At 59.8% G+C, this 56,891-nt stretch carries 53 protein-coding genes and 1 tRNA gene (2 of these 54 cut by a window edge); 26 read left to right on the top strand and 28 right to left on the bottom strand.

Going from position 1 to position 56,891, the window contains the following annotated elements:
- From QSV77_RS22790 to QSV77_RS22765, 6 genes are all read left to right on the top strand, one after another.
- On the top strand, positions 1 to 295 hold the 3' portion of the coding sequence (locus QSV77_RS22790; RefSeq protein WP_302735149.1) for a VOC family protein. 638 nt of this gene lie to the left of the window's left edge; the window shows 295 of its 933 coding nt (coding positions 639-933); its start codon lies beyond the left edge, outside the window; its stop codon occupies positions 293 to 295.
- Between the two features lie 143 nt (positions 296 to 438).
- Positions 439 to 1,131, top strand: a complete 693-nt coding sequence (locus QSV77_RS22785; RefSeq protein ID WP_142842553.1) for a hydrolase — start codon at positions 439 to 441, stop codon at positions 1,129 to 1,131.
- A gap of 66 nt (positions 1,132 to 1,197) precedes the next feature.
- The gene (locus tag QSV77_RS22780) at positions 1,198 to 1,488 is read left to right on the top strand and encodes a XapX domain-containing protein (protein WP_142842552.1); all 291 of its coding nucleotides are present in this window, start codon (positions 1,198 to 1,200) and stop codon (positions 1,486 to 1,488) included.
- Positions 1,488 to 3,470 (top strand): amidohydrolase, encoded by a 1,983-nt coding sequence (locus QSV77_RS22775; RefSeq protein WP_302735148.1) that lies wholly within the window; start codon positions 1,488 to 1,490, stop codon positions 3,468 to 3,470. Before QSV77_RS22780 ends, QSV77_RS22775 begins: the two co-directional genes overlap by 1 nt.
- A 220-nt stretch (positions 3,471 to 3,690) precedes the next feature.
- Positions 3,691 to 4,131, top strand: coding sequence for a DoxX family protein (locus QSV77_RS22770; RefSeq protein ID WP_302735147.1), 441 nt, complete (start codon positions 3,691 to 3,693; stop codon positions 4,129 to 4,131).
- Positions 4,128 to 5,726: an MFS transporter gene (locus QSV77_RS22765; RefSeq protein WP_302735146.1), complete on the top strand. Its 1,599-nt coding sequence runs from the start codon at positions 4,128 to 4,130 to the stop codon at positions 5,724 to 5,726. The genes QSV77_RS22770 and QSV77_RS22765 overlap by 4 nt, the downstream gene beginning before the upstream one ends.
- 59 nt (positions 5,727 to 5,785) lie before the next feature.
- Here the strand turns inward: QSV77_RS22765 and QSV77_RS22760 are convergent, their stop codons facing one another.
- Positions 5,786 to 6,568: a pyrroline-5-carboxylate reductase gene (locus tag QSV77_RS22760; protein WP_302735145.1), complete on the bottom strand. Its 783-nt coding sequence runs from the start codon at positions 6,566 to 6,568 to the stop codon at positions 5,786 to 5,788.
- 369 nt (positions 6,569 to 6,937) lie between these two features.
- Between QSV77_RS22760 and QSV77_RS22755 the strand changes: the two genes are divergently transcribed.
- The 9 genes from QSV77_RS22755 to acnA all read left to right on the top strand — a co-directional run bounded on the left by QSV77_RS22755 (position 6,938) and on the right by acnA (position 20,035).
- Positions 6,938 to 8,092, top strand: coding sequence for an efflux RND transporter periplasmic adaptor subunit (locus QSV77_RS22755; RefSeq protein WP_302735144.1), 1,155 nt, complete (start codon positions 6,938 to 6,940; stop codon positions 8,090 to 8,092).
- A gap of 3 nt (positions 8,093 to 8,095) precedes the next feature.
- Positions 8,096 to 11,236: an efflux RND transporter permease subunit gene (locus QSV77_RS22750; RefSeq protein WP_302735143.1), complete on the top strand. Its 3,141-nt coding sequence runs from the start codon at positions 8,096 to 8,098 to the stop codon at positions 11,234 to 11,236.
- 114 nt (positions 11,237 to 11,350) lie between these two features.
- Positions 11,351 to 11,974, top strand: coding sequence for a TetR/AcrR family transcriptional regulator (locus QSV77_RS22745; protein WP_162701243.1), 624 nt, complete (start codon positions 11,351 to 11,353; stop codon positions 11,972 to 11,974).
- A gap of 196 nt (positions 11,975 to 12,170) precedes the next feature.
- Positions 12,171 to 12,974 (top strand): hypothetical protein, encoded by an 804-nt coding sequence (locus QSV77_RS22740; RefSeq protein ID WP_302735142.1) that lies wholly within the window; start codon positions 12,171 to 12,173, stop codon positions 12,972 to 12,974.
- A gap of 284 nt (positions 12,975 to 13,258) precedes the next feature.
- Entirely contained in the window at positions 13,259 to 14,224 is a 966-nt protein-coding gene (locus QSV77_RS22735; RefSeq protein ID WP_302735141.1) for a tripartite tricarboxylate transporter substrate binding protein, read from the top strand.
- 51 nt (positions 14,225 to 14,275) lie between these two features.
- A complete protein-coding gene (locus QSV77_RS22730; protein WP_302735140.1) occupies positions 14,276 to 14,749 on the top strand; it encodes a tripartite tricarboxylate transporter TctB family protein in 474 nt (157 codons plus the stop codon).
- Between the two features lie 7 nt (positions 14,750 to 14,756).
- A complete protein-coding gene (locus QSV77_RS22725) occupies positions 14,757 to 16,256 on the top strand; it encodes a tripartite tricarboxylate transporter permease (protein ID WP_302735139.1) in 1,500 nt (499 codons plus the stop codon).
- A 90-nt stretch (positions 16,257 to 16,346) separates the two neighbouring features.
- Entirely contained in the window at positions 16,347 to 17,231 is an 885-nt protein-coding gene (locus QSV77_RS22720) for a GntR family transcriptional regulator (protein WP_302735138.1), read from the top strand.
- 188 nt (positions 17,232 to 17,419) lie between these two features.
- On the top strand, positions 17,420 to 20,035 hold the full coding sequence (gene acnA, locus QSV77_RS22715; RefSeq protein ID WP_302735295.1) for an aconitate hydratase AcnA: 2,616 nt from the start codon (positions 17,420 to 17,422) through the stop codon (positions 20,033 to 20,035).
- A 55-nt stretch (positions 20,036 to 20,090) separates the two neighbouring features.
- Here the strand turns inward: acnA and QSV77_RS22710 are convergent, their stop codons facing one another.
- The 3 genes from QSV77_RS22710 to QSV77_RS22700 form a co-directional block, all read right to left on the bottom strand.
- Entirely contained in the window at positions 20,091 to 20,837 is a 747-nt protein-coding gene (locus QSV77_RS22710; RefSeq protein ID WP_302735137.1) for a F0F1 ATP synthase subunit A, read from the bottom strand.
- 98 nt (positions 20,838 to 20,935) lie between these two features.
- Entirely contained in the window at positions 20,936 to 21,259 is a 324-nt protein-coding gene (locus QSV77_RS22705) for a hypothetical protein (protein WP_142842541.1), read from the bottom strand.
- Positions 21,260 to 21,315: 56 nt separating this feature from the next.
- A complete protein-coding gene (locus tag QSV77_RS22700; protein WP_271362715.1) occupies positions 21,316 to 22,467 on the bottom strand; it encodes a calcium:proton antiporter in 1,152 nt (383 codons plus the stop codon).
- Between the two features lie 314 nt (positions 22,468 to 22,781).
- Here QSV77_RS22700 and QSV77_RS22695 point away from each other — a divergent pair, with 314 nt between their 5' ends.
- Positions 22,782 to 23,069, top strand: a complete 288-nt coding sequence (locus QSV77_RS22695) for a K+/H+ antiporter subunit F (RefSeq protein WP_302735136.1) — start codon at positions 22,782 to 22,784, stop codon at positions 23,067 to 23,069.
- A gap of 135 nt (positions 23,070 to 23,204) precedes the next feature.
- Here the strand turns inward: QSV77_RS22695 and QSV77_RS22690 are convergent, their stop codons facing one another.
- The 5 genes from QSV77_RS22690 to QSV77_RS22670 all read right to left on the bottom strand — a co-directional run bounded on the left by QSV77_RS22690 (position 23,205) and on the right by QSV77_RS22670 (position 30,383).
- Positions 23,205 to 24,896 carry a flotillin family protein gene (locus QSV77_RS22690; protein WP_142842539.1) on the bottom strand — a complete coding sequence of 564 codons (1,692 nt, stop codon included), beginning with the start codon at positions 24,894 to 24,896 and terminating at the stop codon, positions 23,205 to 23,207.
- Between the two features lie 28 nt (positions 24,897 to 24,924).
- Positions 24,925 to 25,563, bottom strand: coding sequence for an OB-fold-containig protein (locus tag QSV77_RS22685; RefSeq protein WP_302735135.1), 639 nt, complete (start codon positions 25,561 to 25,563; stop codon positions 24,925 to 24,927).
- Complete coding sequence (locus QSV77_RS22680; RefSeq protein WP_302735134.1) at positions 25,563 to 26,675, bottom strand: PspA/IM30 family protein; 1,113 nt, start codon at positions 26,673 to 26,675, stop codon at positions 25,563 to 25,565. The genes QSV77_RS22685 and QSV77_RS22680 overlap by 1 nt, the downstream gene beginning before the upstream one ends.
- Before the next feature lie 92 nt (positions 26,676 to 26,767).
- Positions 26,768 to 28,306 carry an FAD-dependent monooxygenase gene (locus tag QSV77_RS22675; RefSeq protein ID WP_302735133.1) on the bottom strand — a complete coding sequence of 513 codons (1,539 nt, stop codon included), beginning with the start codon at positions 28,304 to 28,306 and terminating at the stop codon, positions 26,768 to 26,770.
- Positions 28,307 to 28,565: 259 nt separating this feature from the next.
- The gene (locus QSV77_RS22670; RefSeq protein ID WP_302735132.1) at positions 28,566 to 30,383 is read right to left on the bottom strand and encodes a chloride channel protein; all 1,818 of its coding nucleotides are present in this window, start codon (positions 30,381 to 30,383) and stop codon (positions 28,566 to 28,568) included.
- Positions 30,384 to 30,595: 212 nt separating this feature from the next.
- On the opposite strand from QSV77_RS22670, the gene QSV77_RS22665 reads away from it, so the two are divergent.
- The gene (locus tag QSV77_RS22665; RefSeq protein ID WP_302735131.1) at positions 30,596 to 31,027 is read left to right on the top strand and encodes a MarR family winged helix-turn-helix transcriptional regulator; all 432 of its coding nucleotides are present in this window, start codon (positions 30,596 to 30,598) and stop codon (positions 31,025 to 31,027) included.
- A gap of 33 nt (positions 31,028 to 31,060) precedes the next feature.
- On the opposite strand, the gene QSV77_RS22660 is transcribed toward QSV77_RS22665, so the two are convergent.
- Positions 31,061 to 31,909 (bottom strand): LysR family transcriptional regulator, encoded by an 849-nt coding sequence (locus QSV77_RS22660; RefSeq protein ID WP_302735130.1) that lies wholly within the window; start codon positions 31,907 to 31,909, stop codon positions 31,061 to 31,063.
- 133 nt (positions 31,910 to 32,042) lie between these two features.
- Between QSV77_RS22660 and QSV77_RS22655 the strand changes: the two genes are divergently transcribed.
- Complete coding sequence (locus tag QSV77_RS22655; RefSeq protein WP_302735129.1) at positions 32,043 to 33,563, top strand: MFS transporter; 1,521 nt, start codon at positions 32,043 to 32,045, stop codon at positions 33,561 to 33,563.
- Between the two features lie 80 nt (positions 33,564 to 33,643).
- On the opposite strand, the gene QSV77_RS22650 is transcribed toward QSV77_RS22655, so the two are convergent.
- The 10 genes from QSV77_RS22650 to QSV77_RS22605 form a co-directional block, all read right to left on the bottom strand.
- Positions 33,644 to 33,928: a copper-binding protein gene (locus tag QSV77_RS22650; RefSeq protein WP_065116661.1), complete on the bottom strand. Its 285-nt coding sequence runs from the start codon at positions 33,926 to 33,928 to the stop codon at positions 33,644 to 33,646.
- Positions 33,929 to 33,948: 20 nt separating this feature from the next.
- Positions 33,949 to 34,428, bottom strand: a complete 480-nt coding sequence (locus QSV77_RS22645; protein ID WP_142842531.1) for a plastocyanin/azurin family copper-binding protein — start codon at positions 34,426 to 34,428, stop codon at positions 33,949 to 33,951.
- Positions 34,429 to 34,462: 34 nt separating this feature from the next.
- The gene (locus QSV77_RS22640; protein WP_302735128.1) at positions 34,463 to 35,821 is read right to left on the bottom strand and encodes a multicopper oxidase family protein; all 1,359 of its coding nucleotides are present in this window, start codon (positions 35,819 to 35,821) and stop codon (positions 34,463 to 34,465) included.
- A 14-nt stretch (positions 35,822 to 35,835) separates the two neighbouring features.
- Positions 35,836 to 37,296, bottom strand: coding sequence for a TolC family protein (locus QSV77_RS22635; RefSeq protein WP_302735127.1), 1,461 nt, complete (start codon positions 37,294 to 37,296; stop codon positions 35,836 to 35,838).
- On the bottom strand, positions 37,296 to 37,520 hold the full coding sequence (locus tag QSV77_RS22630) for a hypothetical protein (RefSeq protein WP_302735126.1): 225 nt from the start codon (positions 37,518 to 37,520) through the stop codon (positions 37,296 to 37,298). Before QSV77_RS22630 ends, QSV77_RS22635 begins: the two co-directional genes overlap by 1 nt.
- Before the next feature lie 86 nt (positions 37,521 to 37,606).
- Entirely contained in the window at positions 37,607 to 37,969 is a 363-nt protein-coding gene (locus QSV77_RS22625) for a hypothetical protein (protein ID WP_237681434.1), read from the bottom strand.
- A 104-nt stretch (positions 37,970 to 38,073) separates the two neighbouring features.
- Positions 38,074 to 38,391: a DUF535 family protein gene (locus QSV77_RS22620; RefSeq protein WP_302735125.1), complete on the bottom strand. Its 318-nt coding sequence runs from the start codon at positions 38,389 to 38,391 to the stop codon at positions 38,074 to 38,076.
- A gap of 57 nt (positions 38,392 to 38,448) precedes the next feature.
- A complete protein-coding gene (locus QSV77_RS22615) occupies positions 38,449 to 39,381 on the bottom strand; it encodes a hypothetical protein (protein WP_302735124.1) in 933 nt (310 codons plus the stop codon).
- A 120-nt stretch (positions 39,382 to 39,501) separates the two neighbouring features.
- Entirely contained in the window at positions 39,502 to 40,401 is a 900-nt protein-coding gene (locus QSV77_RS22610; protein WP_302735123.1) for a helix-turn-helix transcriptional regulator, read from the bottom strand.
- Between the two features lie 99 nt (positions 40,402 to 40,500).
- A complete protein-coding gene (locus tag QSV77_RS22605) occupies positions 40,501 to 40,947 on the bottom strand; it encodes an acetyltransferase (protein ID WP_271362727.1) in 447 nt (148 codons plus the stop codon).
- 234 nt (positions 40,948 to 41,181) lie between these two features.
- Here QSV77_RS22605 and bioB point away from each other — a divergent pair, with 234 nt between their 5' ends.
- The 5 genes from bioB to QSV77_RS22580 are packed head-to-tail and all read left to right on the top strand — an operon-like array spanning position 41,182 to position 46,269.
- Complete coding sequence (gene bioB, locus QSV77_RS22600) at positions 41,182 to 42,201, top strand: biotin synthase BioB (RefSeq protein WP_302735122.1); 1,020 nt, start codon at positions 41,182 to 41,184, stop codon at positions 42,199 to 42,201.
- Positions 42,198 to 43,343: an 8-amino-7-oxononanoate synthase gene (locus QSV77_RS22595; RefSeq protein ID WP_302735121.1), complete on the top strand. Its 1,146-nt coding sequence runs from the start codon at positions 42,198 to 42,200 to the stop codon at positions 43,341 to 43,343. Before bioB ends, QSV77_RS22595 begins: the two co-directional genes overlap by 4 nt.
- Positions 43,340 to 43,978 (top strand): dethiobiotin synthase, encoded by a 639-nt coding sequence (bioD, locus tag QSV77_RS22590; RefSeq protein WP_302735120.1) that lies wholly within the window; start codon positions 43,340 to 43,342, stop codon positions 43,976 to 43,978. Before QSV77_RS22595 ends, bioD begins: the two co-directional genes overlap by 4 nt.
- Positions 43,975 to 45,237, top strand: coding sequence for an adenosylmethionine--8-amino-7-oxononanoate transaminase (locus tag QSV77_RS22585; protein WP_302735119.1), 1,263 nt, complete (start codon positions 43,975 to 43,977; stop codon positions 45,235 to 45,237). Before bioD ends, QSV77_RS22585 begins: the two co-directional genes overlap by 4 nt.
- A gap of 45 nt (positions 45,238 to 45,282) precedes the next feature.
- A complete protein-coding gene (locus QSV77_RS22580) occupies positions 45,283 to 46,269 on the top strand; it encodes a beta-ketoacyl-ACP synthase III (protein WP_302735118.1) in 987 nt (328 codons plus the stop codon).
- 71 nt (positions 46,270 to 46,340) lie between these two features.
- On the opposite strand, the gene QSV77_RS22575 is transcribed toward QSV77_RS22580, so the two are convergent.
- Positions 46,341 to 46,414: transfer RNA gene (locus QSV77_RS22575), tRNA-Gln, on the bottom strand.
- Positions 46,415 to 46,536: 122 nt separating this feature from the next.
- Complete coding sequence (locus tag QSV77_RS22570; RefSeq protein ID WP_065116260.1) at positions 46,537 to 46,974, bottom strand: Lrp/AsnC family transcriptional regulator; 438 nt, start codon at positions 46,972 to 46,974, stop codon at positions 46,537 to 46,539.
- A 130-nt stretch (positions 46,975 to 47,104) separates the two neighbouring features.
- On the opposite strand from QSV77_RS22570, the gene rocF reads away from it, so the two are divergent.
- Together rocF and QSV77_RS22560 are read left to right on the top strand one after the other, a co-directional pair.
- The gene (gene rocF, locus QSV77_RS22565) at positions 47,105 to 48,025 is read left to right on the top strand and encodes an arginase (RefSeq protein WP_269701531.1); all 921 of its coding nucleotides are present in this window, start codon (positions 47,105 to 47,107) and stop codon (positions 48,023 to 48,025) included.
- A 13-nt stretch (positions 48,026 to 48,038) separates the two neighbouring features.
- The gene (locus QSV77_RS22560) at positions 48,039 to 49,094 is read left to right on the top strand and encodes an ornithine cyclodeaminase (protein WP_302735117.1); all 1,056 of its coding nucleotides are present in this window, start codon (positions 48,039 to 48,041) and stop codon (positions 49,092 to 49,094) included.
- Positions 49,095 to 49,122: 28 nt separating this feature from the next.
- Here the strand turns inward: QSV77_RS22560 and QSV77_RS22555 are convergent, their stop codons facing one another.
- The 5 genes from QSV77_RS22555 to QSV77_RS22535 all read right to left on the bottom strand — a co-directional run bounded on the left by QSV77_RS22555 (position 49,123) and on the right by QSV77_RS22535 (position 54,547).
- Positions 49,123 to 50,007, bottom strand: a complete 885-nt coding sequence (locus tag QSV77_RS22555) for a DMT family transporter (protein WP_302735294.1) — start codon at positions 50,005 to 50,007, stop codon at positions 49,123 to 49,125.
- A gap of 248 nt (positions 50,008 to 50,255) precedes the next feature.
- The gene (iolG, locus tag QSV77_RS22550; RefSeq protein ID WP_142842518.1) at positions 50,256 to 51,248 is read right to left on the bottom strand and encodes an inositol 2-dehydrogenase; all 993 of its coding nucleotides are present in this window, start codon (positions 51,246 to 51,248) and stop codon (positions 50,256 to 50,258) included.
- 211 nt (positions 51,249 to 51,459) lie between these two features.
- On the bottom strand, positions 51,460 to 52,710 hold the full coding sequence (locus QSV77_RS22545; RefSeq protein ID WP_302735116.1) for an adenylate/guanylate cyclase domain-containing protein: 1,251 nt from the start codon (positions 52,708 to 52,710) through the stop codon (positions 51,460 to 51,462).
- A gap of 232 nt (positions 52,711 to 52,942) precedes the next feature.
- Positions 52,943 to 53,173, bottom strand: coding sequence for a helix-turn-helix domain-containing protein (locus QSV77_RS22540; protein ID WP_302735115.1), 231 nt, complete (start codon positions 53,171 to 53,173; stop codon positions 52,943 to 52,945).
- A 258-nt stretch (positions 53,174 to 53,431) separates the two neighbouring features.
- Positions 53,432 to 54,547 (bottom strand): RHE_PE00001 family protein, encoded by a 1,116-nt coding sequence (locus tag QSV77_RS22535; RefSeq protein WP_302735114.1) that lies wholly within the window; start codon positions 54,545 to 54,547, stop codon positions 53,432 to 53,434.
- Between the two features lie 293 nt (positions 54,548 to 54,840).
- On the opposite strand from QSV77_RS22535, the gene QSV77_RS22530 reads away from it, so the two are divergent.
- Complete coding sequence (locus tag QSV77_RS22530) at positions 54,841 to 56,145, top strand: MFS transporter (RefSeq protein ID WP_302735293.1); 1,305 nt, start codon at positions 54,841 to 54,843, stop codon at positions 56,143 to 56,145.
- 60 nt (positions 56,146 to 56,205) lie between these two features.
- On the opposite strand, the gene QSV77_RS22525 is transcribed toward QSV77_RS22530, so the two are convergent.
- A protein-coding gene (locus QSV77_RS22525; RefSeq protein ID WP_302735113.1) for a HAMP domain-containing sensor histidine kinase crosses the window boundary here: on the bottom strand, positions 56,206 to 56,891 show its 3' portion. 652 nt of this gene lie beyond the right edge of the window; 686 of the gene's 1,338 nt are visible here — the last part of the coding sequence; its start codon lies off the right edge, out of view; it ends in the stop codon at positions 56,206 to 56,208.

Genomic DNA, 56,891 nt, shown 5'->3' with positions numbered 1-56,891 from the left:
AGCCGGTTCGGTGCACCACATCGCTTTTGCGGTCGAGAACCGCGAAAAGCAGCTCGAAGTGCGTAAGGCGCTGATGGATACCGGTTATCAGGTAAGCCCGGTCATCGACCGCGATTACTTCTGGGCGATCTATTTCCGCACCCCGGGCGGTATCCTGTTCGAGATCGCCACCAATGAACCGGGTTTCGACCGGGACGAGGATACCGCGCATCTTGGCGAAGCACTCAAGCTGCCGAACCGGTATGAGCCGTTCCGCAACAAGATCGAGGCGAGCCTGGTTCCGCTTGCCGCCTGAGACGGATCGCTGATCCGCACCGACTGACCGATACACATTCACGCCTTTTAAAGATGGCTGCCCGCGCCGGGCAGTCCACTGGCGAAGCCTTGTCAATTTCCACCGCCGCAGATCGGCAATCACCACCTGAACGGAGAACGAAAATGTCCAAGCTCGAAGTCCTGACCCCCGCCAACAGCCAGTTGATCTTCATCGACCAGCAGCCGCAGATGGCTTTCGGTGTGCAATCGATCGATCGTCAGACCCTGAAGAACAATGTCGTCGGCCTCGCCAAGGCCGCCCGGATATTCAACATCCCGACGACCATCACGACGGTCGAAACGGAAAGCTTCTCCGGCAACACCTTCCCGGAATTGCTCGCGGTTTTCCCGGAGAATGATATCCTCGAGCGCACCTCGATGAATTCCTGGGATGACCAGAATGTCCGCGACGCCCTGGCGAAGAACGCTGCCGGTGGCCGCAGGAAGATCGTCGTTTCCGGCCTCTGGACGGAAGTCTGCAACACCACCTTCGCGCTCTCGGCGCTCCACGATGTCGCGGATTACGAGATCTACATGGTGGCGGATGCTTCCGGTGGCACCTCTGTCGACGCACACAAATATGCGATGGACCGCATGGTGCAGGCCGGCATCATCCCGGTCACCTGGCAGCAGGTGCTGCTTGAATGGCAGCGCGACTGGGCACGCAAGGAAACCTATGACGCCGTCACCTCGCTGGTGAAGGAACATTCCGGCGCCTATGGCATGGGCATCGACTATGCCGTCACCCACGTCCATGGCGGTGAAGAACGCGTCAAACACGGCAAGCGCATCGGCCCCAACCCAGCCCAAAAATAAGCTTTCGCCGCACCGGAAGGATCGATGTCCCCTCCGGTGCGGCTTTCATCCATCTAGGAGGTTCCCATGAAAGTCTATCTTCTATCGCTTGGCGCCGGCCTGCTGGTCGGCATTGTTTACAGCCTGCTCAATGTGCGTTCACCTGCGCCGCCCATCATCGCTCTTGTCGGCCTGCTTGGCATATTGCTTGGGGAACAGGTCATTCCTTTTGCAAGGTCGATCATCGGCAAGGAACCGGCCGCCGTTTCGTGGATCAACCAGATCAAGCCGCATATGTTCGGCCATATGCCGAAGGGGAGCGGAGAGACCGTGGATCTCGCCAGAGCGAAACAGCCTGTGGATGGGGAGAGAAGCTGATGCCGACGCGACGCACCTTTCTTGGCGCGGCATCGAGCCTTGCCTTTCCGCATCTCTTTTCACCGGCCAAGGCCGCTGATCCCATTCAGACCGGAGCTTATTCCATGTATCCTGACACCATTCTTCACAACGGCCGCCTGACGACGCTTGACCGCGGCAATCCGAATGCAACGGCAGTTGCCATCAAGGATGGTCTGTTCGTTGAGGTGGGAACCGATGCCGATGTCATGGCGCTCGCCGGGCCGGAGACGAAAGTCATCGATCTGAAGGGCAAACGTGTGCTGCCCGGCCTGATCGACAATCACACCCACGTCGTTCGCGGCGGCTTGAACTTCAACATGGAACTGCGTTGGGATGGCGTGCGCTCGCTGGCGGACGCCATGGACATGCTGAAACGTCAGGTGGCGATCACGCCCGCCCCGCAATGGGTGCGCGTCGTTGGCGGCTTCACCGAGCATCAATTTGTCGAAAAACGCCTGCCGACCATTGAGGAAATCAATGCGGTGGCTCCCGATACGCCGGTCTTCCTGCTGCATCTCTATGATCGGGCGCTGCTGAATGGCGCTGCGTTGCGCGCCGTTGGCTATACGCGGGATACGCCGAACCCGCCCGGTGGCGAGATCACTCGTGATGCGAACGGCAATCCCACGGGCATGCTGCTCGCCAAGCCGAATGCCGGCATCCTCTATTCGACGCTCGCAAAGGGACCGAAGCTGCCGCTCGATTATCAGGTCAACTCCACCCGTCATTTCATGCGTGAACTGAACCGGCTGGGTGTGACCGGCGTGATCGATGCCGGTGGCGGTTTCCAGAATTATCCCGATGACTATGAGGTCATCCAGAAGCTTTCTGATGACGGCCAGATGACCGTGCGTCTTGCCTACAACCTCTTCACGCAGAAACCCAAGCAGGAAAAGGAGGATTTCCTCAACTGGACCTCTTCGGTCAAATACAAGCAGGGCAATGACTATTTCCGGCACAATGGTGCAGGTGAGATGTTGGTCTTTTCCGCTGCCGATTTCGAGGATTTCCGCCAGCCACGACCGGACATGCCGCCGGAAATGGAAGGCGAACTGGAAGACGTCGTCCGAATTCTTGTGGAGAACCGCTGGCCCTGGCGTCTGCACGCCACCTATGACGAGACGATCTCGCGGGCTCTGGATGTCTTCGAAAAGGTCAACCGGGACATTCCGCTTGAGGGCCTGAACTGGTTCTTCGACCATGCCGAAACCATCTCGGACCGCTCCATCGATCGCATCGCAGCGCTTGGTGGTGGCATCGCCACCCAGCACCGCATGGCGTATCAGGGCGAATATTTCGTCGAACGGTATGGACAGGGAGTTGCCGAGGCGACGCCACCGATCCGGAAAATGCTCGACAAGGGCGTCAATGTCTCTGCCGGTACCGATGCCACCCGTGTCGCCTCCTACAATCCGTGGGTTTCCCTTTCGTGGATGGTAACCGGCAAGACCGTCGGCGGCATGCAGCTCTATCCACGCGCCAATTGCCTCGATCGTGAAACGGCACTGCGCATGTGGACCGAAAAAGTCACCTGGTTCTCGAACGAGGAGGGCAAAAAGGGCCGCATCGAAAAAGGCCAGTTCGCCGATCTGGTGGTGCCGGACAAGGATTATTTCGCCTGTGCCGAGGATGAAATTTCCTTCCTCACCTCCGAGCTGACCATGGTTGGCGGCAAGATCGTCTATGGTGCCGGTGATTTCAGGGCACTCGATGAGAACGACGTGCCTCCCGCCATGCCGGACTGGTCGCCCGTTCGCGCCTTCGGCGGTTATGCCGCCTGGGGTGAGCCGCAAGGGGCTGGAAAGAACTCGTTGCGACGGGCGGCAATCACGTCCTGCGGCTGCGCCAGTGATTGCGGTGTGCATGGCCACGACCATGCCGGAGCGTGGACATCGAAGCTGCCCATCGCCGATCTGAAGGGGTTTTTCGGAGCGCTTGGCTGCTCGTGCTGGGCGGTTTAAGCCCGACCCGCTGAATGCCAGATCGACCATGCGGGCAGCGGATTGTCGCTGCCCGCATCCGACGCGAAGGAAGCCCCCTAAGACGGGCCAATATTGCGAAATATGCAATTATATCGAAACTATTGATGCAATTGTTGGCGATAATTGTTTCAGCCAATATCGCTCCATCAGATGAACGCAGTGCCGGTCGAACCAACGGCCAAGATCGCAGGAGCAGACAATGACCGAACCATCTTCAACACTTCGCCCTCACGGGCTTCTTACGGGCGTTGTTGCCTCGCCTGTCACACGAACCCTCGCGCTTCTGGCGCTCTGCTCGGCCTATATTCAGGGGCCGCTGACCAAGATCTTCGATTTTCCCGGTGCGATTGCCGAGATGAACCATTTTGGGCTTCATCCCGCTGCGGTCTTTGCCGTTGTCGTCATTGTGTTCGAGCTTGCCGCCTCGGCCATGGTGGTTTCCGGCTTTCTGCGCTGGGCGGGCGCTTTGGCGCTTGCGGGCTTCACGCTTCTGGCCACCTTCATTGCTCTTCGGTTCTGGGAAATGGCACCCGGCATGGACCGCATGATGACAACCAACGCCTTCTTCGAACATCTGGGTCTGGCTGGCGCCTTTGTTGTCGTCGCCGCAATCGATCTCACGAAAGGAACAGGCAAATGAATGCCGCAAAATCCTCAACGAGCAGCTTTGCTCCGCTTGCGCAGCCGGTTTTTGCCGTCCTCTGGGCCGCAACCGTGCTCGGCAATACCGGCAGTTTCATGCGCGATGTCGCCAGTTCGTGGCTTATGACCGATCTTTCGGCCTCGCCGGCGGCAGTCGCCATGGTCCAGGCGGCGGGAACCCTGCCGATCTTTCTGCTGGCGATCCCGGCCGGCGTGCTGACGGATATTCTCGACCGTCGCAAATTTTTGATTGCGGTCCAGCTGCTCCTGGCCTCTGTCAGCCTCACCCTCATGGTTCTCGCCCATACCGGATTGTTGTCCGTCAGTGCCCTGATCGGCCTTACCTTCCTTGGCGGCATCGGTGCGGCGCTGATGGGACCGACCTGGCAGGCCATTGTGCCGGAACTGGTGAAACGCGAGGATATCAAAAGCGCTGTCGCGCTCAATTCGCTGGGCATCAATATTGCCCGTTCCATCGGTCCTGCGGTCGGCGGCATATTGCTTGCTGCCTTCGGTGCGGCCGTTACTTACGGTGCAGATGTCGCCAGCTACTTTGTCGTCATCGCGGCGCTTCTGTGGTGGCCACGGGCGAAGAACGCCAATGATGTGCTGGCGGAAGGTTTCTTCGGTGCATTCCGGGCCGGCCTTCGTTACACACGCGCCAGCCGGCCGCTGCATGTCGTCCTGCTGCGGGCTGCAATCTTCTTTGCATTCGCCAGTGCCGTCTGGGCGCTTCTGCCACTGGTCGCACGGCAATTGCTCGGCGGAGATGCCAGCTTTTATGGCATTCTGCTCGGCGCGGTCGGTGCCGGCGCTATCGGCGGCGCGCTGATCATGCCGAAACTGCGCGCCCGCTTTGATGCCGACGCCCTGCTTCTGGGGGCGGCCGTCATTACCGCTCTTGTCATGGCTGGTCTGTCGTTTGCTCCGCCCAAGTGGCTGGCCATCATCATCCTGCTCTTTCTCGGTGGTGCATGGATCACGGCGCTGACGACGTTGAATGGCGCGGCCCAGGCCATTCTGCCGAACTGGGTGCGTGGCCGTGGGCTGGCGGTCTATCTTACCGTCTTCAACGGCGCGATGACGGCGGGCAGCATCGGCTGGGGTGCGGTTGGCGAAGCGGCAGGCGTGCCCGGAACGTTGCTGATCGGCTCTGCCGGTCTGTTTGCCGCCGGTCTTGTCATGCATCGCCTGAAATTGCCTGCCGGCGACGCCGATATGGTACCGTCCAATCATTGGCCGGAACCGCTGGTTGCCGAGCCGGTGGCCCATGACCGCGGCCCGGTGCTGATTCTGATCGAATACAACGTCGAAAAGCATCATCGCAGCGCGTTCCTGCATGCGCTTGACGAGCTTTCCCAGGAACGCCGGCGTGATGGTGCCTATGGCTGGGGTGTCACCGAGGACTCCGCCAATCCGCAGAAGATCGTTGAATGGTTCATGGTGGAATCCTGGGCGGAACATCTGCGCCAGCACAAACGGGTCTCCAACGCCGACGCGGATCTACAGGGCAAGGTGCTTGCCTATCACTCGGGGCTGGAAAGACCAGTCGTGCGGCACTTCCTGACGATCAATCGTCCGGGAAGAGCATGAAGCAAGGAAAAGGGGCCAATTGGCCCCTTTTTATTGCTGAGTAAAGACAATCCGCCCGGTTATTTGGTGATCCGCTCCAGCACACGGCTCAATGCCTCCTTCAATGCGCGCGAACCGCCATTGCCGTCAAAATCCAGCAATACCTGTTCGTTGAGGCCGCCCTTGGTGGCGAATTCGCGGCTGATATCAGTGAAATCAGTATCCTTGCCGGCCAGCACCGCGACCTCGGAAAGGCCGGCGAAGAGGGGAGCAAGATAGGCGCGGCCCTTTTCTTCCGGCAGACCGTTTTGCGCCAGCCATTCCGTCGTATGTTGAAGGATACCGAAATAGGTGGCCATCAGGGCGCTTGCGGCGGCCAGCAGGTCGTATTCCGCCTTGGTCTCGCATTCAACCGCATTGCCGAGCACGTTGAAAATCGCTGCCGTATCCGTATCGGCAGGATAAACGGCGGTGACACCCTTGCGCCGCGCCACGAAGGGCAGGGGGATCGCCTGGGTGAGCCGCACATCCGCACCGATCCAGTCGAGAAGGGCTTGCCGGCTGGTGGCGGCAACCACGCTGATGACCTTCTGCCCCTCCCGGAACTGCAGGGGTCTGGTGACTTCTTCGGCGATCTGCGGGCGGATCGCCAGCACGACGGTATCGCAGCCGTCAACGATTGCCTGATTATCGCCGGCAACAATCACCTGCGGGAAATCGGCGGCGAGCTTTGCGGAAATATCCGCGCTTCGCTGCGACACCATGACATGCGGCACGGCGACGGGCTTGCCAAGCAGGCCCCGCACCATTGCGTCGGTGATCGCTCCGGTTCCGATGAAACCGATTTTCTGGGGAAGGGACATGATGACTCCGCGGCTGAAAGGGGCCGGATCGGCCGTGTTTTACGCAGGACGGTAACGCGTGTCCTGAACTGAAGATGAGACATTGGGCCAGAAAACCGGTCTGTCGGCAATGTTAATTTTTCTTCCGGATCCGCCGGCCGGAAGCAAATGTGCTCCGCATGGGAATCTCGTCAGCAATCTGATTTTCCTTTTATTTTAGCATCTTATCGCGATCGATTTTGCGCTTTGAAGCAGGACCGACATGAAGAGCCGGTGCCGGCCGGCCAAAATATTTCACTTGATATTTACATTCGGAATGTATGTATATGGCACCGAAAGATCGGATGCTGGTGATGCGTCCGGCAGCTCGTTTGCATCAAAAGGTGAAAAATGGTCGAGAAAAGTCAGTGGCGGCGCGGGCAAACGGTGGCCCTTGCGTTGATCCTATCCTGCGTCCTCTATCCCGGAAGAGTGCTCGCGCAGCAACAACCCACCCCGTCAGTCACGGTTGAAACCGCCAAGGCGGCGGATTTCACGCTGACTGCGCGTTTGCCCGGACGTATCAAACCATCGACGATTTCAGAGGTACGGCCGCAGGTCTCCGGCATCATCCGGGAACGACTGTTTGAAGAAGGCGCCCGTGTCGAGGCCGGTCAGGTTCTCTACAAGATCGAGGATGAAACCTATGTTGCGGCGGTGGAGTCGGCCAAAGCCAACGTCGCCCAGGCGCAGGCCAGCTACGATTTCGCCCTCGTCGATGCGCGCCGTGCTGAGGAGACATTTGCCAATAATGTCAGCTCGGCGTCGAACCGCGATAACAAGATTGCGGAGAGAAACAAGACGCAGGCCGCACTTCAGGTGGCGCGGGCACAGCTGACGACAGCGGAGATCGACCTCGAGAGAACGACGATCCGCGCGCCGATCTCCGGCATCATCGGGTTTTCGGAAACGACGGCCGGTGCGCTTGTGGCTGCGCAGCAGACGACGGCTTTGACCACGATCCGCGCGCTCGACACGATCTATGTCGACGTAACCCAGTCCGTAAACGATCTTTTGCGGTGGAATGCCGACAAAAGGGTGGGGGGCAGCCAGTCCCAGTCCGTTGCAACGATGATCCTTCCGAACGGCCAGACTTACCCGGTAAAGGGTGATCTGAAGGCGGCCGAACCGAGGGTCGAACCGACAACGGGCATGGTCACGCTTCGAATCTCGTTCTCCAACCCGGATAACAGGCTTTTGCCGGGCCTCTATGTCGAGGTTGAACTACCGCAGGCCGTTACCAAGGACGCGATCCTCGTTCCGCAAAGCGCCGTGATGCGCAATGCCAAAGGCGAGGCCTCCGTCTGGATCGTGGAGGACGGCAAGATTGTTCCCCGTCCGGTAACCATCGTCACTGGTGCCGGCAATCGCTGGGTCACCAGCAGCGGCCTGAAACCGGGGGACCAGATCGTCATGTCCGGTTTCCAGAAGGTGGCACCCGGTGCTTCGGTGGAAATAGAGCAACAGCCGGCGGCCCAGCAGGCTGCCCGGGTCGGGAGTAACTGATCCATGGCGCGGTTTTTCATAGACAGGCCCATTTTCGCCTGGGTCATCGCGATCATCATCATGGGCCTCGGCGTCCTGTCGATCATGAGATTGCCGATCTCGCAATATCCCTCGATCGCCGGTCCATCCGTGGTCATCGGAGCGACCTATCCCGGCGCATCCGCCGAAACGGTCGCGGATACGGTGGTGCAGATCATCGAGAAGGAAATGACGGGCCTTGACGGGCTGCGTTACATCGACTCGTCGACGACCTCTACCGGTCGCGCCACCGTGACACTCACATTCAATCTCGGCACGGATCCCGACATCGCCCAGGTTCAGGTCCAGAACAAGCTGAGCCAGGCCGAAGCGAGCCTGCCTTCTGAAGTGACGCGTCAGGGTGTAACGGTTGAGAAATCGACAACCGGCTTTCTGATGGTGATCGCGCTGATCTCGGACGACGGAGCCCGAAGCGCCATCGATCTCGCAGATTATCTGAACTCCTACATGGTCGAACCGGTGTCGAGACTGAAGGGTGTCGGCAAGGTTGAAGTGTTCGGGTCGGAATATGCGATGCGGATCTGGCTCGATCCGCAGAAGCTGAAATATTACGGCCTCTCTCCCACCACCGTCATTAATGCGATCAGCGCCCAGAATGCGCAGATATCGGCCGGTTCCTTCGGCGCCATGCCGGCACCGGAAGGTCAGCAGCTCAATGCCACCGTCACCGCCCAGTCGCTCCTGAAGACGCCGCAGGATTTCGAGCGCATCGTGCTGCGTGCCGATACCGATGGCGGGCTGGTGTTGCTGCGTGACGTGGCGCGGGCGGAACTCGGAACTGAAAACTACGAAATTTCCAGTTTCTACAACGGCAAGCCGTCGTCAGGCATGGCGATCCAGCTGGCATCCGGCGCCAATGCGCTTGAAACGGCGGAGCTGGTGAAGGCCAAGATGGCCGATCTCGGTGCATTCCTTCCCGTCGGCGTGAGCTATGTCATTCCCTATGATACGACGCCGTTTGTCTCGCTTTCCATCGAGGCGGTCATTCACACGCTCATCGAAGCGATCGTGCTGGTCGTGTTCGTGATGCTGATCTTCCTGCATAATTTCCGCGCGACGCTGATCCCGACGCTGGCCGTGCCGGTGGTTCTGCTTGGAACCTTCGGCATCATGGCGGCGCTCGGATTTTCGATCAACACGCTCACCATGCTGGCCATGGTTCTGGCGATCGGCCTGCTTGTCGATGATGCCATCGTGGTGGTGGAAAACGTCGAGCGCATCATGCGCGACGAGCATCTCGATCCCGTCGCGGCTACGAAAAAATCGATGGGAGAAATCCAGGGGGCGCTCGTGGGCATCGCCATGGTGGTTTCCGCCGTCTTCGTGCCCATGGCGTTTTTTGGCGGCGCAACAGGGGAAATGTACAAGCAGTTCTCGGTGACCATCGTTGCGGCCATGGCGCTCTCGGTGCTGGTCGCCCTCATCTTCACACCGGCGCTCTGCGCGACGATGCTGAAGGCCCATGATCACAATGCAAAGCCGGGTCTTGCCAGCCGTTTCAGCAACTGGTTCGAGCGCAATTTCTCATGGCTGACGACACGATACGGCAATATCGTCAGGGCTTCGGCGAAAAGGCCGGTCAGGATGTTCCTTGTCTATCTGCTTCTGGTGGGCGCCATGGTCTTCCTTTACCAGAAGACGCCAACCTCGTTCCTTCCCGATGAAGATCAGGGAACCCTGCTCACCATCATCCAGACACCGCCCGGTTCTACCGCGCAAAATACCGAGGAGGTTCTGGGCAAGGTGGAGAAATACTACATGAATGCCGAAGCCAAGAACGTCGAGTCGGTCTTCTCGGTTCGTGGTTTTTCCTTCGCCGGTCAGGGGCAGAACATGGGCATGATGTTCGTCAAACTGAAGGACTGGGAAGAGCGCAAGGGTAAGGACAACTCCGCCCAGGCCATCGCCGCGCGCGCTTTCGGGCCTTTGATGGGCGGCATCAAGGAAGCGATCGTCGTTCCGCTGGTGCCGCCGGCGGTCACGGAACTCGGCAATTCCAACGGCTTTACCGCCTTCCTTCAGGCGCGTTCCGGCCAGAGCCATGAGCAGCTTCTGGAAGCGCGCAACATGCTGCTGGGTCTTGCGGCCCAAAGCCCGAAACTCATGGCCGTCCGGCCGAACGGCGTCGAGGATGCTTCACAATTCGAACTCAATATCGACTGGGGCAAGGCCGGCGCCGTTGGCCTCAGCGCTGCGGATGTCGGGTCGTTCCTGACCACCGTCTGGTCGAGTTCCTATGTGAACGACTTCCTTTACGAGGGACGCATGAAGCGCGTTTACGTGCAGGGCGAGCCTTTGGCACGCACCGGGCCGGAGGATCTTGCTCTCTGGCGGGTGCCGAATGCGAATGGTGATTTCGTCGATCTTTCGACCATCGCCAGCCAGAACTGGGTCTTCGGGCCTCAGCAGGTCAGCCGTTATGACGCCCTGCCCGCGATGTCGATCGAAGGGTCGGCGGCTCCGGGCTTCTCCTCCGGTGAGGCGCTGGCTGAAATGGAGGCGCTTGCCGCGAAACTGCCGCCGGGCTTCAGCCTGCAATGGACGGGAATGTCGCTCGAGGAAAAGGATGCCGGCGCCGGTGCCTTGCCTCTCTACGGGCTGGCATTGGCAACCATGTTCCTTTGCCTTGCAGCGCTCTATGAAAGCTGGACCATTCCCGTGGCGGTTCTGCTCGCCATGCCGGTCGGTATTCTCGGTGCGCTTCTGGGCGCATGGATCGGCGGGCAGTCGAATGGCGTCTATTTCCAGGTGGGTCTTCTGACCGTGGTCGGCCTGACGGGCAAGAATGGCATCATGATCGTCGAATTTGCGCGAGAGCGAATGGCGCAGCTGGGCGAAAGCGCATTCGAGGCGGTTTGCGAGGCGGCGAAACTTCGCTTCCGGCCGATCCTGATGACCTCGCTTGCCTTTGGCCTCGGTGTCATTCCGCTGGTCATATCGACGGGTGCCGGCGCCGGCGCGCGCCAGGCTATCGGCTTTGCCACCTTCTTTGGAACGGTGACGGGGACTTTGCTGGCGATTGTTTTCGTGCCGGTCTTCTTCGTGCTGATATCGGGGATATTTAGCCGCAGAAGCGTAAAGGTGGCGGAGCCGAAACCCGCCTGAGGTCGATGCATTGCCGTCCCGCCGTGATGAGTTGCGGCGGGACGGCGGTTTGCTTTTGCCGGGCTGGTCCATGTAGAAAGCAACGGCGAAATTCAGTCATGGGAGTTTAGAGACGTGAGGAGAACCAAGGAGCAGGCGGCGGAAACCGGTCGCCAGATATTGCAGGCGGCGGAGACCCTGTTTCTGGACAAGGGCTATGACAATGTCAGCCTGGAGGAAATCGCTGCTCTTTCCGGTGTGACCCGGGGTGCAATCCACTGGCATTTCAAGAACAAGCACGGGCTTCTGCTCGCTCTCCGAAACGAGGCGCAGGAACCGTTTCGGCGATTTGCCGACGAACTTTCCGAAGGCCGCAGCTCCGCTTCCATAGAAAAACTCGGTGACATCATAGCCGACACCTTCAGGCTACTGGAGCAGGATCCGCGTCAACGCGGTCTGCTGCGGGTGATGATGCGGCTCGATATCGTTATGGCGGAAAAGGATGAGGCCGCACAAAACACGTTTCCTGAGGAAATGCATGAATTATTCGTTCGCATATTCAGGGCAGTCGAGCGAAACCCCGGAATGGTGAAACCGTGGACGCCGGAAAAGGCTGCCTCCATGCTTTATGCGGCCATGGGCGGTCTCATTACGGAATGGGCGCTAAGCAAGAGCGTCTTTACGCTCTCCGAAGACGGGAGCCTTCTGGTCGCGACTTTGCTCGCCGGAGTTCAGCAAAAACACCAAGGCCTCAACTGAACCAATCCTGACAAAATTACCCCAGGCAAACCACGCCTGACATGCGCTGGTGACGGAAGATGACTAGGTTCGAATTTACAAACGTGTTGTATGTATATATAAAGACATGGCTACTGTTGCCCCGGCAAGCAGGGCTGGTTGACCGGTATGATCCCGAAAGCGAACCGGTTGCCCAACGGAGGAGACGGTTCCGAAAATGATGAAGGATCGGGAAAATATTTCGCGCCAGTCTCTTGCCCTTCGCGGCAATCTGGCCGTCTCCACGGGTTACGGAGGTTCCGTGCCTGCTCCGTCTTCGACAAACATGGCCCTGACGTATCGTCCCCTGCCGTCAGGGCCAATGATGTCCGCAACGCTCATTGCCGGACATCGGACGGGGCACGTTTTCCCCCACCAGCGTGCCCCGTCATTTCTCCCGCGGCTTCGCCGCCTCATCCGCAGTGGCCGGGAGGTCGGCCAAAACCGCTTCAGAAAACCGTCCGATTGGCTGAGAGTCGTCGCGCTTGGCGTCATTCTGGTCGATTTTGCCGTGTTGTCCCTCGCCAACAGGTTTCTCGACCGGAACTTTGAAGGTTATCTGCCGGGCCTCGGGCCAATGCTGGGCGGATTGCTGTTTGCAATCATCATCATGCGGCTTGCGCGCCCCGCATTTTATCCGGACTGGATTGCCATCGGCGCCCTTCAGGCAGCGATGGGATGTATCGTCTGTGTTGATGAGAGCCTTCGGTCGTCTGCAGCCTTTCTGCTTTTCTGCTGTCTGTTTCTTGGTCTTTCGTTATTGCGGCTCTGGGTTGGAGAAACGATCCGTCCCCACCGGGGGGCTCCATCCCTGCTCGCAGGTGGCTTGACCACCCTCTTCTTTGTCGCATGGCTGGTCGCGGATCGCTCCTTTGGACTTGGAGGGGGCCCGGACATCATTCTGGCGGCAGATCTTCTGGTGGCGGGTTTCACGATGGTGTCGTTCGGGCTTTCGCTGCGATCTGGCAAGGGCCAGCATTAAGGCAATGAGAGCTTGATGCGTGGATGCGCAGGCGAACCCCGTCGATCCGATTAGGATCCATTCCCTGCGGTGTTCATGCCGAGGCTGAGTTGATTTTCGGCCCGCACGCGGCTGCCAGCCACTGTGTTTAACCAATATCCTAGCACCGGGTCAGCGCGGCATTGCGATCAGGCACAGGCTGCGCGCATTCAAAATCTTCTCCAGCAACATATTTACTTTTATAACTATATAATGCAGATTTACCTCATTGCTCGGAGGGAGCACGAAGTCTGTTGGAGGAACACATGCAAAAAATTATCGGATTTGGCTTTGCCGCCGCGCTGGCGGCTGTCAGCTTCGCCGTGACGCCCGTGAAGGCGCAGCAGCTGGAATTGACGATCACCGCGCCGGCAGGGGCAGGTGGGGGCTGGGATGCAGCATCCCGTTCACTTCAGGAGGTCATGATGGCTACCGGCGCGGCCAAGAGCGTGCAGGTTGTCAACGTGCCTGGTGCCGGCGGCACGGTTGGGCTGGCGCAATTTGTCGGGCAGGCCAAGGGCAGCTCCAACCAGCTGCTCGTTGCCGGCATCACGCTGGTCGGCGCTAGCATTTCCAACAACTCACCTGTCGATCTCACGCAGGTCACACCCCTTGCCCGCCTCACCGGCGATCCGCTTGTGATCGTCGTGCCGAAGGATTCGCCAATCAAGACCATGGCCGACCTGCGGGCAACCATTGAGAAGGATGTGGCGAAGACCATCTGGGTCGGAGGCTCGGCCGGCGGTGCGGATCATATTCTGGCGGCTCTGGTGACCAAGGCATCCGGGCAGGACCCGGCCAAGATCAATTACGTCGCCTATTCCGGAGGTGGTGAGTCGCTTGCAGCCATGCTTGGCGGGCAGGCAACGGCAGGTGTCTCGGGCTATGGCGAATGGGAAGGACAGATCAAGTCCGGCGATCTGCGGGCGCTTGCAATATCCTATCCCGAGCCTATCCCGGGCATCGAGGCACAACCCCTGAAGGCCCAGGGGTTCGATATCGAACTGGTGAACTGGCGTGGCGTCTTCGCGGGTCAGGGTGTCGAGGACAAAGAGCTTGAGGCACTGCAGGCGGCCATTGAAAAGACCATCAAATCGAACGAGTGGCAAGCCGTTTTGAAAGCGCGTGGTTGGACCGACTATTACGCGACCTCTGCTGAATTCAAAACCTTCATCGGCTCTGAAACCGAACGGGTCCGCACCATCCTGACGTCCATCGGCCTTGCCAACTGATCTGGCCAGCGCGGGAGGCGGAGAGATCGCTTCCCGCTCGCGAGGAATATCATGACACTCAAAACATCTTCGCTGCGCAATCCGCCCGCGATGGCCGTTGCAGTCATTCTGTTCGCCATAGCGATCATCACTTACTGGGATGCGAGCCGCATGACGGCGCGTGCGACCTATGGCATGAGCGCGAATGCGGCTTCCTATTTCGTCGCCCTGCTGTTTGTTGCCCTGGCGCTCGGGCACATGGTCAGCGCCTTCAGGCCATCCGAACTGGAGGACGAGCCAACCGACTGGAAGGCAGTGGGCTGGATCGCCATTGCCCTGTCGGGTCTGATCGGCGCAATCTGGCTTGGCGGTGGCTTCATTCTCGGTTCGACGCTGCTTTTCGCCTTCACTGCCCGGGCATTCGGGCGCAGGGCGCTGCCGGTGGACCTCTGTCTGGGAGCGATCATCGCCGTCCTCATCTTTCTCATGTTCAACAAGCTCCTGACCCTTGCGCTGCCCCTGGGGCCGCTCGAGCGTCTGTTCTGAGGTGGTCATGGATTCGCTTCTTGCCCTGTTTCAAGGCTTTGCCACCGCGATCGAGCCGGCAAATCTGGTCTTTGCCGCCATGGGGGTCATCATCGGCACGGCTGTCGGTGTCCTTCCCGGTATCGGCCCGGCGCTGACGGTCGCCCTTCTGCTGCCGGTGACCTTCAAGCTCGATCCCGGCGGTTCGATCATCATGTTTGCCGGCATCTATTATGGCGGCATGTATGGCGGGTCGACGACGGCCATCCTGCTCAATACCCCGGGAGAAAGTGCGTCGGTGGTGACGGCGCTGGAGGGCAACAGGATGGCGCGGGCGGGTCGCGGCGGTCCGGCGCTTGCCACGGCCGCGATCGGTTCCTTTGTCGCGGCTTTGATCGCCACTTTCGGCCTTGCTTTCCTTGCACCCATTCTCGTCAAGGTCGCCGTCCAGTTCGGTCCGTGGGATTATTTCGGGCTGATGTTGATCGCTTTCGTCACCGTTTCCGCGACATTCGGCTCATCACCACTCAGGGGCCTCACCAGCCTTGCCTTCGGTCTCTGGCTCGGCCTTATGGGTATCGATCAACTGACAGGGCAGGCGCGCCTGACCTTCGGCGTGCCGGAACTTCTGGACGGTGTCGAAGTGACGACGCTGGCGGTCGGCCTCTTCGCCATCGGCGAAGCGCTGCTTGTCGCTTCCCGTCACCTGCATAAGCCGGAAAAGCCGATCCCCGTCAAAGGGTCGATCTGGATGACGCTCGAGGACTGGAAACGGTCATGGAAACCGTGGTTGCGCGGGACCGTGATCGGTTTTCCGATCGGTGCGCTGCCCGCCGGCGGCGCGGAGATTCCGACCTTCCTCAGCTATAATATCGAGCGGAAGCTGTCGAAAAAGCCGGAAGAATTCGGCCGGGGCGCAATCGAGGGTGTTGCTGGTCCCGAAGCCGCGAATAATGCTTCGGCCGCCGGTACGCTCGTCCCCCTGCTCACACTTGGGCTGCCCACCTCCGCCACGGCGGCCGTCATGCTGGCGGGATTCCAGCAGTATAATATCCAGCCGGGTCCACTGCTGTTTGCGCAGCATGCGGATCTCGTCTGGGGGCTGGTTGCCAGCCTCTTCATTGCCAATGTCATGTTGCTAGTGCTAAATCTTCCGCTGGTCGGATTGTGGGTGCGTCTTCTGGCCATTCCCCTGCCATGGCTATATGCGGGTATCCTCGTCTTCGCCTCCATGGGAACCATCGCAGCCAATCCTTCCGTCGTGGAACTCTTGCTGCTGACCGGGTTTGGCGTTGTCGGCTTTTTCATGCGGAAATTCGACTATCCGGTTGCGCCTGCCGTTGTCGGTCTCATCCTTGGGCCACTGGCCGACAGCGCTTTGAGGCGTTCGCTGCAGATGAGCCTTGGTGATCCGATGATCCTGTTGCAGCATCCGAGTTCGGCGACGATGATCGCCTTCGCACTGATTGCGTTGATCGCGCCCTTCGTCTTCAAGGGGCTTTCCCGCTTCCGGCAGGACGAGGATTGAACGGTGAGGCGGGCAGTCCGAAGGGGCTGCCGCCTGTTGCTTTGAAGCGGAGGATCATACAAAACTGGGCAAAACTACAGAGCGAGCCCCATGGTACGGAAAAGTCTTACGCCGCAGATCGTCGGAAACGTCATTGAATTCATCCAGACGAACGGCATCGGCAAGGGTGAGCATCTTCCTCTTCAAATGCTGGCTGACGCCTTCCGTGTCTCGCGTGCTCCCATCATGAGCGCGCTCAAGCAACTCGAGATCCAGGGCGTCGTGCGGGCGGAGCCCAATCGCGGTTATTTTCTCGCGGTCGAACCCGGCAGTCTTCAGGATATGAAATCCGCAGGTGTTGAAGACGGTGAGGGCGACGAGGCGATCTATTTCCGTATCGCCGAGGATCGCCTCGCCGGCAAGCTCGACGAGCGCATGAGCGAAAACGAACTCATGCGGTTTTACGATCTTCCGCGCACCAAGCTTCTGAGGGTCCTTCGGCGTATTGCGGAAGAGGGCTGGATCGAGCGTCTGCCCGGCAATGGCTGGGCGTTCACGCAGGCGCTGACGTCGAAGAAGAGTTATGAGGACGGTTATGCCTTTCGCGCCGTGATCGAGCAGCAGGCCATGCTGCTGCCGAGTTTCGAGCCCAATGTCGAGGGTCTGAAGCGGGCGCGGGAGGTTCAGATGCGGCTGCGAGACGGCGGATATGAAACATGGTCGCGCGCCGAAATCTTCAAGGCCAATAACGAATTTCACGAGATGCTCGTCGCCTGCTCGCAGAATGAATTTTTCCTGGATGCGATCAGACGCATCAACCGTCTGCGCCGGCTTATCGAATACCACATCACCATCGACCGCAGCCGCCTGCCCCGGCAGACGGAAGAACATCTGCAAATTCTCGACCTGATCGAACATGGTCGCCGGAACGAAGCCGCCGCTTTTCTCTACACCCACATCATGGGTGCCAGCCGGATCAAGTCGCCCAAGGTCTAAATCCCCAACCTCCCTCACTGTGAGTTGGATTGCTTGCCTAGTTCGTGTCCTTCACCGGGTGAAAAGGCAATCGATTTATCGTCGAGATAATTGCATTTTGTGATTACATTATGTATATAGATTGTCACTTGCAAAGCAAGCAATGATAACGCCTGCGGGGGATGGCCGTGACGCTCGACCAAAACAATATGCGAACGAGATTCGAGATAAACGGCGTCAGCTACAACATCATCGATCTCCCCGCAGAGGCGGGGGACTGTCTGGCCCGTATGCCCTATGTGCATCGCATATTGCTGGAGAATGTGCTTCGCACCGGAGACGACGACGCTGTAAGGGCGAAAGCGGCGATGATCGACTGGCTTGAAACCGGTGTTAGCGAAGTCGAAATTCCGTTCCTGCCGAACCGGGTCCTGATGCACGACACGACCTGTGGTCCGGCTTTGGTCGACATTGCCGGAATGCGTTCTGCGCTTGCGGAAGCCGGGGGCGATCCCGCCCGGCTCAATCCAGTTGTTCCAGTGGATGTCTCGACCGACCATTCCGTTGCCGTGGACGTGTTTGCGACCTCATCGGCGCTCACGCGCAATATGGAACGCGAATATGAGCGAAATTCGGAACGATACAGCTTCATGAAATGGGCGACAAATACGCTTGCCGATTTTCGGACCCATCCCCCCGGCACGGGCATCATGCACACGCTTAATCTCGAGCGCCTGGCAACCGTGGTGGCCTCGCAGCGGCGCGACGGGATATTATGGGCCATGCCGGACACGTTGATCGGTACGGACAGCCATACGCCGATGATCAATGGCATCGGAGTACTTGGCTGGGGTGTCGGCGGGCTGGAGGCAGAAAGCGTGTTTTTCGGCATGCCCGTCGCCCTTCGCGTACCTGACGTCGTTGGTGTCCGGCTGACAGGAGCGTTGAAAGAGGGCGTGCTTGCCACGGATCTCGCGCTGGTTATCACGCATCTGCTGCGTCAGATTGACCTTCAGGATAAATATGTCGAGTTCTATGGTCCGGGCGTTTCTGGTCTGACGGCTGGTGACCGGGCGGTCATCGCCAATATGACGCCGGAATTCGGAGCGAATAGCGGTTATTTCCCGATAGATCGTCAATCCGTCGACTATCTGCTCAGGACCGGGCGTACGCCGGATCACGCGGCCTTCGTCGAGGCTTATGCTAGACGTGTCGGAATCTGGTTCGATCCCGATGCCAATCCCCGCTACACCGCAACCCTTGATCTCGATCTTTCAAGCGTCGAGCCAAGCCTTGCCGGACCATGCCGCCCTCAGGACAGGATTTCGGTCAGCGCAACGCGGCATGCGATTTCCGCCATGAAGAAGGCCGGCACGATTTCCCTGAAAGGTGAGCCGAATGATGGCGCTGTCGCAATCGCCGCGATTACCAGCTGCACCAACACGTCCGATCCCCGGCTCATGATTGCCGCTGGGCTCCTGGCCCGTAAAGCCAATGCTTATGGTCTGCGCCCGCCGCATTGGGTCAAAACCTCGACTGCTCCGGGTTCACCGACGGCGGAGCGTTATCTCCAGCGTGCGGGGCTGATGACCGATCTGGAGGCCGTCGGCTTCGGCATCGTCGGTTATGGCTGTACGACCTGTATCGGCAACTCCGGCCCGCTCACCACTCCGGTTGCAATGGCAATGGCGGAGCGGAACATTCTTCCCGTGGCGGTTCTTTCCGGCAACCGCAATTTTCCCGGCCGGGTTCATCCGCAGCTGGAAGCCGGGTTTCTGGCCTCGCCGCCGATGGTCGTGGCCTTCGCGCTGGCCGGCACGGTTGAGCTCGATATCATGAACGATCCCCTCGGCATCGCAGAAGACGGTACTCCGGTAACGCTTCCGATGATCTGGCCGACCGCTGCCGAGATCGATGCGGCCATGGAGATGGCGTCAAGGGTTGAGGATTTCGCGCCGGCCTATGACGCGGCCGAGGCAAGCAAGGCGTGGAAGGAGCTTCCCGCGCCCACAACGACACTTTTCCCCTGGGATGAAAAATCGACCTATATCCGCCGGCCGCCATTTTCCGGCTTCGGCAAGGGAACGAGGCTTGGCGCCTATCAAGCCCATCCTATTCTCGTGCTCGGCGACGACATCACCACCGATCATATCTCGCCCGCGGGTGCCATTCCCGCGACGGGCGACGCCGGACGGCATCTCATTGATCGTGGCGAGAATCCGCTTGATCTCAATGTCTTTTCTTCCCGGCGCGGCAATTGGGAAGTCATGATCCGTGGCCTCTTTACCAACAGGACCGTGCGCAATCTTCTGGCGGCGAATATTCCTGCGGGCTCTACCATTCATGCGGGAACGGGAGAAGTTCTCCCGCTCTGGGATGCTGCCCAGCGATACGAAGCCGAAGGCAAATCCGTTGTCGTTGTGGCGGGTGAACGTTACGGAATGGGATCTTCCCGCGACTGGGCCGCAAAGGGCGTCGCGCTTCTGGGTGTTCGGGCGGTTCTGGCGGCAAGTTTCGAGCGCATTCACCGCTGGAACCTGATCGGCATGGGTGTCCTGCCACTGCGGCTTCCGCGAGGGCTGAAGCCCGAACAGCTTGAATTGACCGCCCGCGACACAATCATGGTCAACGCCGATGTCCTGTCGATCGCACCCCGTTGCGCGGTACCGGTGACGATCACGCGGCCCAGTGGGGTTTCGATCTCTTTCGAGGCATCTGCGGCGATCGAAACCCGGGCGGAAATCGCCATTTTGCGTGCCGGCGGGGTTCTGCCCCTGATCCTTCAACGCCTGCACCGGCCTGCCGGGGAACGTCAGCGCGCCTGACGTCCCTTTTGCGGGCTTTCGCGGACAAGGGACGCTCGGCGCCGCCGTGAATGCTTTAGTGTCCCGGATGCAGTGCATCGTTGAGATACATGCAGGTGAGCATGGTGAAGACATAGGCCTGAATGCCGGCCATCAGGAACTCCAGAGCCGTGATGGCGACCGTCATGAAGAGTGGCGCGATGGCGCCGATTACCCCCAGCGCATTGATGCTGGCGAGGGAGGCGACAAAACCCGCAAAGACCTTCAGGGTGATATGGCCCGCAAGCATGACCGCAAACAGGCGGACGGAATGGCTGACGGGGCGCGAAATATAGGAGATGATTTCAATCGGCACGATGATCGGCGCCAGGATTGCCGGGATTCCAGCGGGTTTGAACAGGCCGAAAAAACCAATGCCGTGTTTGAACAGGCCATAAAGCGTGACGGTGCCGAACACCATCATGGCGAGGCCGAAGGTGGCGATGATCTGGCTCGTTACGGTAAAGGCATAAGGGAACATGCCGATCATGTTCGCGAAGAGGATGAACATGAAAAGCGAGAACACGAAGGGGAAGAACCGCATCCCCTGTTCGCCGGCATTGTCACGCAGGGTCTTGGCAACGAACAGGTAAAGCATCTCCGCGCTCGATTGCCAGCGGCCGGGCACGAGGCGGGCCTTGCCGGTTGCCAGAAGCAGGAATGAACTGGCCAGTGTGACGGTGAGAAACATGTATGCCGAAGCATTGGTGAAGCTGAGGTCGATATCCCCGACTGTAATTTCAACGAGAGGTTTGACTTCGAATTGGTCGATGGGGCCGGCCATGACAGGTCCTTCAGTAAATTGCGACAATGACGGGGATGCGCCGGTGTTCGAAGTCGCGGCTGTGCCGGACGCAGGAAGACCGTGCGTGTGGTGGAAAGTCAGAAATAGGGAGGGTGTTCGGTATATCGGCCATTCTGATCCCAAGATTGAGAGTCAGGGCCGTCCCCGGAACGTTTCAAGGCACGGGTCGTCCCGCGCGAGGGCTTTCTAGCCAAATCGGTGGCAGGTGGCAATCGTTTTCGGGCAAACGCATCAGCGCGGGAAAACCGGACCAGATGGTTGGCGACGAGAACGAAGATCAAGACCGCCGAAATCCGCGTCACCCAGCCTGGCGAGCGTTGATTTGCACTTTTTGCGACCGTTTCTGAAATGTCCTGATAAAGCATTTCGGGAGCGTTCCACATCATGAATCTCGCGATCATGGGGTCGTCCCCGTTCGGTTTGAAGCGCGCGCGGGCCGTCCCGCGATGCCGTGGCCTCAGGCCGTAAACAACAGGAGGCCAAAGATGACGAACAGCATCAGATGCAACAGTCCCTGCGCCGCCGAGGTTCGCCTGCCCAGATAGGTCAGGGTTGTCAGCGCAACCGTCAGGGCAAACAGGATGGTTTCGGTGGGCGAAATTCCGAAGATCACCGTTTTGCCGGTGACGAGGCCAACCGTCAGGACCGCCGGGACCGTGAGCCCGACAGTTGAAACGAATGCGCCGAGGCACAGATTGATTGCCCGTTGTGTCTCGTTGTTCAACGCGGCCTTTACGGCCGTGATCGATTCGGGTGTAAAGACGATGATCGCAATAAGAACGCCGCCAACGGCCACCGGGGCGCCAGCCTGCGCAACGCCGTAATCAATGACGATGGCAAGGTCATGTGCGAGCAGTACGATCGGCAGCATCAATCCGATCAGAAACATCGAATGAACGATGTTCTTTTTGCGGGCATGACCGTCCGTCGGATGGTCTGGAGCCTGACGCTTGACGGGTTCTGTCAGCCTGATCGACATCCGGCCCGGTGCCGGTTGCATGAAGTGGCTGCGGTAGCGGCCCATCTGCAGGGCGAGGAAACTGCCGTAGACAATCACGGTCACGAGAGAGATGACGATGGCCTGGAGAGCGGTAAACGTGCCATTGCCTGCGGAGAGCGTGTTTGGCACCAGAAGCGCGACGCCGGCCAAAACCACCGTCATCGCAATGAAGGAAACGGCGCCGGGCGCATTATATTCCTGCTCGCCATAACGCATCGCGCCCGCCAGCAGGCAGATACCTGTAACAAGGTTGAGGATGATCATCATCACCGCGAATATGGAATCTCTTCCGATTGTTGGCGCCTCATTCGGCCCCAGCATCACCGCCGCAATCAGGATCACTTCGATCGCGACGATCGACAGCGTGAGAATGAGCGTTCCGTAGGGTTCACCCAGTTGATGGGCCAATTCATCGGCCTCTTTCACTACCCCGAAAGCCGCCATCAGGATTGTGGCGAAGAGCACGAGAAAGCAGGAGATGGCAATGGTTGGCGTCATGCCCGGCGAAAGCCATGACTGGCCGGACAGCTGGAAAACGGCGACGACCAGCCAGGCCACGACGAGTTTCGGCCAGGGAGTGCGGAGAAAGGATGGAGATTTGTCAGACATTGCAGGCGACCTCTATCTGGGGTCGTCCCCGGCAATCTGTCGCATTCGGGTCGTCCCGAACGAAGCTCTGTCAAGCTGTAGATACCAGCGATAGCATGGCAGGGTTCCTGAAAGCAATGGCGCAGTCGGGCCACCGCCTTGATGACAGGCGCCATTGGTGATAGCACGCAGTTGTGCAGGACGACCTGCGCCATCCGGATCAATTGGGGACGGCCCCGTGTCTAAAGAACACGAGGAGCAAGGCCATGATCTCTCATAACTGCCCTGAACAGACCGGTATTTTTTCTTCGGCACGACCCTGTTGAGCGGTGCCGATGATGTTGAGCGCCGATATTATTTACTGGTCCGCCACCCTTGCCCAGGGCATGCTTCTGCTTGCCATGGCATTCGCCGCATATCGGCTGATCAAGGGGCCAAGGGCCCAGGATCGTGTCATGGCAATTGATACGATCTACAATATTGGAATATTGCAGGCACTGGTGCTGGCGATCAAAACCGGAAACGCCCTGTACCTTCCCTTCATTCTGATCCTCGCAATTCTCGGCTTCGTTTCGACGGTCGCACTTGCGAAGTTTCTGATGCGAGGTGAGGTGATCGAGTGATGCGGCATCATTTCCGGGGCGTATAACGGGTCTCGTGGAGTGTCTAAAGAACAGAAAAGCGCGGCCATCTTAGATTGGCCGCGCTTGATATTCTTGCCCAGACGAGTGCCGGACGGAAGGACTGCCGAGACCCTGTTAAGTCTCCTTGCGTGGCTGTTTTTCCGAGGTTGGCCGATCCGTGCCATTCGTGATCGAGGCTGCGAGGAGGGCCTGTGTCGGGTCCGCTCCCTTGAAACCGGCCTGCGCGAGGATTTCATCGAGAACCGGCTTCTGCGCGGTGAAGCTCAGCAGCTGGCTTGAAAGATCGCCCAGGCCATTGCCACCTTGTCCGTCGCTGCCGCCACCGAGTGCGCCGGCCAGATTTCCGGCGCTGAAGATGCGGATATCGGAAATCTTCTCGATCGGCTTCATCGCTTCGGCCAGCGCCTCGGGGATGATGGCGATCCTTGCACGGGCAAGTTCGAATTCGATGATGTCGCCGGATAGCGCATTGCGGGCATCGTTTTTCGCACGCTCCGCCTGCGCCTCGGCATCACCGAGCGCGATGACGCCTTCGGCGCGGATTTTGGCGGCCTGTGCTTCGGCCTCGGCGCCGATCTTGGCGGCGGCGGCAAGGTTTTCCGCAGCTTCGCGTTCTGCTTCCGCCTTTACGGTGATCGCCGTCGCTTCCTGTTCGGCCGCCTTGCGGGCGTCGATCACGGCAATGCGTTTGGCGCGTTCGGCAATTTCCACTTCGCGGGCGGTTGCCACCTGTTCTTCGGCGGTGATGGCGGCTGCCTTGGCTTCATCCGCCTTGGCACGTGCGGCCTGTTCCTGCTCCACCTTCTGGGCAACGGCGATTGCCGCTTCGATCCGGGCGGTTTCGGTGATCTTGCGGGCTTCCGCCTCGCGCTCGGCGATGCCGCGCTCGGCCTCGATACGGGCGGTCTCGCGGGCCTGGCGGGCTTCCGCATCCCGCTCGGCAATGCCGCGTTCGGTATCGAGCTTTGCGGTCTCCTCGTTCAGACGGGCGGCCTGTTCGGCACGTGCGGCTTCTGCCCGGGTTTCCGCGGTCTTGTTGGCGATATCACGTTCCTGCGTCAGTTCCGCATCGCGCTGTTCGCGCTCGATGGTCAGGCGGCGCAGCACGGCTTCGCGGTCCTTGGTGGCGATTTCGACTTCGTTGTCGCGGACGATCTGGTTGCGCTCGCGTTTGCGCTCCTCGGTGATCCGCGTCAGCGCCGTCAGGCCTTCCGCATCGAAGGTGTTGTTGGGGTTGAAATGCTTGATGTCGGTCTGGTCGAGCCGCGTCAGCGACACCGATTCCAGCTCCAGACCGTTGGACTGCAGGTCATGGGCGACGGCCGCCTGCACGGATTTGACGAATTCGGCACGCTGTTCCTGCAGGTCGCGCAGCGACATGGTCGCGGCGACCGAGCGCAGGCCGTCGACGAACTTCGCCTCGACCAGGGATTTCAGTGCATCGGCGTCGTTTGTCCGGTCGCCAAGCGTCTGAGCAGCGAGCGCGATATTTTCGGCGTCCGGCTTCACGCGCACGTAAAATTCGGCGGTGATATCGGCGCGCATGCGATCCTTGGTGATCAGCGATTCATGTTCGGATCTCTTCACTTCCAGCCGCAACGTGCTGAGCGAGACCCAGGAATAGGAGTGGAAGATCGGCAGAATGATTGCGCCGCCGTCGAGTACGACTTTTTTGCCGCCAAGGCCGGTTCTGACATAGGCCTTGTCGCGCGTCGAGCGCGTATAAAGCGATGTCATGATGATGCCGATGACGACGATCGCCGTGACGATGGCACCGGCAATCAGGCTCAAAGAAAAGAAGTCCATGGTGAATTAACCCCTGTTGTGCCCGCTATTATGAATTTTTCAGATCCGGCGGTGCGGGGATGGCCTGGAAAAGCCCATCCGCCCCATCGACGATCAATACCTGCGCACCCGTATCGATCGTGTGACCGGATGCGGCCTGCGCGCGCAGGAAGTGAATATTGTCATGCCGGTCCTTGACCCGCACGGTGCCGGGCTTGCCCTGGTCAAGCGGCCCGATGGTGACGACGCCTGTGAGCCCCAGAAAGTCGGCCTGCTCGAGCGCGTTGGTCTCATCGCGTGGAATGACCTTTGCAACAGCAAGGCTGAGCGACCGCGTGGCCGGAATGGCCACGGCAACCGCGCCGCTCATGGCCAGAGGGAGCGGCAAGGGCCCGAGAAGCACTGTGGAAGCGACCCCCTGAATGAAGAAACCGGTAACGGCAAAAACCGAAAGCAGAATGACCGCGAGAACAAGCAGCGGCACGCCGCCGGCGTTGAGCCAGGACATCCAGCTTCCCAGCAGCCCCGCTTCGGTATCGCCCGGCGCATGGTAGCTGAAACTGTCGTCCAGCAGTCCGGAGGCCGATACACCTACAAGAACCGAGACGAGTTCGACAATGCCGAGACCGGCGACCGTCAAGAGGGCGATCCAGAAGGGGGCTGTGCCTGGCTGGACAATGCCCTCCATCAGCGTTCGCCCTCCCGGTAAGCCTTGAGCCGCGCTTCGATGGCACTCTGGCGCTGCATGCGGCCCAGCTCCTCCACCTCGGCTGCGCCGGTATTGGGCTTGGCCGGTGTGCCGGTCACTCTTTCGATCGCTTCCAGCGCCTCGGCCAGACGGCGGTCATTGCGCTGGGACGGGGTGGCGTCCACGCTGGCAGGTGCGGCGCGTTCGGCACGCTTGGCATCTTCGAGCCGCTTTTGCGCATCCGCCTTTGCAGAGGCGATGCTGCGCAAGGTGGTTTCCGCCTCGGCAATTTCGGCGGCATTCTCGAGGATCGCCTTGTTCAGCGCTTCGCGCTGCGCCTCCAGATCGATCTGCAGCCCGGTTGCGGCCCGGGCCAGATCTTCGCGGCGGTTTTCGAGCCCGATCCTGATCTTGTCGTCGAGGTCGCTGATCTCTTCATCGAGATCGGCGGCCTTCGATTTGAGGCGATGGCCGGCGGCAACCGCCACGCCCAGGGCCGTTCGCGCTTCCTCGGCGATCTTGGCAATTTCCCGCACGGCCTGTTGTGCAACGGCGACCGGATTGGACGCCTCGGCCGCGTCGACGGCATTGTTCATGACACCGGCGATGACACGCCCGAGCCGCCCGAGAATACCTTCATTGTTCATCGAAGCCTCCCTGTTCGGTTGGAAGCCGGTTTTTATGCCGGCATGGATGCTGATGGTTTCGCCCTCGAAAACGAGGCGCGCTTCTGAAAAGTCATTCCAGCCGTCGTGATAACCACGAACGGTGTAGGGCACGACGACGCGGCCCGAGAGGGTGGCGATGCTGAGGCTGTCAGGCCCCTTTACCGAAAACAGCTTGCTGTCGAGCGGGATGTCGCGCACCGGCTCCTGCGGATCACGCTGGCTATGGTCGCGCAAAGCCAGCGTCACCATGCGGGATGGGAGGCCTGTCTTGACCCTGATTTCCTCGTAAGCTGCGGCATGCAGCGCCACGAGGTTGGCGCCTTCGGTCTGATCGAGGATTGCCATCGCACGTCGATAGGCAAGCAGCGTTTCTTCAAGGGAAGATCGATCTTCCCTTGAAAGATTGAGTGCCAGAACGACGTTGGACAGAAGTTTCGTGCTCATGTGAAATACATAAAGCACTCCATTGGTGCTTTCAAGGGGCGGCGTCAGTTTTTTCAACTCTGCATAAGCTGATTTCCCGCTTCAGATGTAGTTTATAATGTACCGAACCACCGGCTAGCGGCTTCTGTAAGTTCCTCCTTGTCAGGAGTTGAACCCGTGGCCCAGGCGACGATGCCATCGGGACGCACGAGCACGGCGCGTAAGTCGAGATGGTTGACGGCATTGCCCGCTACATAAGCAATCCGCCCGTTCCAACGGCCTGCAAGCGCTTGAAGCGATGCATCCGCGTCAAAGTCCAAAAGCAGAGCTTTGCCTTCTCTCAGAAGTTCGCCGGTCTTCCTTCCATCGGTCAGTACGAAATCCGGAACGTTGCGGCCGACAATCGGATTTTGGCCGCCAAGCTCATAGTGCAGGGAAACACCCCAGACACGCTCGGCGAAATATGTCGCGCCATCGCGGGTCTCGATGAGATCGCGGATGATGGCTTCCAGCGCCCTTGTGCTAGGGCTCGGGCGCATGAGAGCGACCTGCGCGCGCGACCAGTCGAGGACCTGTGCTCCCACCGGGTGCCGCTCGCCGGTATAGGTGTCCAGCAATCCGTCCGGGGCATCGCCGCGGATTGTCGCTGCAAGTTTCCAGCCAAGATTGAACGCATCGCCCAGCCCGAGATTAAGCCCCTGCCCGCCAAGCGGAGAGTGTATGTGCGCGGCATCGCCCGCAAGCAATATTCGGCCGTTGCGGTAAGTCGTGGCCTGATAGGCGCGATCCGTCCATGTCGTTGCAAGGCTGAGGCCCGTGACCCTGACGTCGGTGCCGGAAACATGCTGCAGCACTGTCTGCACATGCTCCGGTGTTATCGGCTGGGTTCGGTGGAAACGACCACCGTCGAAATCGACCATCGCGATGGTTCCGGGCTTTTGATAGGTGTACATGCCGGTCGATGTGTAGTGGCGGCCCGGAGCGAGCTTTTCAGGGTCAGCCATTTCGACCTTAACGGAATAGCCGGTGAATTCGGGATCGGTGCCGACGAAATCGAAGCCGGCCGCCTTGCGCACCGTGCTGCGGCCGCCATCGCAGCCAACAAGCCACCGTGCGTGAAATATCTGGCCGCTGGCGTAAACGGTCACCCCCGCATCCGACTGCTCGATGCCCTCGACGCCAAGGCCGCGTCTGATTTCGGCGCCCATCGCGGTTGCACGTCTTTCCAGGACAGTTTCGATCTCTTCCATGCTGGAAGCGATGGTAACCGGCGTCGAATCCGACAAGCGATAGGTCCATTTCGACGTGTCGATATTATCGTGGAAGAACTGGATGCCGGCAAAGTGGCCACCCGGCCGGCGCTGCTGCTGCATCCAATGCGCAGTCAGGCCATGGTTGCCGTTTGGCTGTTCTTTCGCTGGCTGCTTTTCGGTTATGTCCTCCAGCAGGCCGCGGCGGTGGAAACTTTCGATGGTGGGCACAGACAAACCACGCATGCCGAAGGGGAGTGTCTTAAGCGGAGAGGAAGGGTCGGGGGCCTGTTCCAGCACCAGAACCGAAACCCTGGCCAGGCGTAGCTCACAGGCGAGAAACAGACCGACAGGACCAGCGCCGGCAATCACGACATCGTAAATCTGAGGGGTATTTGACATGAAATGCTCCTTTGGTCGTTCGACCGGAGCAGCTCATCGTTTTGAGAACCACACGGACGAACAATTTGACGCCCTGACAGCGTCATTGTTCGTCGTGGGACTCATGCGCGGGGCATGGACAGAGCTTTCGTTTCCGAAAGGACTTGGGCTAGACCACACCAAGTCGTGCCTTTTTCGACATTTCTTCTATAGTGCCGAACCGGCCGGTCGGCAAGACGGGATACTTGCTTTCCGGCCGTGGCTTCGCAGACAGGCCTTTTCAGCCTGCTTTTGCCGGATCGGCTTTGCGTGGTCCGAGATAGGGCTTGCGCTCGTTCTCCAACGTATTGGCCGCATGGCGAAGCCGCAGCAGATCCTTGCGAGCCACGAGACCAACAAGGCGGCCGGTTTCCGCATCGATGACAGGGATGCGGCCCGTGTCTGTCGCAAGCATCAAATCCGCGACATAACCGATGGTATCTTCCGGATGCGCCACGGGAGCCGAGGTGTCGGAAACGCGCTCGTCGAGGCTCTGATCGGCAAGCGCCGGGTTCTGCTGCCATTGCAGCGCATCGCCGCGTGAAACGATGCCTTTCAGCACGCCTTGTTGATCGACAACAGGATAAATCCGATGCGTGTTTTCGGTGGTTGCGAAGAAAGCGGAGGCATCGCCGACGCGCATATCCGCCGGCAGCGTATCGACCGTATCGATCATGATGTCGCGGGCGCGGGTATATTCGAAGGGGTCGATGCCGTATTCGCGGGTGATATGCTGGCCGCGCCGCGCGATCTTTTCCGTCAGGATCGACCGGCGCAACAGAAGGACCGTTACCGCATAGGCGGAAATGGTGGCGGCGAGCAGTGGCAGCAGGGTTGAGACATCACCGGTCAGTTCGACCGCAAAGAAGGTACCGGTCAGCGGCGCACGCATTGTCCCGCCCATCATCGCTGCCATGCCCAGAAGCGCCCAGAAACCGGTGTCGCCGGGCAGCGCCAGACCGACCAGCCAGCCAAGTGCGCCGCCAAGGATGAGGAGGGGTGCGAGCACGCCACCCGATGTACCTGACGAAAGCGATATGAGCCAGATGGCAGATTTGACCAGCAGTATCGTCAGCACGGCCTGCGGCAGCAGTCGGCCGTTCAGAAGGCCGTCGATAATGTCGTAACCAACCCCCAGCGCACGGGGCTCGATGAGGCCACCGAGACCAACGGCAAGGCCGCCGATTGCCGGGCACCACATCCAGTGGATCGGCAGCGCCTCGAAGGCATCCTCGATCCGGTAGAGCAGGGTCGTCAGAAGGCCCGATTGCAGGCCGGCGATGATGCCCACCATGGCGCACAGGCCGATCCCCCACCATGGCAGGTCCATGTGGAATTGCCGGGGAAAGAGCGCGCCGGATTCGAAAAGGAAAGGACGCCAGCACGCCGAGATGCAGGTGGCGAGGGCGACGGGAATGAAGCTTCTCGGTTTCCATTCGAACAGCAGCAGTTCGACGGCGAGTGTCAGGGCGGCGATCGGCGAGCCGAAGATCGCGGTCATGCCGGCTGCCGCACCTGCGACGAGAAGGGTCTTGCGCTCGGCGGCGCTCAGATGAAAGCACTGGGCAAATAACGATCCGATCGCGCCGCCGGTCATGATGATTGGCCCTTCCGCACCGAACGGCCCGCCGGTGCCGATGGAGATTGCCGAGGAGAGCGGCTTCAGGATCGCGACCTTCGGCGACATGCGACTGCCGCCGATGAGTATGGCTTCGATCGCTTCGGGAATGCCGTGGCCGCGGATTTTTTCCGATCCGAACCGGGCCATCAGGCCGATGACGAGGCCGCCAAGCACGGGGATTGCCACCATCCACAACGAACGTGGCGCTTCGGCGGGAGAGCTGGCTGCCATGCTCAGCTGTCCGAACCAGGCAAGATTGGTGACAAGCGCGATCAGGCTCACCAGCAGCTTTGCGGCGAAAGCGCCGCCGGTGCCGACGATCAGCGCCATGCCGATAAGGGCTAGAACGCGGCGGTCGGTCGTAAAATCGCCTGCTTCACGCCGGGCAAGGCCGCCCGTGAAATCGTGTAGCCGGCGGTGAGGCGTGGTTTTCGGCATGGCATTTTCCGTTGCTGTGATGTGGATGGCGGCGTCAATACATCGTAATACGATATAAATCAACACGGGTATGGGGAAGTGGCGCGCCGATCAGCCGCTCCGCACTGGCGGAGAACGCCGTCCTGCGCTAAGCCGGACGTATGGCGCCGGGGAGATATTTCCGCCTTGGGCGCCTTGAGCAAGATGAATCGCAGAGATCGAGAGTGTGGAAAATGCCAAAGGACAGGCTGAGCGATGCCGATTACGAGGCCCTTTCCAACCTGCGCTACACGCTGCGCCGCTTCATGGATTTCAGCACCTCTGCAGCGCAAGAGGAGGGGCTTCCGGCCCAGCAACATCAGGCGTTGCTTGCCATCCGTGGGCATCGCGATGAAGAGGCGATGACCGTCGGCAGGCTTGCCGAGCGGTTGCTGATCGCACCCCATTCGGCAACGGAACTGGTGGGCCGGCTGGTCACCGCCGGGTATGTCACCCGCGACGCTGACCCCGCCGACCGCCGCCGCCAGACGCTGACGCTGACGGATAAGGCGCAGGCCGTTCTGGAACGGCTGACCGCCATCCATCTCACCGAAATCCGAGAGATGGCGCCACGGTTGATCGATATTCTCAAGACATTGGAAGAAGCGCGCGAGCCGCTGAAATAGGTAGCGCTATCTGTTGCTGTCCGGGGGACTGCGTCAGGGCCGATGTTCCCGGAATGCGGCGGCAAGCGTGCGCAGCGCCTCGCGGGACCTGCTGTCGGTGAGGGTGGAGAACATCACGACCTCGGTGGAGGGCAGCGTTGGCAGACCGAAGCGCTGGCTGACCTCGACCGTGCCGGGCGGTGCAAGACGGCAGGAAAAGGCGGAAATGGCAAGACCGGCGGAGACCGCGGCTGTAACCATCGACGAGGTGCCGCCAAGAAACACTTCCGTCCAGGCAATGGCGGCCGAATCCAGCGCGCGGGCGGCAATGTCGCGCACGCCGCAGGCGGGTGAAAGCGCTGCCAGCCGCAGGGGCTCGCCCTGCCGGTGTTCGAACTGCGGAGCGGCGTACCAGCCGAAATGCTCCGCACCCAGTACCTCGCCGTCGCGTCGGTCGTCTTCGCGCCGGATGATCGCGGCGTCGATTTCTCCACGGTCAAAGGCGTCCAGCAGCACGCGGGAATTGTCCATGCGCACTTCGATCGTCAGCCCCGGATCATGGGCATTAAGCCGCGCCAGAAGGGTTGGCACCTCCGGCCCCGCAACATGGGCGGCAATGCCAAGGCCGAAACGGCGGCGCGGGGATGAAAGGCCGGCAAGGGCACGATCATGCGCGGCGAGGAATTCGCGGGCGGGCGCCAGAAACACCGCACCTTGCGCTGAAAGCCGCACGGACCGGGGCGTGCGCTCAAGCAGCCGCTGGCCCAGCCGGTCTTCCAGCCGCTTGAGTTTGACGCTGATGGCGCCCTGCGTGGTTCCCAGCGCTTCGGCAGCGCGGGTGAAGCTCTGCATATCGGCAATGGTGACAAAAGCCTCGACGGCATCCACATCCAGCGTGCGCATATCGGTAATTCCAATTTGTTGTCTCTGAAATAGCCAATCATCCAATTCAGTTATGGTCAAGCTTTGGCTAGTTTGCGTCCGGTTCCGCAGACCGGATTTCGCTTTTGCGATCCGACCCATGAAAGGCTGAAGAATGACCCTTGCCGTTACCGCACCCACAGGCAGCAGAAGCGCGATGGCGCTCGCTGCCGTTTGTCTTTCCGCCCTGATGTTCGGCCTGGAGATTTCCAGCGTTCCGGCGATCCTGCCGACACTCGAACAGGTGCTGCATGCGGATTTCCGGCAGCTTCAGTGGATCATGAATGCCTATACGATCGGCGTGACGGTGGTGTTGATGGCGACAGGCGCGCTGGCCGACCGCTTTGGCCGCAAGCGTGTCTTCATCGCCAGTATTGCCGCTTTTGCGCTTTCGTCCCTTGCCTGCGGAATGACGGAAAATGTGGTGGTGCTGATTGCGGCACGTTTCCTTCAGGGGCTGAGCGGCGGTGCGATGCTGGTGTGCCAGATCGCCATCCTGTCGCACCAGTTCCGCACGGCCGGTGAGCGTGGCATGGCATTCGGCTGGTGGGGCATCGTCTCCGGTGTAGGGCTGGGCTTTGGCCCGATTATCGGCGGGGCCATCGTCGCGTTGTGGAGCTGGGAATGGGTGTTCCTCGTTCACGTGGCGCTCAGCGCCGGCACTTTGCTGCTCGCGGTGGGCGGCGTGCGGGAATCGCTTGATCCGGAAGCGACCCGTCTTGATCTTGCCGGCATCGCCACGCTGTCGCTGGCCGTGTTTCTCCTTGCGTTTTTCATCACGCAAGGCCCTGAACTCGGCTTTGCCAGTCAGGCCGCGCTATTAATCCTTGTTGGGTCCGTCGCAAGCTTCATTGCCTTTCTCATCGTGGAAAAGCTCACGCCAAGGCCGATGTTCGATTTTTCCGTGTTCCGCATCCGGCCGTTTTCCGGGGCCATCATCGGTTCGGCGGCAATGAACATCAGCTTCTGGCCCTTCATGATCTATCTGCCGATCTGGTTTCAGGCGGGTCTCGGTTATGACAGCGTCGCCGCCGGTCTTGGCCTGCTTGCCTACACGCTGCCGGCGCTGGTGATGCCGCCGCTGGCGGAGCGCCTGTCCCTGCGTTATCAGCCTGGTCTTGTCATTCCGGCCGGGTTGTTCACCATCGGTCTCGGTTTCATGCTGATGAAATTGGGCAGCGGCATCGAAAATGCCAACTGGCTCACCATGCTGCCCGGCTGCATTCTCTCCGGCATCGGGCTCGGTTTGACCAATACGCCGGTCACCAATACGACCACGGGTGCGGTGCCGCCGGCGCGTTCCGGCATGGCGTCCGGCATCGACATGAGTGCGCGCATGATCTCGCTCGCCATCAATATTCCGGTCATGGGTTTCATTCTGGTGGAGGGCGTCCGCTCTTCGCTTCAGGCAAATCTACCATCCGGCACGGATATGAACGCATTGCAGTTGCTCGCTGAAAAGGTTGCGGCGGGAACCGCGGAAGCGTCGGCGCAGGGCCTGTCGGAGGTGCTTGTCCATCAGGCGCTGGCGGATGGCTTCGGCCTGGTCATGCTTTATGCCGGTATCAGTGTCTGGCTGCTTTCCGCCATCAGCTTCGTGGTCTTCGGCCCGGTGCGAAAACCCGCCTGCGATTAATGTACCGCAGGCGAATGAGGCGCACCCCCACCGGCTTTGCCGATAGGGGTGCGCGCTGGTCCTTGCAGGTTCCGCTGCTGTTATTTCAGCTGCGTCACGGTCAGCTTGCCGTTCACCCGCTCGGCGACAAATTGCACTTTCGCGCCTTCCTGCAATTTCGCCAGCATGGCTTCGTCCTTTACGTCGAAGACCATGGTCATTGCCGGCATGTCCAGGTTTTTCAGTTCCTCATGGATAAGCGTGACCTTTTTGGCCTTGGTATCGAGTTTCTTCACCGTGCCGGCGGTGAATTCCTGCGCGAAGGCGCCGGCGGCAGAGGCGAGAAAGAGGGCTGCGGCGAGGGTGGTGTTGATGATTGTTTTCATGGATCGGTTTCCTTGTTTGCTTACTTTTTGGCAACGGTGACATCGCCGTGCATGCCGGCGTCGTAATGTCCGGGCACAAGGCAGGCGACCTTGAAGACGCCATCATTGGTGAACCTCCAGACGATTTCTCCCGTCTTGCCGGGCGCCAGGCGGATGGCGTTCGGATCGGCATGTTCCATCTCGGGGAATTTCTCCATCAGCCCCTTGTGTTCCATGACCTTCGCTTCTTCATCGAGAACGAATTCATGATCGAGCTCGCCTTCGTTCTTGACGGTGAAGCGGATGGTCTGGTCCTTGCGGACCTTGAAGCTGTTGGGCGTGAAGATCATCTTGCCATCCGGTGTTTCCTTCATGCTGACGCGGATGGTCTGGGTGACTTTCGTGGCGTCGCCGGGCTCACCCACTGCCATCGCCTCGCTGTGTCCGCCGGCGTGGCTGCCGGCCGCGAGAGCGGGGGTCGCAAGTGCTGCCAGCACAAGGCCAAGAATTGCAGTGTTCATGTCGTTTTCCTTTTTCGTTTGGGAATGTTGATGATCAGCCATGGTTCGAATGGGTCGATGGGGGCTGCGTGCTTGCATCTTTGGCTTTGGGTGCGTCGGGCAGGTTGCCCGTCCACTCAAAGGCCTGTGTGCCGGGCGGGTTTTGATACCAGCCCGGATCGGCGTAATCGCCTGCGGAGATACCTTCGCGGACCTTCACCACCGAGAACATGCCGCCCATTTCGATGGGGCCGTGCGGACCCCAACCGGTCATCATGGGCACGGTGTTTTCGGGTATCTCCATCGACATTTCGGCCATGTCAGCCATGCCGGCAGTGCCCATCGGCATGTATTCGGGGCGGATCTGCCGGATTTTCTTGGCGACTTCCTTTTTGTCGACACCGATGAATGTCGGGATTTCGTGACCCATGGCGTTCATGGTGTGGTGCGACTTGTGGCAATGGATCGCCCAGTCGCCCTCATATTTGGCGTCGAACTCGTAAGCGCGCATCGCGCCGACGGGAATGTCGATGCTGACTTCCGGCCACCGCGCCTCGGGCCGTACCCAGCCACCGTCGGTGCAGGTGACCTCGAAGTCGTAACCATGCATGTGGATCGGATGGTTGGTCATGGTCAGGTTGCCGACCCGCACCCGCACCCTGTCGTTTTTCGACACGACCAGCGGATCGATGCCGGGAAAGACCCGGCTGTTCCAGGTCCAGAGATTAAAATCGGTCATCTCCATGACACGGGGCACGTAAGTTCCCGGGTCGATGTCGAAGGCGCTGAGGAGAAACACGAAGTCCCGGTCCACCGGCATGAATGCCGGGTCCTTGGGATGCACGACGAAAAAGCCCATCATCCCCATGGCCATCTGCACCATCTCGTCGGAATGCGGGTGGTACATGAAGGTGCCGGATTTCACGAGATCGAACTCGTAAACGAAGGTTTTGCCAACCGGAATATGCGGCTGCGACAGGCCGCCGACACCATCCATGCCCGAAGGCAGGATCATGCCATGCCAGTGAACGGTCGTATGTTCGGGCAATTTGTTGGTGACGAAGATACGCACCCGGTCACCCTCCACAGCTTCGATGGTCGGGCCGGGGGATTGCCCGTTGTAACCCCATAGATAAGCGGTCATGCCCTCGGCCATTTCGCGTTCCACCGGTTCGGCGACGAGGTGGAATTCCTTGACGCCATTGTTCATCCGGAAGGGCAGGGTCCATCCGTTGAGGGTGACGACCGGGTTGTAATCCGGGCCGGTTGAGGGGCGAGTGGGTGCCTGGGTCGCAGCGCCTTCCATGCTGGCTGCTTCCGGCAGGCCCATATTGGAAGTCTGCGCCCAGGTTTTGGAGGAGACGAGCGCTGCGCCGGCGGCGCCTGCTCCAAGCAATTGTCTTCTGCTGAACATTCCCGTTTCCTTTCTCAATGACCGCCGCCTGCCGGCGCTTCGGCCGATGCGACTTCGGTTTCGGCCGCGGCACTGCCCGTGCTTCCGCCATAGATGACGGGGGCAAGGTTGGCTTCGGCCAGCCAGAAGTCGCGCTTGGCGTTGACTGCGAGGATGGTGGATTCGATTTTTTCGCGGGTATCGGCGATCAGCTCGAAGGTGCTAGTAATCATGCCGTTATAGGACAGCAGTGATTGTTCCTCGATCGCGCTGCGCAGGGGCAGGACATTGTTGCGGTAGTGGCGGGCAATGTCGTAATTCGACCTGTAGGCCAGATGGGCGGAACGGGCCTGCGAACGGATGTCGACGGCGAGCCCGGCCAGCTGGTTGGCCGCCCGCATATAGGCGAGTTCGCCCTTGCGCAGACGCGCCTGCCCGGAATCGAAGATCGGGATCGTGAAGGACAGCGAGCCGGTTCTTGCAATGTCCGAACGGGTGGCACCGTCCTCGCGCTCGCGTTCCTTCTCCCAGTTTCCGGCCAGCTCGATATCGGTGACGATGCGGGTGGCGTCTTCCAGGCGATAGGATTGCGCGGTTGCCTGCAATTCGAGGCGGGCCACCTGCAAATCCATGCGTTTGTGAATTGCTTCCGCCTCGATATCGTTGCGCGCTATCAGGGTCTTGGGCAGGGAAGGAAGCCGGTTCGGTATCTGGAACTCGGCGTCCGTGCCGGAAAGGCCCATCAACCGGATCAACTCTTCCTTGGCGAGTTTCGCTGCCAGTCGCGCCTTTGCCGTTTCTCCCGTCAGTTCCGCATAGAACACATGCTCGCGGGCCTGATTGGCCTTGGGCATCGAGCCCGCTTCACCGATCTTTTTCGCAAGTTCCGAAGAGGCGTCGGCCGCGACCTTTGCCTGGTTGAGATAGGCGACGTTTTCCCAGGCGGCCACGGCGTTGATCCATGCCCGGCGGGTTTCCGCGGCAAGCGATACGGTGGCGATCGCCGCATTGACCTGCGCCTGACGGAAGCGCGTATCCGCCAGCCTGATATTCTTGTCATAGGTCGCCAAAGCGAGAATATTGGCGGTGACGGCTCCTTCAAGCACGCGATACATGGCGAGCCCGGGCGTTCCGATGCCGTTCAGGCTGACGGAAAAAGTCGGAAAGACGGAGAGTTGCGTCTGCCAGGCGTCGGCAGCGCTGTCTCCGAGATCCGCATAGGATGCCTGCAGCCCCTTATTGTTCAGCAATGCAACCTGAACGGCGGTTTCGACGTCGATGGTCTTTTTGGCCATCAGCGCCTTGACGCGGTCGCGCACCACCTGTGCCTGCTGCTGGTTCTGCACCCAGACAGTCTGCTTGCCGGTTGCCTCGGCGCTTTTCAGCGTTGCATCGGCAAAGCCGGCATCCTTGGCGGCATAATCGGTCGTAACACAGCCTGCCGCGATGAGAGGAAACAGAAGGGAGGATACCAGTCTGATAGGACGTATGATCATCAGGCGCCTCCCTTTACCGGCGCCTGTGCGTCGTTCAGACCACGCCAGGGTTTCGGATCGACGGGAACGCGGTGCGTGTAAGCTCCGATCGGGTTTTGATAGGGTATGGGCCTGACGCTGGAGACAGTGTCGGGGCTGTCGGTTGATATGACGACTTCAGGTAAGGTGGCTGCGCATCCGCCCGCAAAAAGCGGCAGGGCAACCACCAGGAACAAACGTTTCATGGTGAAAATCCGGGAATAAGATCATGGTTGCTCCAGCACGCTCACGCATGCAGGTGCAGGAAAGCCCGCAAAGCGGTTCCGGATAGTCAGATATTAGGGGGGCGTTGAAGCTTCGGTGCCAGACCGGCGGCATGCGTATCATCGATGAACGCACGCAGGGAAATGACGGTCGGATGGCTCAGGGATGAAGAGGGGCACGGAATAGCCGCGACACCACAATAATCCTGGCAGCAGGAATTCTTCGATTTTTCCTTGCTGGCGTGGTCGTGTTGATCGGCGTGGTCGCCGTGATCCTGAACGGCGGCGTCGTGGTGACCCCGGCCCGCCGAATGGTCGTTCTCGATCTGTGAGATCGGCACGTCGTTTTCGGCATGCATTGCGGCATTGACGGTGGAAACGCTGTAGCCCGCCAGTGACAATACCATCACCAGCCTGAACAACAGGGCCATCAATTTCGATGCTCGCAACATCCCATTCATGCGCTGTAGAAGAGCCGCAGTCCTGAAATTTGTCAATGGGTATCGCCCATAACCATCAACAAATACGTTGGGCTCTACCGATCCAGCGCAACGATGCCCATCTCCAGTGTCTTTCCTGCCCAGAGCCCGCTCATGACGGTCTTCGTAAAACGACGGCCCGCAGCTGTGAAGTTCTCCACGAGAAAAAGCAGTCGTCTCTGCTGGGAAATTTCGCTGACAAGAAACTTCGACAGCGGTTTCTGCAGCAATTCATCATGGGGCGGCGGCAATTTCCGCTTTGCCGGAAAAGCGGCCAGAAACCCCCACCACCGAAAGGTGATGACAGGATTGGCGGCAACGCGCATCCGGAAGAGGACGGTGCGCTTCCAGTGCGCGCGCCAGACGAAGGTCATGATGGTCCAGAGCAGGGTGAATTCGGTTCGCGATTACGGCCGTGACCTTATCCGTTCTTAGAAAATCTCCATGAATGCGTCGTCGAGAATAAGCAGCTTGCGCGCCTGTGTGCGGGCATATTCCTCGTAAAACCCCTGTGAGATCCAGAGGGCGGAACGGCCCCGCTGCCCGGTCCAGCCGATGCCACCGATCATTTCGGCCGCTGCAAGTTTGCGGCTGACATGGGTCCGCGACAGTGAAAGCGATTGCGCCAGTTGTGAGGCCGTCCTCACATCCGTCAGGTGCCTGCCATGTTCAAGAGGGCTTTCCCAGTCGATACCGGCAATCAGGCGGTCCATCAGCAAGCCGCCCGCATCGAACCAGTTGAAGATGATGGACAGCGGGCCGGGGCAGCGCACCTCCGGATTGGATAACAGCGCCTGCGCCACGCGAGGGTGGATATGTGCGAGCATGGTTTGGGACCCTTCGATGAAGCGTGAGGCCCTCAGCCCCTCGTCGATAAGGTCCAGTGCCTGAAAATGGACGTCATACCAATGGGCGAGCATCGCCAGCGTCAATGGTGAGGGTGCTACGCCATCGACCCTGTCGTTGTCGGATTGGGTCACCGGTCTCGTCAGCCCGCGTTTCAGCACCTGCTTGAAGAAAGTGTAGGCACCCTCGTGGCTGGCGAGGCCGTTCTTCAGCGCCAGCTGTGCGAAATCCTCGCGGGTCAGGAAGGGTTCTCCCGTTTCCGTCTCGCAGATGCTGCGCTTATGGAAATAAAGCGCCACCAGCGCGTGGCAGAGAAGCCGGCTCTGACGTGTGGCGAAAAGCGCGGTCATCTCGGGTGAACCTTCATAAAGGCTTATGAAGCTACCGGCCAACAGGCGCAACGCGGCCGCGAAAGATGCGGTTTGAACCAGCGCGTCGATTTCGTTCAGGGGTGGCCTGCTGCCTCTCGTGGCATTATCCGGCAGCCGGGAAATCGCAAAATCGAAAAAATTGGTCATGGCGCGCGCTCCTCGAATTGCCGGCATCACCTCTCTATGGAGGTGCATGGATTGAATGATCCATGGGCCTTACAGGGGCGGGGATGAGGCGTCTTCTCATTGCGCGCAGAGGCGAAATTTTTAAGCTGCGGGTAGGCCCATGAGGCGGGCATCGCCCGGCGCCATGCCGTAGGCGGCGGCAAACACCCGGTAGAAGGTGGCGAGGCTGTCGAAACCGCAGCCATGCGCAATCTGTGTGATCGGCAAGGCGGGAAATTCCAGCAGCAGCCGTTTTGCCTCCTCGATCCGCATGGCGGACAGGGTGCGGGAAAATGACAGCTCCGCGCCTTCGAACACGACGTGTAATTGCCGCAGTGAAATTCCCAGTTCTTTCGCCACTGCGGCGGGCGTGAGGTTTTGACGGGATTTTTTCCGCATCATGATGTCCTGGGCCGCATAACAAAGCCCGGTACGAAGGGCGGCGCGCACCTCCGGCATGGCGGGAGAAAGCCGCCCGCGCGCCGTCATCGCAAGCCGGGTAATGTGGGTCACATCGCGGGCGGGATCGATGAGCCGGCCATGATCGGCATTCAGCGCGTTGAAAAGCGCCCGGAACGGCCGGGAGAAGGCGGCATTGTCCCCATAACGGGCCGCAAACAGGTCATAGGCCGTCTGGCCGAGCATGACCTCGTAATCGACGGGGATTTTGAGCATCCGGAAATGAAAATGGTCTTCGCCGCCCGGTATGCCGGCATAAGGCAGATCCGAATGGTTGATGGTGATATCGCCACCGCCGACGGCATGAACCCGGTCCCTGCCCGTATAGAGCAACCCGGAACCTTTGATCTGCAGGCCGATGCAGAGGCTGTCGCCGGCAATACGGGCAATGTCGGCTTCCGTGCGATCAACCCGGTAGGAGGAGGCGCGCATCTCGCTCACGACGGCGTTGGCGATGGCACGCGCCTGAAATGACCCCTGAAAACGATGTCGGCGATCCCGCGCAAGCTCGATCGTTACGCCAAACAGGCTTTTGCCGCGCACCTCGCGCCATTGATCAAAGCGGTGCTCGGGCAGAAAATCGTCGGTTGCGAAGCGGATGATGGTATTCGTGGCCTGGTCCTCCCCGACGATCCCGGCGGCCTATTTTTCTGTTGCGCGAAATCGAAGATGAACGAGCGGATAGGGTCGCCCCTGTCCGTCAAGATCGGAGCGGCCTGTCGGCTCGAAACCCAGCTTGCGGTAAAAGCCCATGGCCTCGATGTTCTGTTCGTTGACATCCGTGGTCAGCTGCGGATGCGCGGCGATGGCCGCCTGTACCAGCGCCTTGCCGATGCCTTTGCCGTGATGATCCGGATCGATGAAAAGCGCCTCCATGTGCCCTTCATGCAGAAACATGAAGCCGAGCGGGTCATCCGAAGCATCGACCGCAAGTGTCAGGGGCATTTGCGGGAGGAAGGCTTTGACTTCCTCTCCGATCGCGGCGCGATCCGCCGGAAGAAGGAAGCCATGAGTGGCGTCAACGGCCCGGCTCCATATGTCGAGGATACGGGTTGTGTCGCGGGTGGTGGAGGGACGAAGTGTGATCATGTCCCACCCTTAGCAATTGCGATCTTTTCACGCCATGGGGCCGCCTTCATCTTTTTCGCGAGCACCTTTGCGGTCGATGAATTTCCGGGGCTGAAGCGGTCGATTTTTAGCTCCGCTGTCCAGCCGGATTAATGGAGCAGAAAATTTTCGCGAAAAAAGCGCTTGCAAAAACAGCGATAAAAAAAATAGATAAAAAGGAGTTCTATCTATTTATTTTAAAGGAGAGGCTGTCAAATGGATCAGATGGTTGCGCCAATCGCCCGAAATCAGGCCAAAATTCCTACGGCTGAGGCAAGCTCGGCACTCGAAGAAGCAAAAATTATCTATAATTTATCGTTTAACGATCTGCTTTTCCAAGCCCAACAGGTGCATCGCCGTCATTTCGATGCCAATGCCATCCAGATGAGCAGGCTCCTGTCCATCAAAACGGGTGGATGCCCTGAAGATTGCAGTTACTGCAGCCAGTCCGCCCGCAACCCGACGGGTCTGAAGGCCTCCAAGCTCATGGAAGTGGAGCGGGTGCTGGCCGAGGCGCGCAAGGCGAAGGAAGGTGGGGCGACGCGTTATTGCATGGGCGCGGCCTGGCGCAATCCCAAGGAACGCGACATGGAGGCCGTGGTGGCCATGGTCGAGGGCGTCAAGGCTCTGGGTATGGAGACCTGCATGACACTCGGCATGCTAACGCCGGAGCAATCCGAACGGCTCGCCGATGCCGGGCTCGATTATTACAATCATAATGTCGATACGTCCGAGCGCTTTTATTCGCAGATCATCACTACCCGCACTTTTGAGGATCGGCTGGAAACGCTCGCCAATGTCCGCGATGCGGGTATCAAGGTCTGTGCCGGCGGCATTCTCGGCATGGGAGAAACGGTCGAGGACCGCATTTCGATGCTGGTGACGCTCGCCAATCTGCCGGTTCCACCGGAAAGCGTGCCGATCAACATGCTGATCCCGATCCCCGGCTCGAAGCTTGCCGACGCCGATCCGGTCGACCCGATCGATTTCGTCCGCACCATCGCACTGGCGCGAATCCTGATGCCGCGTTCGCATGTGCGGCTTTCCGCCGGGCGCACCGAGATGAGCGACGAGACGCAGGCGCTCTGTTTTCTGGCCGGAGCCAATTCCATTTTCGTCGGTGAAACGCTGCTGACGGCCGATAATCCGGGTGAGGATCACGATACGGCACTGTTCCGGCGTCTGGGTCTTAAGCCGATGGAGTTGCAGCCTGCACAATCGGGAGAGGGCCGGTGAATGCATCGGCACTCTCCGCTTACGAGGTGAAACTTGCCGTCCTGCACCGCAAATCGCGGCTACGGGCGCTTTCTCCCCAGCAGGGGATCGATTTCACCTCCAACGACTATCTCGCGCTTGCCGATGCACCCCGGCTGAAGGCGGCGATGACCGACGCAATCGAAAGGGGCGTGCCGGTCGGCGCTGGTGGCTCACGCTTGCTTCGCGGTAACCACCCGGAACATGAGGCGTTGGAGGCGGAGGCAGCAGCGTTTTTCGGCACGGAAAAAACGATCTATTTCGGTAGCGGTTTCGCCGCCAATGTCGCACTTTTTTCCACCTTGCCGCTGCGGGACGATCTTGTGCTCTACGATGCGCTGATCCATGCGAGCGTGCATGATGGTATAGCGGCCGGCAAGGCGCAGGCGCTCGCCGTGCCGCATAACGAGGTCGAGGCATTCGAGCGGGAAATAAGCCGCTGGCGTCAGGCTGGCGGTCGTGGACGGCCGTGGATCGCGGTTGAAAGCCTTTACTCCATGGATGGCGACCGGGCGCCGCTTGCGGCGCTTGCCGATCTTGCCGAACGGCATGGCGGTTTTCTTGTGGTCGATGAGGCGCATGCCACCGGCGTTTTCGGACCCGGTGGTCGTGGCCTTGCGGCAGAACTGGAAGGGCGGGGCAATGTGGTGGCGCTGCACACCTGCGGCAAGGCGCTTGGCCTTTCCGGCGCACTTCTGAGCGCGCCTGCGGTTCTTGCCGACTACCTCATCAACCGCGCCCGGGGTTTCATCTATTCCACCGCGCCTTCGCCGCTAATGGCGGCGGCGGTGCGGGAAGCCTTGTCGATCATCGCCGAGGAAGGTTGGCGGCAGTCGCGGCTGGCGGAACTGATAAATTTTGCCGGTAACGAACTAAACTCCCGGCTCGGGGTCACACCCAGCGGTTCGCAGATCATGCCGGTGATGATCGGCGACAACGCCCGTTCGCTCGGCATAGCTGCGCACCTGCGTGAAAGCGGTTTTGACGTACGGGCGATCCGCCCGCCGACGGTGCCGGAGGGAACGGCGCGCCTGCGTCTTTCCATCACGCTGAATGTGGATGAAAGCCAGATTGCCGATATGGTCGGGCAGCTTGCCTTCGCATTGAAGGAGGAACGGGCATGAGCCTTCGTTTCGTCATTTCCGGCACCGATACGGGCATCGGCAAGACGGTTTTTGCCGCAGCGCTTACCCACGCCCTGCAGGCTTCCTACTGGAAACCGGTCCAATCCGGGCTGGAGGAGGAGACCGACAGTCAGACGGTGGAGCGGCTGGGTGGTGCGCCGCGCACCCGCATCCTGCCGGAAGCCTATCGCCTCAAAACGCCGGCCTCGCCGCATCTTTCGGCGCGGCTCGAGAATATGACGATCGATCCCGCACTCCTGCAACCGCCGGAAATAAGAGGGCCGCTGGTAATTGAAGGGGCGGGCGGGCTTCTGGTGCCGTTGACCGACAGATTGCTGTTTGCCGATATTTTCGCCGGCTGGCAAATCCCGCTGATCCTGTGCGCCAGAACTGCGCTCGGCACCATCAACCACACGCTGCTGTCGCTTGAGGCGCTGCGGTTGCGGGCCATCCCTGTGCATGGCCTGGTTTTCATCGGCGATGAGCACGCGGAAAATGAGCGCATCATCACCGATATCGGCGGGGTTCGTGCACTCGGCCGTCTGCCGCATCTGTCTCAGATGACCGCCGGGGCGCTGCATCAGGCTTTCGCGCGGCAATTTAATCCTGCCGATTTTCTGGAGGCTACGGCATGAGCCCCTCACCCATCTGGCATCCCTTCACCCAGCACGGGCTGGAGCCGCCGATGAAACGCATCGTGTCGACGCAGGGTGCCTATCTCGTCGATGAGGATGGCACCCGGCTGTTCGATGCGATTTCATCCTGGTGGGTCATTACCCATGGTCACCGGCACCCGGCGATCATGGCCGCCATCCGTGCCGCGACGGAGGCCTTCGATCAGGTGATTTTTGCGGAATTTTCCCACGAGCCTGCCGAGACGCTGGCAAGAGGGCTGATCGACATTGCCCCGGCCGGGCTGGAACACGTGTTTTATTCCGATAGCGGCTCGACCGCAGTGGAAGTGGCACTGAAAATGGCGCTCGGTTATTTCCATAATCGCGGAGAAAAGCGCGATCGCATCGTGGTGATGGAACATGGCTATCATGGCGATACGATCGGCACCATGTCCACCGGCGAACGTGGCGTGTTCAATGCCGCTTACGAGCCGCTGCTCTTCGGTGTCGACCGTCTGGCTTTTCCGGAACAGGGCAGCGCGCAGGCCACCCTCGATATTTTTGAACATTTCTGCCGTTCAGGCCGTGTCGCGGCCCTGTTGATTGAGCCGCTGGTGCTCGGCGCCGGCGGCATGAAGATGTATGGCGCTGATGTTCTGGTCGGGCTGAAACAGATTGCCGAACGCCATGGCTGCCTGTTCATTGCCGATGAGGTGATGACCGGCTGGGGCCGGACCGGAAGTCTTTTCGCATGCGAGCAAGCCGGAATTTCTCCGGATATTCTGTGCACGTCGAAGGGCCTGACCGGCGGTTCCCTGCCGCTGGCGGCCACGCTGTGCAGCGGCGATATCTTCGATGCGCATTTTTCGACCGACCGCCGCAAGACCTTTTTCCATTCGAGTTCCTACACCGCCAATCCGATTGCCTGCGCCGCTGCCGTCGCCAATCTCCGGGTCTGGCGGGATGAGCCGGTGGCGGAGCGTATCGGGCAACTGGAACGGACGCTGGGGGACCATCTGCGGCGCTTTGCCGATGACAGACGTTTCACCAATATCCGGCAGGCGGGCACCATAGCTGCACTCGATCTCGTGGCGCCTTCCGGTGGTTATCTCGCCGAAGCGGGACCGCGTATGCGGGGCCTGTTTCGCGAGCGCGGGCTTGTCATCCGTCCGCTCGGCAACGTGGTTTATCTGATGCCCCCCTATTGTTCGACACCAGACGATCTGGGCCGTGCATTCGACGCCATCGATGAGGTGGCCTCGATCGTCACCGAAGCGTGAGACCGGATATCCGCCCCCTCAAAGATACTTTTGAAAGAGCAGATTATGCAGACACTTTCTTCGCGTATGGCCGGCTTTGGACATGCCGTTCCGGGGCGGTGCGTCGGCAATGACGAGATAGAGATGCGCCTTGGGCTGGAGACCGGCTGGATCGAGCGGCGAACCGGCATCCGCAGACGCTATTGGGCGCAGGAAGGCGACACGTTGAGTGGCCTTGCTACCGAAGCCGGCCGCATGGCGCTGGAAGATGCGGAAATCGCCCCTGACGATATCGCGCTCACATTGCTGGCAACTTCCACGCCGGACCATCTCTTGCCACCCTCCGCACCGCTGCTTGCCCATCAACTGGGCTTGGCGCAATCGGGCGGCATCGATCTCGCCGGCGCCTGTTCCGGCTTTCTTTATGCGCTCACCCTTGCCGATGGTTTTGTCCGCACCCATGGTCGCGCCGTGCTTGTCGTGGCGGCCAATATTCTGAGCCGCCGCATCAACCTTCAGGAAAGGGCGAGCGCTGTCCTTTTTGCCGATGCTGCCGGGGCGGTCGTGCTTGAACCGTGCCGGGAAGCGCAGCGTGGCCTGCTTTCGGCCGATCTGCGGTCTGATGGCAGCGGTTACGATCTAATCCGGATAGCCGCAGGCGGCAGCAGCCAGCCGTTCTCCGCTGACACGCCCACCGGGGAAACGCTGATGACGATGCGCGACGGCCGTGAGGTCTTCTCCCGCGCCGTGGCGCTGATGACCCGAACCTCACAGCGTGTGCTGGAACAGGCGGAGCTGTCGGCCACGAATATCGACCGTTTCGTGCCCCATCAGGCCAATGCCCGCATGTTCGATGCCGTTTGCGGCAATCTCGGCATCGACCGGCAGAAAACCGTCCGCACGGTGGAGAATTTCGGCAATTCCTCCGCCGCGACCATTCCGCTGTCGCTCTCCGTTGCCAATGCTGAAAGGCGCATCGCAAAGGGCGAGACGTTATTGCTCACCGCCGCAGGAGCCGGTTTGACCGGCGGGGCAATTGTTTATCGGCACTAGCGCGGTAACAGTGCGCAGAACGAAACGCCAAATATGTCGGCGGGTAGATGTTTGATTTTATTTGAAGAAATTGGCTGGGGAACCTGGATTCGAACCAAGATCGACGGAGTCAGAGTCCGCTGTTCTACCATTGAACTATTCCCCAAAAGCGTGAAGCGCGTGGCGCGTTCGCTTTGGTGGGTCGTCATATAGATGATTTATGCCGAGGCGCAAGTCGAAAAAATCGAAAAATGCGTTTTCACCCCTCTTTTGCGTTTCATCCCCGGATCAGAGCCTTGCGCGGGTGGAGCGCGGGGTAGAAAGCAGCAGGCTGGTTTCGCTGCCGGTGATGCCGGGCACCAGGCGGATGCGGCGCAGCACGGCGTCGAAATCGCTGAGTGTGGCGGCGTTGAGTTCCACGATCAGGTCCCAGCGGCCATTGGTGGTGTGGATCTCGGATATTTCCGGGAAGCCGCCAAGGGTGCGGATGACACGGTCCGTCACATGGCCTTCAATCTCGATCATCATGATACCGCGGATTGCCGCCTCCACCGCATCGGCGCGCAGGATGACGGTGTAGCCGATGATGGTGCCGTCGTTTTCCATTCTTTCGATGCGGGAGCGAACCGTGGCGCGCGAGGTTTCCGTTTCCACCGCCAGATCGGAAATGCTGCGTCTGCCGTTGTGACGCAGAAGGGTGACGAGCCGTTCGTCGAGATTGTCCATGATTACCAGTTTGATAAAGTAATTTTGCCAGATTGATAGTTCATTTCGATAAGCTTGCCAATATTTGATGTTCAATCCGCCATATCTCTATGGTTTAGTGATGGTGTTGGTTGGGAAAGCGAGGACGGGAATGGATATCAGGCTTATTGGTGCACCTCTGCAGATCGGAGCAGGGCAATTGGGATGCGAAATGGGACCGAGCGCCTATCGCATCGCCGGTCTCATGCGTGCGCTGGAGGATCTGGGGCACCGGGTGGTCGATACCGGCAACGTGACGCCGGCGCCGCTGAAGGAATTTCACCACCCCAATCCGGCCGTGCATCATCTGGAAGAAACCGTGGCCTGGACCGAGGCGCTGACGGAGGCGGCCTATCGCGAGAGCGCGGATGCCGTGCCGATCTTTCTTGGCGGCGACCATGCGATTTCGGCAGGAACCGTGGCTGGCATGGCGCGGCGGGTTGCCGAGACGGGCCGGCCGTTTTTCGTGCTGTGGCTTGATGCCCATACCGATTATCACACGCTTGAGACGACACGCAGCGGCAATCTGCATGGCACGCCCGTTGCCTATTTCAGCGGCCGTGACGGGTTTGCCGGTTATTTCCCGCCGCTCTCCCATGCCGTGCCGGAAGAAAATATCGGCATGATCGGTATCCGCAGCGTCGATCCTGCCGAAAGGGCGGCGCTGGAAAAGAGCGGCATCACCGTGCACGACATGCGCTCGATAGACGAGCACGGCGTTGCGGTTCTGCTGCGCGAATTTCTCGCCCGCGTTCAGGCGGCAAATGGTTTGCTGCATGTCAGCCTCGATGTCGATTTTCTCGAGCCGTCGATTGCGCCTGCGGTCGGCACCACCGTTCCGGGCGGCGCGACGTTCCGCGAAGCGCATCTGGTGATGGAAATGCTGCATGATAGCGGGCTGGTCTGCAGTCTCGATCTGGTGGAACTCAACCCGTTTCTCGATGAGCGCGGCAGGACGGCGACCCTGATGGTCGATCTCGCCGCCAGCCTGATGGGCAAGCGGGTCATGGACCGCCCGACGCGGGCAGGCTGAAAGGGGTGATGCGATGACCGTGATACCGAACCTCAATATCGTTCCCTTCGTCAGCGTCGACCATATGATGAAGCTCGTGCTGCGGGTGGGAATCGACACCTTCCTGCGTGAGCTTGCCGATGTGGTGGAGGAGGATTTCCGCCGCTGGGAGAGCTTCGACAAGACGCCACGCATCGCCTCACATTCGAAGGAGGGCGTCATCGAACTGATGCCGACCAGCGATGGCACGCTATACGGCTTCAAATATGTAAACGGCCATCCGAAGAACATGAAGGAAGGCCGCCAGACGGTGACGGCCTTCGGCGTGCTTTCCGATGTGGGTAACGGCTATCCGCTGCTCCTGACCGAAATGACGATCCTGACGGCGCTGCGCACCGCCGCCACCTCGGCCGTTGCCGCCAGGCACCTTGCCCGCCCCAATTCGCGCTCCATGGCCATCATCGGCAATGGCGCCCAGAGCGAGTTCCAGGCGCGCGCTTTCAAGGCAATCCTTGGCATCGACACGTTGCGGCTTTTTGATATCGATCGGTCGGCCAGCGAAAAATGCGCCCGCAATCTTGGCGGACAGGGTTTTGCAATCGAAATCTGCGACAGCGCTGAGGAGGCGGTGGAAGGCGCGGATATCATCACGACAGTCACCGCTGACAAGCAATATGCGACGATCCTGACCGACAACATGGTTGGACCCGGCATTCATATCAACGCCGTCGGCGGTGATTGTCCGGGCAAGACGGAACTGCACCGGGATATCCTGCTGCGATCCGATATTTTCGTCGAATATCCGCCGCAGACGCGTATTGAAGGCGAAATCCAGCAATTGCCGGCGGATTATGCCGTGACCGAGTTATGGCAGGTCATTGCCGGCGAAAAACAGGGCCGGACCGGCGAGAGGCAGATTACCCTGTTCGACAGCGTCGGCTTTGCAACGGAAGATTTCTCCGCGCTGCGTTACGTGCGCTCGAAACTGCCGGGCACCGGTCTTTATGCGGAGCTGGATCTTCTGGCCGATCCGGATGAGCCACGCGATCTGTTCGGCATGTTGCTGCGTTGTGAGGCGGCTCTCGCCTGAGAGGACAGATTCAAGGTGGGGCTGGCGCTCAGCCGGCTCCCCCGCTTTTCTTCCGGCCAACCACATGTTCCCGCCAGATGGTGAAGAGGCCGGCGGCAATGACGATTGCCGCGCCCAGAACCATGTTTGACGTCACGACCTCGCCATAGATGGTGACGCCGATGATGGAAACGAGCACGAGCTGGTAATAGGAGAAAGGCTGCACGGAAGCTGCATCCGCCAGTTCGAACGCTTTTATCAGGCAATAATGACCGCTCATGCCGGTAATGCAGAGCGCCAGCATCCATCCCCAATCATAGGGTGCGAGGCTTACCCAATAAAACGGCCCGACCAGCGTCAGCGCCACTGCACCGGCCACACCGGTGTAGAAAAAGCTCGTCATTGCCGTATCGCTCCGGCTGCCGAGGCGGGTGAGCACGCCGTAAAGCGCCAGCATGAAGGCGGCTATAAAGGTTATGATCAGGCTGTTGTCGAAACCTTCGCCATCCGGCTTCAGGATGACGAGAACCCCGATGAAGCCGACAAAAATGGCACACCAGCGTCGCCAGCCAACCTTTTCACCAAGCAGCGGTACGGAAAGTGCAGCGACGATAAGCGGTGCGGAAGCGATGATCGAGTGGCTATGCGCCAGCCCGACAATGGCGAAAGAGAAGATCGAAAAAACGATCTGTACCGCCAGCAGAACGCCGCGGCCAATCTGCAGCCAGGGACGGTTGGCCATGACGGCACCCCGGATGCCGCCTGCCGACCTTGCGGCCATCAACAGAACGAAAACGGCAAAGGCCCAGTATCGCAGCATGGCGATGAAGACGGGCGGATAGGCGCTGCCCAGATGTTTCGAGATGCCATCCTGCGCCGCAAATATCGTGAAGGCGACAAGCGCATAAAGAAAACCGGTCTTGGGTGATGGCATGAAAAAACCGCTGTCCGGCTGCGTGCCGGCAAAAGAGGATTCGGCGTGAATGAGGTGGGTAACAGCCATATGTTACGGCCGCACCTTGTCAGACAACCTTATTTTCCGAATAGCTGCCATGCAAGTCCGGCGGCTGCCTTTTTGACAGGCAGCCTGTTTCCGGAGGCGCGGGGAATAATCGGCTTTTCTCAAAAAAAGCCGGAAAACTCACCCTCGGGCCAAACCCGAGGGTGACGATGAGACCGGCTTCAGCCGATTGTCACGGCCGTCTTGGAGGTCGCGGATTTCAGCGCGGCGTCGGCCAGTTTCAGCGCGATCAGACCGTCCTTGATGGAGGGCGACGGCGCGACGTTATTCTCGATGCTGTCGATGAAAGCGGTGATTTCCGCCGCATAGGCCGCCGTGTAGCGCGTCATGAAGAAATCATGCAGCGGCGGGCGGGTATAACCATCGGCATTGGCGATCTCGATGGAGACCGGCCGCTGGTTTTCGGCCGCTGCCGAACCGAGAGAACCATGCACTTCGATACGCTGGTCGTAACCATAGGTGGCGCGGCGGGAATTCGAAATCACCGCCTGCCTGCCGCTTTTCGTCGTCAGAATGATGCTGGCGCTGTCGAAGTCACCAAGTGCGCCGATTTCCGGATTGACGAGAACCGAACCGGTGGCGAACACGCTGTCCACTTCTTCGCCCAGCAGGAAGCGGGCCATGTCGAAATCATGAATGGTCATGTCGCGGAAGATGCCGCCGGAAACCTTGATATATTCAGCCGGCGGCGGGCCGGGGTCGCGGCTGGTGATGGTAACCATTTCCACCTTGCCAATGCGGCCATCTTCGATTGCCTTATGCACGGCCTGAAAATGCGGGTCAAAACGGCGGTTGAAACCGAGCATCACCTTTGCGCCGGTTTCTTCAACCACCTTGGCGCAGGCTTCCGCGCGGGCAACATCGAGATCAACGGGCTTTTCGCAGAAGATGGCCTTGCCGGCGCGGGCGAAACGCTCGATCAGGTCGGCATGGGTGTTGGTCGGCGTGCAGATGATGACGGCGTCGATCGTTTTGTCGGCCAGAACCTCGTCGATCGTGCTGACCTTGCACTGCGCTTCGCGGGCAATTGCTTCCGCGGCACCGGCCATGGCGTCGACAACGGCCACCAGTTGCGCACGGCTATCGGTGGTGATCGCCTTGGCGTGGACCTTGCCGATCCGTCCAGCGCCGAGCAGTGCCAATTTCGTAACCATCTTTCCTCCGGTTCCTCACACCCGCCCTCACTCCCGGAGAGACAGAATATGAATGCAAACAATGTTTCGATATGGAATATATGTTCCATTTTGCTAGATCGACATCGGAGGCGTGTCAAGCGTTTTGACAACGGCACGCACGGCCGAAATCATTCGCCTCCGGAGGTCACGCGAAAGGCAGGTTGAGCCGAAGTCCAAACGCTGCCGGGCGTCAATTGGTGGAAGGTATCTGCACGGCATTCTGGGGAAGCGCATAGACCTCGACTGGCGTTTCAAGGCCGCGCAACAGCCATGGACCCAGATTTTCCAACCTGTCCCCATTTCCGGCCATACGAACGAATTCCTCGGAAAACAGCACGTTGCGGCCGGTTTCCTTGGTCAGTGTTTCCAGCCGCGAGGCGATGTTGACGGCGGGGCCGATGACGGTGAAATCGAGGCGGGTTTTTGAGCCGATATTGCCATACATGACATCGCCGACATGCACGCCAATGCCGTAACCAAGGGGATCATGACCCTTCTGGCAATTGATCTCATTGAGGGCAACAAGACCCTTTTGCGCGCTGGCAATGGCTTTCAGCAGGTTTTCACAGGCCTGCGGATCGCTGAGCGGAAAAATCGCCAGCAGCCCGTCACCCATGAATTTCAGGATTTCTCCGCCGAATTCTTCAATGGGGTCGCACATGGCGTCGAAATAGCCGTTCAGAAGCTCGATCACGTCATCGCGCGGCCAAAGGTCGGAAATATGGGTGAAATTGCGCAGGTCGCAGATCAGGATCGCCGCTCCCACCGTTATGCCGCTACCGCGTGTCGTGGCGCCGTTGAGAATTTTCTCGCCCGCATGCGGACCCACATAAGTTTCCAAAAGCGTGCGCGTCATGCGGTTTTTGAGGCGTATTTCACTGACCAGCGCCAAAGCCGGCAGCAGGTTTTTCAGGGCGGCGATTTCGCTGTCGGAAAAACCGCCCGGCTGGTCACTGGAGAATGTCGCGACGTGGCGCTTTCCGAAAGTGTGCTCGATCGGCCAGGCGCAATAATCCGTCAGCCCTTCGGCCCGCAGCTCGTCATAGATCGTATAACCGGGTTCATCGATGTCATCGCCATTCAGCCGGTGGCGGACTTCCGTTGCACCCTGGTGGATGTCGTTGATGGGGCTGTTGAGATATTCGGGCGTGCTTTCCGAGCCGTAACCATAGGTGGCGATTTCGGCGGAGGGCATGCCGGCTTTCCACAATATCCGCGCGCCAAGCCATTGCGGGTGGCGGATGCGGAAAGCAAGAACGCCCCTTGCGATGGAGATTCCGCTTGCCCGCAGCCTGTCGCAAAGCTCCACGAATATCTCGTCGATAAAACGCTCGTCCTTGGTGCCGGTCACGAGCCAGTCGAGAATTTCGGTCTTCTCTGCCGGCCACAATTCATCCAATGCTGAAGAAACCCGTTCTTCGGTGTTAAGACTGAGTGTCATGGCAGGATTCCGGAGATTGTTGCTGTTATCGAACGGGCAGGGCGCATGCCGAACTTCATCGAACATGGTCGCTCGTGAACCCCATGTGGTGCCGGATAACAAAAATGTTAAGAGAGGGCTTCGGAAAATCTTCCGGAAGATATTTGCGGCCTCGGGCCACGCGCGCCGCCCGGATGTTCTCTTGAACATCGTCCCCGGCGGCGCTGAGATTTTTCGTGATCGCTAAGGGCGATCAGATAACGGTTTCGACAGGAATATGCAGGGCAGCGGCAACGCGTCTGATACGCGATGGATCGCTGTCGGTGCCGTCTTCCAGTGCGTGGATTTCAGTGGTGGTGAGACCGCAGGTGATAGCAAGCTGTTCGACCGTATAGCCGGCGAGCGTGCGCGCGGTCAGGACCTTTTTGGCAAAAGGAGCATCGGTTTCGTGATCGGAATTAAGTTCTGAGACTGAAATTGTCATTATTGCATCTCCCTGATGATGGACACTTAAATGCGGGCGGCAAGGAAAAGTTGCCGGGGGCCGAATGCGACCGCGTTGCCGGAGAAGAAATCGTGCTGCAACGCAGCGAGGAACATAGACGCTTCGCCCACCTACGCAATAGTTAAATTTTGTTAAGATTCGTGATCGCCGCATTCCTGCAGCATTTTTCGTGGTGGAAACGGCCGGATGACAGGCAATTTTCCAGTTTCGGGCAGGCTGTATTTCAAAATGCCAAGCTTAAAGCATGCCCCAGGCGCGGAAACGGCCGCGACCCGTAACTTCCCGCAATTCCAGCTGACTGGCGAGCCCGATTGCGCCCTGCGGTGTGGTGCCGAGTTCCTTGACGATCATTGCCGCCGAAACCACCGGCCGGGAAACCACCAGCTCCACCAGTTCCGGCAAACGTGATGATGAGCGCCGGCCGGTGAGCTTGCGCATCATGCGATCCCGCGCGTGGGTCAGCCGGTCATGTTCTTTCAAACTGGTCTGGGCCGCCTCGTAAAAACTGTCCAGAAGGGCGAGCAGCCGCTGTGTCTGGTTTCTGGCGTGTCGGCGCTCGCGCGGAACGGCGCGAAGACCGGCGCTGAGCGCCGGCAAGTGATCGGGCGTCACGGCTCCCTCACGCAGAAAAGCGGCGGCCAGAAGCCGGCCGAGCCAGGGGCTGCGTTGTAACACCTCGATCATGTTCCACGCATCGAGCAGAATGGCGGTGCGAAGGATAGTTGGCAGTTCTGCCGTCCTTGCATGCAGTTCCAGCCATTCTTTCAGCCGTTGATCCTCGTCCCAGTCAGGCTCGTTGATGATCGGATGGCCTTCCTGCCGCTGGTTCACGGGCGCGGGCATGTTACCGGCGGTAATCGCCTCAAGCGTCGCGGAGCTTCGCGCCAGCAGCGCATCCAGTTCGGAGAAAGCCCCGTCCAGCAATGCTTCCCCATCCGTCCCGCTCTCTTCGCTGCGGGTGTGATCCCCGGTTTCCCGGGGAGGTGACACCTCGTCGGCTGCAAGTGTGGCTCTGCCCCGTAATCTGGAAAGGCCGGGCGCAGTGAAAGCCCAGCCGGCGGCATTGGAAAAGATCAGCCGCCTCGACCGCAAGATCCGGTGCGCCGCCGTCATCTCGTGGGTAGGCGCGCGCACGTCCATATGGGCGTCATGCAGGACCAGATCTTCCATATGGACGAGTTCGCCATCGACCCACATGGAGGAAATCGCATCGGTGAAATCCTGCCTTTCGATGAAGCCGTGTTTCATCGGCGAGCGGCTGATCCGCTCGTCCAGCCGCGCCAGCGCTTCGCCTGCGCGGGCCGCGGCGATGAGAAGTTTTTCGATCTGGATGTCCGATATATCATAAATCATTGATATTTTTTAGTTTGAGCGTGCACGGCTTACAAGACGGATTGCAATGGCCCGGTTCTGCTTTTCCCGGTATCATCGTCGCCGATCCTGCGGCGCGAACCGGTCTGGAGGGCCGGGCTTCACGAGGACGCGGGTCACTTCTGACGTTTCTACCGTATTATTGCGACGCAGCATAAACTTGCGCATTGCAGCATGACGGGTATATACCCCCGCCTAGAGCGACAAATTATCACACCTTCCGTTCGCCCTTCCATCTCCAGACGAAGATGAATTGGAGTTTACCCGTGAATATTATGGCAAATGGTCCCGCCACCGCACCGGATCAGAAAACCCGTTTGAAATCCATTATCGGCGGATCGGCGGGCAATCTTGTCGAATGGTACGACTGGTACGTCTATTCGGCCTTCACCCTTTATTTCGCGCCGGTGTTCTTCCCTTCCGGAAACCAGACCGCCGAACTGTTGAGCGCTGCCGCCGTTTTCGCCGTCGGATTTCTGATGCGGCCCATCGGGGCCTGGTTCATGGGCACCTATGCCGACCGCAAGGGCCGCAAGGCCGGCCTGACCTTGTCCGTTACGCTGATGTGTCTCGGCTCCCTGCTGATCGCCATTACACCCGGCCATGAGACGATCGGCATTGCCGCGCCTGCCATTCTGGTTTTCGCCCGCCTTCTGCAGGGCATCAGCGTCGGCGGCGAATATGGCGCCAGCGCTACCTATCTCAGTGAAATGGCCGGCAAGAGCCGTCGCGGCTTCTTCTCCAGCTTCCAGTATGTAACGCTGATCTCCGGCCAGCTTCTGGCGCTGGCGGTGCTTCTGGTGCTGCAGCGGATGCTGACGCCGACACAGCTTGGCGAGTGGGGCTGGCGCATTCCCTTCTTCATCGGCGGCATTCTGGCGATTGCGGTATTTTATATCCGTCGTGGCCTTGCCGAAACGCAATCTTTCGAAAATGCCAAGGCGGGCGACGCCGACAAGCCGAAATCCAGCGGATGGGCGCTTTTCAAGCACTATCCGCGGGAAGCGTTGATGGTCATGGCGCTGACATCAGGCGGCACGCTCGCCTTCTACGCCTACACCACCTATCTGCAGAAATTCCTCGTCAACACCTCCGGTTTCAGCAAGGAAAGTGCGACTGAAATTACTACGGCGGCGCTTTTCGTCTTCATGTTGTGCCAGCCGCTTGCCGGTGCGCTGTCCGACAAGGTCGGCCGCAAACCGCTGATGGTGGGGTTCGGCATTCTCGGCACGCTGTTTACCTACCTCATCTTCACCACGCTGGCGACGACGACCGATCCGATCATGGCTTTCGCCCTCGTTCTGGTCGGCCTGCTGATCGTTACCGGCTACACCTCCATCAATGCGGTGGTGAAGGCGGAAATGTTCCCCGCCCATATCCGCGCGCTCGGCGTGGCGCTGCCCTATGCGCTGGCGAATACCATTTTTGGTGGAACGGCGGAGTTCGTGGCTTTGAAGTTCAAGCAGATCGGCCATGAAAACTGGTTCTTCTGGTATGTAACGGTCATGATTGCGCTGTCGCTGGTGGTCTATGTGAAGATGCGCGATACGCGCGATCACAGCCACATCCACGAGGATTGAGCGGTACATCCAGACATAAAAGCCCCGTCCTTTTGGCGGGGCTTTTTGTTTTAAGTGCCTTCAGGCGGCTTCGACAGGCAGAACTACGCGCGCCTCGAAACCGTCTTGCCGGCCGGGTGCGGGTGAAGAAAGCAGCAATTCGCCGCCGGTCTGTTCCACCAGGCTTTTGACGATCGCAAGGCCAAGCCCGGTGCCATCCGCCTTGGTTGGACCTCGGGCAAAACGGGTCGTCAGTTTGGGCAGCAGCGCCCCGTCGATTGCCGGTCCGGAATTGATGATGCGGATCGTGCCGTCCTGTTCCGCCAAAATCTGCACCGGGCTTCCCGCCGGGCTGTGGATCAGGGCATTTTCGAGAAGGTTGCGCACGATGATGCCGAAGGCGTCCGCGCCTATCCTGCAGGGCAGTCCGTCCTCGCAGTGATTGGTGAAGCGGATGCGGGATTTGCCTATCGCCGTTCTCACCATGTCGTCGATGACGAGTTCGAGAACGGGGATGACATCATTTGCCGTATCGGTCACGCCGATCCTTGCTTCGGCCCGTGACATCTGCAGCAGCTTTTCGGCGAGATGGCCCAAATGTTGCAGGGATTTCTCGATATTCTCGACGCGCGGCGCAAGTTCCGGCGGAATATCGGCATGCAGTCGCTGCGCCTGCGCCAGTGCGCCGGCAATTGGCGTGCGCAATTCGTGGGCGCTGTTGGCGGTGAATTCCCGCTCCGCCTCGATTGCTGATCGCAGCCGTCCAA

Origin of the sequence: Agrobacterium sp. V1 (assembly GCF_030518355.1) — a bacterium.
Classification (GTDB): Bacteria; Pseudomonadota; Alphaproteobacteria; order Rhizobiales; family Rhizobiaceae; genus Agrobacterium; species Agrobacterium cucumeris.
This window is presented reverse-complemented; position numbering and strand designations above follow the sequence as displayed.

Bases quoted from the DNA above. Each gene is read 5' to 3' on its own strand.
- QSV77_RS22615 (WP_302735124.1), bottom strand. From the start codon at position 39,381: ATGACCAATTTTTTCGATTTTGCGATTTCCCGGCTGCCGGATAATGCC.
- QSV77_RS22770 (WP_302735147.1), top strand. From the start codon at position 3,691: ATGACCGAACCATCTTCAACACTTCGCCCTCACGGGCTTCTTACGGGC.
- QSV77_RS22740 (WP_302735142.1), top strand. From the start codon at position 12,171: ATGATGAAGGATCGGGAAAATATTTCGCGCCAGTCTCTTGCCCTTCGC.
- QSV77_RS22675 (WP_302735133.1), bottom strand. From the start codon at position 28,306: ATGTCAAATACCCCTCAGATTTACGATGTCGTGATTGCCGGCGCTGGT.
- rocF (WP_269701531.1), top strand. From the start codon at position 47,105: ATGGATATCAGGCTTATTGGTGCACCTCTGCAGATCGGAGCAGGGCAA.
- QSV77_RS22555 (WP_302735294.1), bottom strand. From the start codon at position 50,007: ATGCCATCACCCAAGACCGGTTTTCTTTATGCGCTTGTCGCCTTCACG.
- QSV77_RS22620 (WP_302735125.1), bottom strand. From the start codon at position 38,391: ATGACCTTCGTCTGGCGCGCGCACTGGAAGCGCACCGTCCTCTTCCGG.
- QSV77_RS22540 (WP_302735115.1), bottom strand. From the start codon at position 53,173: ATGACAATTTCAGTCTCAGAACTTAATTCCGATCACGAAACCGATGCT.
- QSV77_RS22670 (WP_302735132.1), bottom strand. From the start codon at position 30,383: ATGCCGAAAACCACGCCTCACCGCCGGCTACACGATTTCACGGGCGGC.
- QSV77_RS22730 (WP_302735140.1), top strand. From the start codon at position 14,276: ATGACACTCAAAACATCTTCGCTGCGCAATCCGCCCGCGATGGCCGTT.
- QSV77_RS22560 (WP_302735117.1), top strand. From the start codon at position 48,039: ATGACCGTGATACCGAACCTCAATATCGTTCCCTTCGTCAGCGTCGAC.
- QSV77_RS22785 (WP_142842553.1), top strand. From the start codon at position 439: ATGTCCAAGCTCGAAGTCCTGACCCCCGCCAACAGCCAGTTGATCTTC.
- QSV77_RS22645 (WP_142842531.1), bottom strand. From the start codon at position 34,428: ATGAACACTGCAATTCTTGGCCTTGTGCTGGCAGCACTTGCGACCCCC.
- QSV77_RS22680 (WP_302735134.1), bottom strand. From the start codon at position 26,675: ATGAGCACGAAACTTCTGTCCAACGTCGTTCTGGCACTCAATCTTTCA.
- QSV77_RS22710 (WP_302735137.1), bottom strand. From the start codon at position 20,837: ATGGCCGGCCCCATCGACCAATTCGAAGTCAAACCTCTCGTTGAAATT.
- QSV77_RS22545 (WP_302735116.1), bottom strand. From the start codon at position 52,710: ATGACACTCAGTCTTAACACCGAAGAACGGGTTTCTTCAGCATTGGAT.
- QSV77_RS22760 (WP_302735145.1), bottom strand. From the start codon at position 6,568: ATGTCCCTTCCCCAGAAAATCGGTTTCATCGGAACCGGAGCGATCACC.
- QSV77_RS22780 (WP_142842552.1), top strand. From the start codon at position 1,198: ATGAAAGTCTATCTTCTATCGCTTGGCGCCGGCCTGCTGGTCGGCATT.
- QSV77_RS22640 (WP_302735128.1), bottom strand. From the start codon at position 35,821: ATGTTCAGCAGAAGACAATTGCTTGGAGCAGGCGCCGCCGGCGCAGCG.
- QSV77_RS22755 (WP_302735144.1), top strand. From the start codon at position 6,938: ATGGTCGAGAAAAGTCAGTGGCGGCGCGGGCAAACGGTGGCCCTTGCG.
- QSV77_RS22580 (WP_302735118.1), top strand. From the start codon at position 45,283: ATGCAGACACTTTCTTCGCGTATGGCCGGCTTTGGACATGCCGTTCCG.
- QSV77_RS22635 (WP_302735127.1), bottom strand. From the start codon at position 37,296: ATGATCATACGTCCTATCAGACTGGTATCCTCCCTTCTGTTTCCTCTC.
- QSV77_RS22725 (WP_302735139.1), top strand. From the start codon at position 14,757: ATGGATTCGCTTCTTGCCCTGTTTCAAGGCTTTGCCACCGCGATCGAG.
- QSV77_RS22735 (WP_302735141.1), top strand. From the start codon at position 13,259: ATGCAAAAAATTATCGGATTTGGCTTTGCCGCCGCGCTGGCGGCTGTC.
- QSV77_RS22695 (WP_302735136.1), top strand. From the start codon at position 22,782: ATGATGTTGAGCGCCGATATTATTTACTGGTCCGCCACCCTTGCCCAG.
- bioD (WP_302735120.1), top strand. From the start codon at position 43,340: ATGAGCCTTCGTTTCGTCATTTCCGGCACCGATACGGGCATCGGCAAG.
- QSV77_RS22720 (WP_302735138.1), top strand. From the start codon at position 16,347: ATGGTACGGAAAAGTCTTACGCCGCAGATCGTCGGAAACGTCATTGAA.
- QSV77_RS22630 (WP_302735126.1), bottom strand. From the start codon at position 37,520: ATGAAACGTTTGTTCCTGGTGGTTGCCCTGCCGCTTTTTGCGGGCGGA.
- QSV77_RS22530 (WP_302735293.1), top strand. From the start codon at position 54,841: ATGGCAAATGGTCCCGCCACCGCACCGGATCAGAAAACCCGTTTGAAA.
- QSV77_RS22700 (WP_271362715.1), bottom strand. From the start codon at position 22,467: ATGTCTGACAAATCTCCATCCTTTCTCCGCACTCCCTGGCCGAAACTC.
- iolG (WP_142842518.1), bottom strand. From the start codon at position 51,248: ATGGTTACGAAATTGGCACTGCTCGGCGCTGGACGGATCGGCAAGGTC.
- QSV77_RS22750 (WP_302735143.1), top strand. From the start codon at position 8,096: ATGGCGCGGTTTTTCATAGACAGGCCCATTTTCGCCTGGGTCATCGCG.
- QSV77_RS22685 (WP_302735135.1), bottom strand. From the start codon at position 25,563: ATGGAGGGCATTGTCCAGCCAGGCACAGCCCCCTTCTGGATCGCCCTC.
- QSV77_RS22775 (WP_302735148.1), top strand. From the start codon at position 1,488: ATGCCGACGCGACGCACCTTTCTTGGCGCGGCATCGAGCCTTGCCTTT.
- QSV77_RS22660 (WP_302735130.1), bottom strand. From the start codon at position 31,909: ATGCGCACGCTGGATGTGGATGCCGTCGAGGCTTTTGTCACCATTGCC.
- QSV77_RS22705 (WP_142842541.1), bottom strand. From the start codon at position 21,259: ATGATCGCGAGATTCATGATGTGGAACGCTCCCGAAATGCTTTATCAG.
- QSV77_RS22605 (WP_271362727.1), bottom strand. From the start codon at position 40,947: ATGATCACACTTCGTCCCTCCACCACCCGCGACACAACCCGTATCCTC.
- QSV77_RS22765 (WP_302735146.1), top strand. From the start codon at position 4,128: ATGAATGCCGCAAAATCCTCAACGAGCAGCTTTGCTCCGCTTGCGCAG.
- bioB (WP_302735122.1), top strand. From the start codon at position 41,182: ATGGATCAGATGGTTGCGCCAATCGCCCGAAATCAGGCCAAAATTCCT.
- QSV77_RS22585 (WP_302735119.1), top strand. From the start codon at position 43,975: ATGAGCCCCTCACCCATCTGGCATCCCTTCACCCAGCACGGGCTGGAG.
- QSV77_RS22625 (WP_237681434.1), bottom strand. From the start codon at position 37,969: ATGGCCCTGTTGTTCAGGCTGGTGATGGTATTGTCACTGGCGGGCTAC.
- QSV77_RS22655 (WP_302735129.1), top strand. From the start codon at position 32,043: ATGACCCTTGCCGTTACCGCACCCACAGGCAGCAGAAGCGCGATGGCG.
- QSV77_RS22570 (WP_065116260.1), bottom strand. From the start codon at position 46,974: ATGGACAATCTCGACGAACGGCTCGTCACCCTTCTGCGTCACAACGGC.
- QSV77_RS22690 (WP_142842539.1), bottom strand. From the start codon at position 24,896: ATGGACTTCTTTTCTTTGAGCCTGATTGCCGGTGCCATCGTCACGGCG.
- QSV77_RS22665 (WP_302735131.1), top strand. From the start codon at position 30,596: ATGCCAAAGGACAGGCTGAGCGATGCCGATTACGAGGCCCTTTCCAAC.
- acnA (WP_302735295.1), top strand. From the start codon at position 17,420: ATGCGAACGAGATTCGAGATAAACGGCGTCAGCTACAACATCATCGAT.
- QSV77_RS22535 (WP_302735114.1), bottom strand. From the start codon at position 54,547: ATGATTTATGATATATCGGACATCCAGATCGAAAAACTTCTCATCGCC.
- QSV77_RS22650 (WP_065116661.1), bottom strand. From the start codon at position 33,928: ATGAAAACAATCATCAACACCACCCTCGCCGCAGCCCTCTTTCTCGCC.